The organism is Phycicoccus mangrovi (assembly GCF_018729305.1).
In the GTDB taxonomy this organism is placed as follows: Bacteria; Actinomycetota; Actinomycetes; order Actinomycetales; family Dermatophilaceae; genus Phycicoccus; species Phycicoccus jejuensis.
On the sequence record NZ_JAHHWP010000001.1, the window covers coordinates 1 to 57671 of the forward strand.

Consider the following 57671-nt stretch of genomic DNA (forward strand, 5'->3'; position numbering starts at 1 on the left):
TGAGGTCCGCGAGCAGCTCGCCGGGGTCTCGGGTCGTCCCGCTCGTGAGGTCGGTCAGGGGGATGGTGAGGTGGAGGGTGGTGTCGGGGCCGCGGTCGGTGTCGTGGGTGCCGGTGTGCAGGGTGGTGGCGGTGGCGCACACGGTGGTGAGGGCTTCGACGCGGCGTTGTCCGGCGGGGCGCAGGTCGGGTTCGCCCGTCTGCTCGTTGGGGGCGGGGGCGGACAAGGGCCCGATGGCGGCTTCGAGGGTGGCGGCCTGTTCGGGGGTCATCCACAGCTGGTACTCGGTCAGGTCGCCGGACTCGATGCGGGGCGTGGAGAGGCGGGCGGCGGCGGCCAGGTGGGTGTGGAGGTCCTCGAGGGTGCCGTCTCGGCCGTGCTCGGCCAGCAGCCGGGGTCGCAGGCGGCGCATGACGGCGGGTCCGTGCTCGGCGGCCAGGGCGACGAGGCCGGTGGTCGCGGTGGGCAGGGCGGCGGGCTGCAGCAGGGGTGCGAGGCGGGTGGTCTCGCGCAGGACGGCGCACCCGGTGTGGGCCTCGATCTCACCGGTCCGCACGGCGGCCCAGACGACGCCGAGGGGGGTGTCGGGGTCGGGGTCTCGGCGGTGGGTGGGGGTGTCGCCGGCGGCGACGTCGACCACGAGCCGGGCGAGGGCGGCGGCGCCGGACTGGCGCAGGGAGGGGGCGTGCTGCCGGATCCAGGCGTGGGTGGCGGACCCGGCGGCCTCACCGCGTCGCACGGCCTCGAGCGCGACCACGACCCGCCCGGCAGACGCCCGGGCGGCGACCTCGTCGAGGAGCTCCATCAGCGCCCCGAGGTCGTTCCCGCAGGCGCCGGCCAGCACCTCGTCGAGCCCGGTCAGGGCGTCGCGGGCAGCCTCGAGCCGCGCGCGGCGTTCCTCGAGTTCGGCTGTCCCCGTTGACATGTGACCATCCTGGCACCGGCCACCGACAGCAGGGATGGCCACGAGAGCTCACCGGCTCACCCTGTGGACGACCAGTGTCGTCGGGTCTGACTGTGGAAAACCCCTGCCCTGCAGCCGCGACCGAGGACGCCTGGCCTAGGACAGCAGCCCGCGCTTCGTCGCCTCGTAGACCGCCTCGGCCCGCCCGGACACCTCGAGCTTGCGCAGGATGTTGCCGACATGGAACTTCGCGGTCGTCTCCGAGATGTACAGACGCTTGCCGATCTCCTTGTTGGACAGGCCTCGTGCCAGGAGCTGGAGCACCTCGTCCTCGCGCGCTGACAGGGTCGGGGCGGCCGGCTGCGGCGGTGCCTGCATCCCGCGCACCATCGCCGCCGCGGACCGGGCGTCGAACGCCGACTCGCCCTTGCTCACGTCGTGGATCGCGCGGACGAGCGCCGCGGTGTCGACGTCCTTGACGACGTAGCCGCGTGCACCCGCGCGTACCGCCTCGAGGACCAGCTGCTCGTCGAGGAACGTCGTCAGCACGAGGACGGCGACGCTCGGGTGCCCGGCGCTGATGGCCTGCGCGAGCTCGAGGCCCTCGGTGTCGCTCGACGACGACAGCTTGAGGTCGAGGAGGACCACGCGCGGGGTCACGCGCTCGAGGACGGCCAGCGCCTCGCCGCGCGAGGAGGCCTCCGCGACGACGGTGATGTCGGGCTCGCGCTCGAGGACGGACCGCAGTCCCTGCCGGACGATCGCGTGGTCGTCGACGAGCATGACGCCGATGGTCTCGCGGTCGGCGGGGGTGTCTCGGACGTCGGCGGTGCTCAGCACGGCGTGGCCTCCTCGGCGGTCGGGGGAACGAGCCCGGCGGGGACCCGGACGACGGGCAGCGGGACGCGGAAGGTGAGGCGGACGCCGCCCAGCCGCGAGCGACGGAAGGCCAGCGTCCCGCCCAGCCCCCGGACGCGGGAGTCCATGTTGGCCAGCCCCTGGTGCCGGCCGTCGCGCACCGTCCGGCGCTCGAGCTGGAGCATCCGGCGCAGCGCCGCGGGCTCGCCGTCGCCGTCGTCGGACACCGACACGACGAGGGCGTCGGGCATCCACCGCACCCGCAGCACCGCCCGCCGCGCCCCGGCGTGGGTGACGACGTTGAACAGGGCCTCGCCGACGACCCGGGCGACCTCGTGGTGCACGTCGTGCCCGAGCGCGGTCGTGCGCCCCGCGACCCGCACCTGGATGTCGAGCATCGGGCGATGGTGGTGCACGACCTCGCGCAGGAGGTCCTCGAGCGACGCGACCGAGTCGGTGTGCGGCCGGGTCAGGGCGAAGATCGCGGTGCGCAGCTGCTCGACCGCCGTCTGCGTCAACGACTTCGCGGTCTGCAGCTGGGCCCCGACGTCGGACGCGCCGAGCGCCTCCGCCTCCCCGCGCGCGACCTCGACGGCCATCCCCGCCGAGAGCACGTACTGCGTCACGCTGTCGTGCAGCTCGCGCGCGATGCGGTGCCGCTCGGCGTCGACGAGCTCGCGCTGCTCGGCGACGGCGAGCCGGTGCTCCGCCGCCTCGAGCTCGGCCGTTCGCGTCGCGAGGTCGCGCGCCTGTGCGCGCGCCTCCTCGTGCAGCCGCTGCGCACGCCGATGCAGCGACAGGCCGGCCTGGTACTGCTCGCTCGTGTGCAGCGAGACCGCCGCCTGGTTGGCGAGGATGCGCAGCACGGCGAGATCCTCCGGCTCGGGCTCTTCGAGAAGGCCGTGGCGCGCGGCGAGCCCGCCGACGCGGCGCCCCTCGAGGTACATCGGGACGCGGACCCAGACGTCGGTGCGCGCCGACGGCCCGGCGTAGCCCGAGCGCACCGCCGACAGCTCGAGGCGCACGGCCTCGGGCACCTCGGTCGGGTCGCCGACGCTGCGGCGGTCCGGGCCGATGACGACGAAGCGGGGCCGCGCGCGTTCGAGGTGGCTGTCGGCGAGGGCGAGCACCGCCCAGTCGGCGTCGAGGTGGTCGGCCGCGGCCCGTGCCACCTCCTCGAGCAGCCCGCGCGGACCCTCGACGGTGCGGACGACGGCCCGCGAGATGGTGTCCATGGCGCGCACGGCGCGCTGCGTGCGCTCGGTGGAGCGCACGTACGCCGGGTAGTAGGAGTTCTTGCCGGACCGCACCCCGGTCAGGCGCGAGAGGTCGGTCGCGCCCTCGGTCACAGCGCCGCCCGGAAGATGCGCTCGATGTCGGCCGCGTCCGTGGGGCGCGGGTTGGTCGTCAGGCAGGCGTCCTCGAGCGAGTTCTGCGACAGCGTGACGAGGTGCTCCTCGGTGATGCCGAGCGAGCGCAGCGACCGTGGCACCCCGACCTCGTCGGCCATGACGCGTACCTTCACCGCGAGGGCCTCGGCGGCCTCGGCCGGCGGCATCCCGTCGACGGCCAGGCCGGCGGAGCGCGCGAGCGGCACGAAGCGGTCGGGGGAGGACTCGGCGTTGTACCGGATGACGTGAGGCAGGAGGATGCCGTTGATGACGCCGTGCGGGGCGTCGAGCAGCCCGCCGACCTGGTGGCTCATCGCGTGCGTCGCGCCGAGGATCGCGTTGGTGAAGGCGAGCCCGGCGGCCAGGGCCGCCTCGGCCATCCCGGTGCGGGCCTCGGGGTCGTCGGGGACTCGCATCGTCTGCACGAGGTGCTGGTTGACGAGGCCGACCGCGTTGAGCGCGTGGACGTCGGCGAGCGCGTTGTGCGCCCGCGACACGAAGGCCTCGATGCCGTGGGTCAGCGCGTCGAGACCGGTCGCCGCGTTGAGCCACTCGGGCATCGTCGTCAGCAGGCGCGGGTCGGTGATGGAGATGTCGGGCACGAGCGCGCGGCCCATGATCGTCACCTTCACGTGGCGCGTGGTGTCGGTGACGATGCAGAACTGGCTGACGTCGGCGCCCGTGCCGGAGGTCGAGGGCACCATGAGCAGCGGCGGGATCTCGCGGTGCACCTGGTCGACGCCCCGGTAGTCGAGGATCGAGCCGCCGTTGCCGGCGAGCACCGCGACCCCCTTGGCGGCGTCCATCGCGGAGCCGCCGCCGAGGCCGATGATGACGTCGCAGTCGTTGGCCCGGTAGAGGTCGTGCGCGGCCGCGACCTCGACGTCGCGCGGGTTGGGCGAGACGTCGCTGCAGACGACGGGGGAGAGGCCGACCTCGCGCAGGTGGCCGAGCAGCTCGTGGGCCCACCCGGCCTCGACGATGCCCGGGTCGGTGACGACGAACGGCCGGCGCGCCCCGAGCCGGCGGGCCGCGTAGCCGGCCTCGGCGAGGGCGCCGATCCCGAAGACGATCTCCGGGGCCTGGAACTTCACGAGCGCGGACGCGTCGAGCGGCCACGTCGTGGTCGTCGTCCCGGCTCCGTTGCCGTCCAGCGCCGTCATCGCGGCCCTCCTGCACCCCTCGGGTGGCAGCAACGGTAACCCGCTCGGCCGGGACGCGCACCCGTCCGCCCGGCCCGTGGCAGGGACCGGCCACCCCCTCTCCGAACGGTCAGGTCGTGTGGCCCTCGGCCAGGGTGTCGCCCGCCGCCGACACGACTTCGAGGGTGGCGATGCCGGCCGCCGGGAGCGACGTGGCGCCGACGACGCGCACGACGTCGCGGTCGGTGGCCGACCACGTCGCGCCGGTCTCCCGGCGGCCGTCGGTGGCGTGGACGACGAGGGTGTACCGCCCGGTGCGGGGCAGGTCGGCGAGCTCGAGCGCCACCTGGGTGCCCCAGGGCCGGGACTCGAGAGAGGCCCGCCCGCTCGTGCCCGAGCCGGCGGTGGACGCCAGCGCGACGGCCGCGGTGGAGGCGGGCGGCGAGCCCGCGTCGTCCAGGCGCGCCCCGAGGACGACGCCGGCCAGGAGGGCGACCGTCGCGGCGAGGGCGCCGAGCGCGACGGCGCGTCGCCGGGCAGCACGGCGCCGCGCGGCCACGGCGCCGAGGAGCGGGGCCACCTCCCGCTCGGGGGTCGCCTCCCGCGCGGGCTCCGCCCACACGTCCTCCGGGACGCGGCGCAGGAGGCCGGCCACGGGCGTGGACGCCTCCACCTCCGCCCGGCACCCGTCGCAGGCGGCGAGGTGGGTGCCGAACCGGGCGCGGTCGGCGGCGTCGAGCCCGCCGAGCACCCAGGGCCCGAGCAGGTGCCGCAGCTCGTCGTGGTCCTCGGTCACCGGGTCACTCCCATCTCCTCGAACGCGACGCGCAGGGCACGCACCGCGTAGTGGCTCCGCGACTTCACGGTGCCCTCGGGCACCCCGAGCCGGGCGGCGGCCTGGCGCACCGACATCCCCTCGTGGAACAGCAGCCGGACGACCTCGCGGTGGGCCGGCGCCAGCCGCCGCAGCGCCTCCGCCACGAGCCAGCCGTCGACGGCCTCCTCGAGGCCGTCGTCCCCGGGCAGGGCGTCGAGGACCGAGCCGTCGTCGAGGAGCTCGGGCCGGCGGCCCGCGGAGCGCCACGCGTCCGTCGCGACGTTGCGGGCCACGGTGAGGACGTAGGCCCGCACCTCGCGCTCGTCACGCCCGGGCTCGAGGCGGCCGATGGTCCGCCACACCCGCAGGAACGTCTCCTGGAGGAGGTCGTCGGCCACCTGCGGGGAGGCCGCGCGGCGCCGCAGGTACGCGCGCACCGCCGGGGCGTGCGCGGCGTACACCGTGGCCAGCGCGGCCTCGTCCGCCGGTGGGGTCATGGGGGAGATGGTGGACCGTTCAGGGCCCGGTGACCACGAAGTCGACCGAGGCCACCTCGGACGCCAGCCCGAGCGCCCGCAAGTCGCGGGCGTCGACGTCACCGTCCCCGTCCGCGTCCGGCACGACGGCGGGTGCGTCGTCGTAGCGGCCGTCGTGGTCGAGGTCGGCGACGACCGCGGCGAGGATGGTCGAGCGGGTGCCCGTGCCGAAGGACGGGGCGCCGACGATCCACGTGTCCATGACCGACACCCGGTCGGGCCGGTTGTCGGTGAGCGCCGTGAGGTTGAACAGGCCCGCGAGGTTCTGGCCCGCCCCGGCGCCGACCGCGGTCGTCGAGTCGAGGACGACGAGCCCCGGCAGCGCCTCGTCGGCGCCCGGGGCGAAGGCGCCGGGGAACGGGGCGGTGCTCGCGTGCGCGGCGGGGCCGGTCAGCTGCGGCGTGAACGCGGACCGGGTCAGCGCGTCCCGGCCGTGCACGGTCACGCGCAGGTCGGCGGCCCAGGCGCGGCCGGCGACGCCGACGACGTCGTGCCGGGCGGGGGCGACGATCTGCACCTCGGCGCCGCGCTGCCGGTGGCCGTGGTCGCCGTCGGCGGCCGCGGGGCTCGGCGAGGCGGCGGCCACCGCGACGACGGCGGCGGTGCTCGCGATGGCGACGGTCAGGGCGGTGCGTGGTCCCACGGTGTCCTCCTCGGGTCGGCGGGTGCCTCCCGCCGTCGAGGAGAGGTACGCCGGCGGGGTCCGGTCGGTTCAGCCGGCGACCGAGGACACCGTCCCGGCGCGCTCCTGGCGCAGCGCGGGGAGGTAGCAGAGCGCACCGAGGACGCTGAAGGCCCCCGCGACGAGGATGCCGGTCGCGGTGCTCGTCGCCTCGGCGAGCGGGCCCAGGACGAGCAGGCCGAGGCTGTAGCAGCCGCCGGCCACCATCGAGTTGACCGACAGGACCGTCGTGCGGTTGGCGGCGTCGGCCTGGCGGTGCAGCAGGGCGCTGTGGACCGGCCCGGCGGTGCCGTGCAGGGTGTAGACGACGAAGAAGGCGGTGACGAGCCCCACCGGGCCGGTCATCAGGGCCATGACGACGACGAACCCGCCCTGGAGGACGCGGGAGGCGATGGCCGTCCACGTCACGCCGACCCGGCGGGCGGCGAGCGCGGCCGCGGCCGACCCCGCCGCGAACAGCCCCCAGGCCGCGGCGGACACCGGACCCATGAGCGCGCCGGCCTCGGTCTCGCCGCCGACGAGCTCGGAGAGCCGGACCGGCATGAACGTCTCGAAGGCGATCATCCCGACGCTCCAGAAGACCTCGACGAGCACGAGCGCCCGCAGGACCCCGTTGCGGCCGAGCATCCGGACGCCGGCCACGACGACACGGGGCGCCTCGCGCGCGGAGTCGAGGGCGCGGCGCACGCCACGGGCGTCGACGTGCCTGCTCGGCTCGCGCAGGAGGACGAGCGTGGCGACGAGGTTGACGACGACGAAGGCGATCGAGAGCCAGTACGCGTTCTCGAGCGCGGTGAGGGCGCGCACGGGGTGCCACGCGATGACGCCGCCGGAGACGACGGCGCCGAGCGCGATGGCGACGCCGAGCACGGTGCCGGCGCGGGCGAGGCCCTGCTCGACGGGGACGTCGGGGTCGTCGGCCTGGGCGGTGTCGACGTACCAGGACTCCAGCGGCCCGGAGTCGAGGGCGCGGAAGACGCCCTGGAGCAGGAGGGCGACGCAGAAGGCGGCGAAGGTCTGCGCGAGGACGAAGACGAGCGCCGACACGAGCGCGACGACGCTCGAGGCCACGAGGAGCGGGCGGCGACCGAGGGCGTCGGCGAAACCACCGGTCGGCAGCTCGAGCGCGAGCACGACGAAGCCCTGCATCGAGAGGATGACGCCGAGCTGCGCCAGCGACATGCCGCGCTCGAGGGCGAGCAGCGTCGTCACGCCGATGACCAGCCCGACGGGGAACCAGCGGGTGAAGGTCAGCAGCAGGAGGACGCGCAGCGCCTGCCGCGCGGTGAGCGGGGCGGTGCTCGACGCCGTCGTGCTCACCGCTGCTCGCCGCCCCGCGGGGCGCGGTCGAGGTCGACCGGGTACATGACGGCGTAGACGGCGACCCGGCGGGCCGAGGGGTTGCCCTGGCCGACGCGGCGGTAGCGCGCGACGACGTCGTCCAGCTCCTGGCGCAGGGCCCGCGCCTGGTCGGGGGTGGCGACGACCCACGAGTCGTCCATCCCCATCGCGTCGCGCCAGTCGACCGGCCACGCGGACTCGACGTCGAGCCAGCGCTCGTAGCGCTCGCCGAGGTGGCGGGAGTAGTCGCGCTGGAGCCAGCCGAGCGCGCTCTCGGCGTCGTCGTCACCGGCGAAGTCGCTCGGCTCCCACTGGTGGCTCTCGGTGGCGGCGCGCCACAGCCGGCGCTTGCCCTCGCCGTCGCCGGTGTCGGCGACGAGGCCGACCGACTCGAGCCGGCGCAGGTGGTAGGACGTCGCCCCGGAGTTGGTGCCGAGCGCCGCGGCGAGGTCGGTGGCGGTCGCCGGGCCGCCGACCCGCAGGGCCGACAGGAGGCGGCTGCGCAGCGGGTGGGCGAGGGTCTTCAGGGCCGCGGCGTCGAGCCGCAGGCCGGTCAGGTGCCCGTCGTCGGTGGGGTCGGGAGATGCCATGCGTGCACACTACCTGTGCACAGTTTGTTTGCACAAGAGTCGTGCAGAGAGGATGTGGACGGCATCGCCGCAGGTCAGGAGCCGTCCGTCGGCGATTTGGGGGAGCGGGGCACGGGTCCGTAGCATGGACGACTGGTGTGCCGTGCGCTGTCACGAGGGCCGTCGCTCCCTCGCGGGAGCACTCGGCACACGCCATCCGACCCGCAACAAGAGGACTCTCATGCGTACCTTCACCCCGAAGCCGGGCGACGTGACCCGCGCGTGGCACGTCATCGACGCCACCGACGTCGTGCTCGGCCGGCTCGCGAGCCAGGCGGCCGTGCTGCTCCGCGGCAAGCACAAGCCGACCTTCGCGCCGCACGTCGACACCGGTGACTTCGTCATCATCATCAACGCCGACAAGGTCGCCCTGACCGGCTCCAAGGCCGAGCAGAAGAAGGCCTACCGCCACTCGGGCTTCCCGGGCGGTCTGCGCTCGACCTCCTACACCGAGCTGCTCGCCAAGAGCCCGGAGAAGGCGATCGAGAAGGCCATCCGCGGCATGGTCCCCAAGACCTCCCTCGGCCGCCAGCAGCTGACCAAGCTCAAGGTCTACCGCGGCGCCGAGCACCCCCACGCTGCCCAGCAGCCCAAGCCCTTCGAGATCACCCAGGTGGCCCAGTGATGTCCGAGAACGCCCAGATCGACGAGACCGCCGGGACGGACGTCAACGACGCCCCCGTCACCGAGTACACCTCCGAGTCCGACGGCACCGTCGCGACCGAGTCGACCCGCCGCCCGAGCGCCTCGGCGCCCGGCGGTGCGACCGGCCGCCGCAAGCAGGCCGTCGCCCGCGTCCGGATCGTCCCGGGCAGCGGCGAGTGGAAGATCAACGGCCGCTCGCTCGAGCAGTACTTCCCGAACAAGGTCCACCAGCAGATCGTCAACGAGCCGCTCAAGGTCCTCGAGCTCGACGGCGCCTACGACGTCCTCGTGCGCGTCCACGGCGGTGGCCCCTCCGGCCAGGCCGGCGCCGTCCGCCTCGGTGTCGCCCGCTCGCTCAACGGGGTCGACGAGGAGCTGAACCGCCCGGCGCTCAAGAAGGCCGGCCTGCTCACCCGTGACGCCCGCGTCCCCGAGCGCAAGAAGGCGGGTCTCAAGAAGGCCCGCAAGGCGCCGCAGTACAGCAAGCGCTGACCCGCGCCCCGCGCGACGAGCCGACGGCGGCACCCCTCGTGGGTGCCGCCGTCGCCGTGTCCCGGCCCGCCACACGGTAGGTTCGGTCGCTGCCCCACCACCGAAAGGCCCCAGCATGTCCCGACTCTTCGGCACCGACGGCGTCCGCGGTCTCGCGAACCGCGACATCACCGTCGAGCTCGCGCTCGACCTGAGCATCGCCGCGGCCCACGTCCTCGGTGACGCCGACCGGCAGGCGGGGCGCCGCCCCCGCGCCGTGGTCGGCCGCGACCCCCGGGCCAGTGGCGAGTTCCTCTCCGCCGCGGTCACCGCGGGCCTGGCGTCGGCCGGTGTCGACGTGCACGACGTGGGGGTCCTGCCCACCCCGGCGGTCGCCTTCCTCACCGCCGACATGGGCGCGACCTTCGGCGTGATGCTCTCCGCGTCGCACAACCCGATGCCCGACAACGGCATCAAGTTCTTCGCCGAGGGCGGCCACAAGCTGCCCGACGCCGTCGAGGACGAGATCGCCGCCCGCATCGGCCAGGACTGGGACCGCCCGCAGGGCGCGGAGGTCGGCCGCATCCAGAGCAACCGCGCGGGCCAGGCGCGGTACATCGCGCACCTGCTGCGGACGCTGCCGAACCGCCTCGACGGCCTGACCGTCGTCATCGACGGCGCGCACGGCGCGGCGAGCGCCGTCTCGCCGGAGGTCTTCCGGCTCGCCGGCGCGGACGTCGTCGAGATCGGCACCGACCCCGACGGCCTCAACATCAACGACGGCTACGGCTCGACGCACCTCGACCGGCTGAGGGCGGCCGTCCTCGAGCGCGGGGCCGACCTCGGCATCGCCCACGACGGGGACGCCGACCGCTGCCTCGCGGTGGGCCACGACGGGCGCGAGGTCGACGGCGACCAGATCATGGCCGTCCTCGCGGTCGCCCTCAAGGAACGCGGCGTGCTGCGCGAGAACACCCTCGTCGCGACCGTCATGAGCAACCTCGGCCTCATCCAGGCGATGGAGCGCGAGGGCGTCAAGGTCCGCCAGACCGGCGTCGGCGACCGCTACGTCCTCGAGGAGATGCGCCGCTCCGGCTACTCGCTCGGCGGCGAGCAGTCCGGGCACGTCATCATGCTGGAGCACGGCACGACCGGCGACGGGGTCCTCACCGGGCTCATGCTCGCGGCGCGCGTCGTCGAGACCGGCACGCCGCTCGCCGAGCTGGCGACCGTCATGTCGCGCCTGCCGCAGGTTCTCGTCAACGTCAAGGGCGTCGACAAGTCGCGCGTCGAGAGCGACGAGGTGCTCCAGGCCGCCGTCCGTGCCGAGGAGGAGGCCCTCGCCGGCACCGGCCGCGTGCTGCTGCGCAAGTCGGGCACCGAGCCGGTCGTGCGCGTCATGGTCGAGGCAGCCACCGAGGAGCACGCCCGCGAGGTCTGCGACCGGCTCTGCGCCGTCGTCAAGGAGCGACTCTCCCTCTGACGGGAATGGCCGCGGGCGGGGTTCGGTTGGCACGAGGGACCACCCGTCGACATCGAAGGAGAGCCTCCGTGCCCCACGAGTCCGTGACCAAGAAGTTCTACAGCATCTCCGCCACCTCCACCGGCGGTCGCGACGGCCACACCAAGAGCGCCGACGGCACCGTCGACGTGAAGCTGGGCAAGCCGAGCACCTCGAACCCGGTCGCCAACCCGGAGACGCTCTTCGCGGCCGGCTACGCCGCCTGCTACAACGGCGCGCTCGCGCACGTGGCGCAGCAGGACGGCATCGACGTCACCGGCGCCGAGACGACCGCCGACGTGACCCTCGGCGAGACGGCCACCGGTGTCGGCCTGGCGGTCGAGATCGTCACCACCATCCCGGGTGTCGACGCGGAGACCGCGCAGGCGCTCGCCGACAAGGCGCACGAGTTCTGCCCCTACTCCAAGGCGACCCGCGGCAACATCGACGTCACCGTCGTCGGCAAGCCCGCCTGACGCCCCCTGCACCACCCCACCGGCCTCCTCCCGTCACGACGGGAGGAGGCCGGTGACGTGTCGGGCGATCGCGAACGCGGCGGTGGCGGCGGGCGAGGGTGCGTTGAGGACGTGCACGCAGCGGCCGGAGCGCTCGACGAGGAAGTCGTCGACGAGCGTGCCGTCGGGGCGCACCGCCTGGGCGCGGACGCCGGCGGGGGCGCGGAGCAGGTCCTCGTCGCGCAGGTCGGGGACGAGCCGGCGCAGGCTGTCGCCGAAGCGTCGGGCGTCGAGCGAGCGGGCGACCTCGTGGACGCCGGTGCGGGCGTGCCGGCGGGCCAGCCGCCACAGGCCCGGGTAGGCGAGCGTCCCGGCGAGCTCGCGGGGCCGGATGACGCCCCAGCCGTAGCCCTCGCGGGCCAGGGCGAGGACGGCGTTGGGGCCGGCGTGGACGTGGCCGTCGACCCCGCGCGTCAGGTGGACCCCGAGGAACGGGAGCTCCGGGTCGGGGACGGGGTAGACGAGGCCGCGGACGAGGTGCGCCGCCTCGGGGGCGAGCTCGCGGTACTCGCCGCGGAACGGCACGATGCGCACCGACGGCCGGTGCCCGAGCAGCTCCGCGACGAGGTCGGTCCGCAGCCCGGCGCAGCTGACCACGAGGTCGGCGGCGACCGTTCCGCGACTGGTCTCGACCACGACCTCGCGGGGCCCGTCGTGGCCGCCGACGACCTCCGTGCCGGGGCGCAGGTCGGCGCCGGCGGCGGCGAGGCGGTCGACGAGCGCCGCGCAGATGCCGGGGTAGTCGACGACCCCGGTCTCGGGGACGTGGAGCGCCGCGAGGGCGGCGACGTGCGGCTCGTGCGCGCGGGCGCCGTCGACGTCGAGGCGGGTCACGGCGAGGCCGTTGGCCAGCCCGCGGTCGTGGAGCGCGGCCAGGCGTGGCAGCTCGTCGGGGGAGGTGGCGACGACGAGCTTGCCGGTGACGGCGTGGGCGACCCCGTGCTCCCGGGCGAAGGCGAGGAGCTCGGCGCCCCCGCTGCGGCACCAGCGGGCCTTGGCGCTGCCCGGCGGGTAGTACAGGCCCGAGTGCACGACGCCGCTGTTGCGCCCGGTCTGGTGCCGCGCCCAGCCGGACTCCTTCTCCAGCACCGTGACCCGCGCCGTGGGCTCGTCCGTGACGAGCCGGTGGGCGACGGCGAGGCCGACGATCCCGCCGCCGACGACGACGACCCGGCGGCTCATCGCTCGGCTGCTCGGGGCGTCATCCGCGCCCGTGGTGCTCCGCGATGACCCGCGCGTACTCGAGGCCGGAGTCCTTGACGGTCCGCACCTGGGTGTCGTAGTCGACGTGGACGATGCCGAAGCGCTTGTCGTAGCCGTAGGCCCACTCGAAGTTGTCGAGGAGGCTCCACGCGAAGTAGCCGCGGACGTCGGTGCCGCCCTCGATCGCGTCGGCGACGGCGCCGAGGTGGTCGCGCAGGTACGCCACGCGCTCGGGGTCGTGGACGGCGCCGTCGGGCGAGACGGTGTCGTCCCAGGCCGAGCCGTTCTCGGTGATGTAGACCGGCAGGCCGCACTCGCGGGCCGAGCGCTCGATGATCAAACGGTGCGACTCCGGCGACTGCTCCCAGCCCATCGCCGTGACCGGCGGGTGGGGGTCGATCTCGGAGACGCGCTCGCAGCCGGGCAGCAGATGGGTGTTGCCGACCGGCTCGTCGCCGTCGGCCGTGGCGCGCACGCGGGTGGGGAAGTAGTTGTTGACGCCGAGGTTGTCCAGCGGGGCGCCGATCGTCGCGAGATCGCCGTCGTGGACGAACGAGCCGTCGGTGAGGTGCGCGACGTCGTCGAGCATCCCCTCGGGGTAGGCGCCGTGGAAGAGCGGGCCGAAGAAGACGCCGTTGAGGGCGTTGTCGGCGCGGCGGACGGCGTCGAGGTCGGCCTCCGTGGGGTCGGCGGGGCCGTGGACCTGGGTCGGGTTGAGGGTGATCGACACCTGCGCGTCACGGCAGTGCTCGCGGATGACGGGCACCGCGGTGCCGTGGGCCAGCATCAGGTGGTGGGCCGTGAGCAGGCCCTCCATCGGGTCGCGGTGGCCGGGCGCGTGGGCCCCGATCGAGTGGCTGAGCATCGAGGAGCACCACGGCTCGTTGAGCGTGGTCCAGTTGACGACGCGGTCGCCGAGCGCGCCGACGACGTGGGCGGTGTAGTCGGCGAACCAGCCGGCGACGTCGCGGGAGCGCCAGCCGCCACGGTCCTCGAGGGCCTGCGGGAGGTCCCAGTGGTAGAGCGTGACGACCGGGCGGATGCCCGCGCCGAGCAGCTCGTCGACCAGCCGGTCGTAGAAGGCGAGCCCGAGGGGGTTGGCCGGGCCGGTGCCGTCCGGCTGGATGCGCGGCCACGCGACGGAGAACCGGTAGGCCTCGAGCCCGAGCCGCTGCATGAGCGCGACGTCCTCCGGCACGCGGTGGTAGTGGTCGCACGCGACCTCGCCGGTGTCGCCGTTCGCGACCTTGCCCGGGGTCGCGGAGAAGGTGTCCCAGATGGACTGGCCGCGGCCGTCCTCCTTGGTCGCGCCCTCGATCTGGTAGCTCGCGGTGGCGGCGCCGAAGAGGAAGCCCTCGGGGAAGGTGAGCTCGGAGGTCGTCATGCGCACGAACCTACCGGGCGGGCCGCACCTCGTCGCCGACGCGGACCTCGCCCGTGGACACCGGCACGAGCTGGACGGCGAACCACGTCGCGCCGTCCCAACGACGGTGGCGGGCGAGCGTGCGGATCGGCTCGTGGCCGCGCTCGCGGGTGGCGGGGTCGAGGGTGGTCATGACGCAGCGGTCGACCGGCTTGACGACGCGGAAGGTGACGGCGCCGACGGTGACCGCGCTCCAGCCGTCCTCCTCGAAGGGCTCGAGGTCGCCGTCGACGACGAGGTTGGGTCGGAAGCGGTCGACGCCGATGGTGGCCGGCTCCTCGCCGCGCTCGACCGCGGTCTCCGCGACCCAGTCGCCGAGCCGCCGGAGCGAGGCCGCGGACGCGAGCGTGACCGGATAGCCGTCGGCGAAGGCGGTGGCCTCGCCGGGGCGTGCGTGCGCCGGGTTGAGCGGCCGCGGGTCGGCGACGTGGACGAGCCGGACGTCGGTGCGCCGCAGGGCATCCCGCAGCCAGGCGTGGGCGGGGTCGTCGGCCACGCGACCGGTGAGCGCCCGCCCGTGGACGGTCACGGGGACCGGCTCGCCGTGCGGGGGCTCGACGAGGAGGTCGTCGGCGCCGCCCGCGCGCAGCCGCAGCGCGGCACGGAGACCGGGGTCGGTGGCCGGGGTGTCGGCCGTCAGCGCGAAGAGGGAGTTTTCCTCGCGGGCCGTCAGGCACTCGCCGTCGGGCGTGACGACCATCCAGCGGCGGTCGTCGCGCAGGCCCCATGGCTCGACCGCGGCCACCGGGACGGCGCGGACCGCGGTGCTCTTGACCGGGTGGAGCGCGACCCGCTCCAGCCGGGTGCTCACGCCTGCCGGGTGAGGCGACCGGTGTCGACGTCGTACATGAACCCGCCGATGAGGGCCCGCTCGCCGATGAGGGGGTGCGAGCGCAGGACGTGGACGTCGTGCTCGAGCGCGGCCTGCTGGTCGGTGACGACGTTGAAGTCGTGCCACGACGCGTCGACGCCCGCCGACTCGCCGACCCGGCGCTGCAGCTCCTCCTCGGTGTTCGAGGCGACGGCGCAGCGGGTGTGCGGGACGACGAGGACGCGGTTCACGTTGAGGAGGTGCACCGCGAGGACCAGCGCCTCGAGGGCCTGCGGGGTGACGCGCCCGCCGGGGTTGCGGAAGATCTTGGCGTCGCCGGGGTGCAGGCCGAGCATCGCGAGCGGCGCGATGCGGCTGTCCATGCACGTGACGATGGCGATGCCCGCGTGGGCGACGCCGTCGAAGCCGGCGAGGTCGAAGGTCTCGGCGAAGTGCTCGTTGGCGGCGAGCAGGTCGTCGAAGTCGGTGGGCGTGGTGGTGGGCTCGCTCACAGCAGTCCGGTCCTCTTCTCGATGGTGAACGCGACGGGCTTGGTGACGCCGGCGAAGAAGTCCTCGCCCTTGTCGTCGACGACGATGAACGCCGGGAAGTCCTCGACCTCGATCTTCCAGACGGCCTCCATGCCGAGCTCGGGGTACTCGAGCACCTCGACGCTGCGGATGCAGTCCTGGGCGAGGCGCGCGGCCGGGCCGCCGATCGAGCCGAGGTAGAAGCCGCCGTGCGCCTGGCAGGCGTCGGTCACCTGCCGGCTGCGGTTGCCCTTGGCGAGCATGACCATCGAGCCGCCCGCGGCCTGGAACTGCTCGACGTAGGAGTCCATCCGGCCGGCGGTCGTCGGGCCGAAGGAGCCCGACGGCATCCCCTCGGGGGTCTTGGCCGGGCCGGCGTAGTAGACGGGGTGGTCCTTGAGGTACTGCGGCATCGGCTCGCCGGCGTCGAGGCGCTCCTTGATCTTCGCGTGCGCGATGTCGCGGGCGACGACGAGCGGGCCGGTGAGGCTCAGCCGGGTCTTGACGGGGTACTTCGTCAGCTCGGCGAGGATCTCGTCCATCGGCCGGTTGAGGTCGATCGGCACGACGGCGCCCGCCCCCGTGCCGCTGACGCCCTCGGCGTCCTCGAGGCCCGCGTGGGTGGTGTCGGGGAGGAAGCGGGCGGGGTCGGTCTCGAGCTGCTCGATGAAGACACCCTCGGGGGTGATCTTGCCGAGGACCTGGCGGTCGGCCGAGCACGAGACGGCGATGGCGACGGGGAGGCTGGCGCCGTGGCGGGGGAGCCGGACGACGCGCACGTCGTGGCAGAAGTACTTGCCGCCGAACTGCGCGCCGATGCCGAACTGCCGGGTCAGCTCGAGCACGCGCTCCTCGAGCTCGGTGTCGCGGAAGCCGTGGCCGGTGGCGGGGTCACCCTGCTTGGGCAGCTGGTCGAGGTACTTCGCGCTGGCGTACTTGGCTGTCTTGAGGGCGAACTCGGCGCTCGTGCCACCGATGACGATGGCGAGGTGGTACGGCGGGCAGGCGGCGGTGCCGAGGCCGCGGAGCTTCTCGTCGAGGAAGCGCATCATCGCGTCCGGGTTGAGGATCGCCTTCGTCTCCTGGAAGAGGAAGGACTTGTTGGCGCTGCCGCCGCCCTTGGCCATGAAGAGGAACTTGTACGTCGTCTCGTGGCCGGGCGCGGTGTCGGCGTACAGCTCGACCTGGGCCGGGAGGTTGGAGCCGGTGTTCTTCTCCTCCCAGGTCGTGACCGGGGCCATCTGGCTGTAGCGCAGGTTGAGGCGCGTGTAGGCGTCGTAGACACCGCGGCTCACGGCGGCCTCGTCGGTGCCCTCGGTGAGCACGTGCTGCCCGCGCTTGCCCATGACGATGGCGGTGCCGGTGTCCTGGCACATCGGCAGCACGCCGCCGGCGGCGATGTTCGCGTTCTTCAGCAGGTCGAGCGCCACGAACTTGTCGTTGTTGCTCGCCTCGGGGTCGTCGAGGATGTTGGCCAGCTGCTGGAGGTGCGCGGGGCGCAGGTAGTGCGCGATGTCGTGCATCGCGGTCTCGGTCAGCAGGCGCAGCGCCTCGGGGGCGACCTGGAGGAAACGCCGGCCGCCCGGGCCCTCGACGGTCTCGACGCCGTCGGTCGTCAGCAGCCGGTACGGGGTCTCGTCGGCCCCGACGGGCAGCAGGTCCTCGTAGGCGAAGTCGGTCATCGGATCTCCTCCCGGGTGGGGGCGTAGGCGCCGGCGTGGCGGACGGTGACCCCGCTCGTGGCGAGGGCGCGCTCGACGGCGGGGTCGACGTCGGCGAGGGTGGCGCGGGCGAGGCGCTCGCGGGCGTCGGGGCTGCCGAGCAGCCCCGTGTCGAGGAGGCCGGACACGAGGCCGGCCATGAAGGAGTCGCCGGCGCCGACGGTGTCGACGACGTCCTTGATGCGGGCCGGCGCGCGGCCCTCCTCGCCGGACGCGGCGCGCCAGACGACGCCGTCGCCGCCGAGGGTCACGACCGTCAGCGACGCGCCGAGGCCGGCCCACCGGGCCATGACCGCGGAGGGGGAGTCGCCGGGGTAGAGCCACTCGAGGTCGTCCTCGGAGCACTTGACGACGTCGGAGAGGCCGACGAGGTGCTCGACGCGGGGACGGACGTCGGCGACGTCTCCCATGATCGTCGGGCGCACGTTGGGGTCGTACGAGACGGTGCCCTGCGCGCGGGCGCGGCGCATCGCGTCCTCGACCTCGGCGTCGCCCGGGGTGAGGGTCGTCGCGATCGACCCGGTGTGCAGGTGGCCCGTGCCGTCGGGCAGCTGCACCGGGGGGAGGTCCCAGTGCAGGTCGAAGACGTACGAGGCCGCGCCGTGCTCGTCGATCGTCGCGAGGGCGGTCGACGTCGGGTGGTGCGGGCTGCGGCTGCCGGGCAGCAGGTGGGCGCCGCTGGCCTCCACGTGCTCGGCGCAGCGGGCGCCGCGGGCGTCCTCGCCGACGAGGCACACGACGTGCGTGTCGTGACCCAGCCGGGCGAGACCCACCGCGACGTTGGCGGGCGAGCCGCCGACGTGCTCGGCCGAGCGCCCGTCGGGGTAGCTGACGATGTCGACGAGGAGCTCGCCGACGACGACGACCGGCGGCGCGGAGGCGCTCACGGCATCCCAACCTCTCTGGCGGTTGCTGACGGGCCCGCCCGGGGCCGGCACGGTCGAGGGCGGCGTGTCGAACCCTATCGTCGGCACCGATTGGGCGTCTGCGCCGCCCGTCGGCGACGATGGGGGCGTGAGCACCCCGACCGCCCCGAAGAGCCGCTACTCGATGGGGTCGACGAAGAACCTCGTCCTGTCGCTGCTCGCGGTGCTGGGGATGGTGCTCGTGCTGGTCTTCATGGTGCCGCGGGTCGACCGCGTCGGCGGTCCGGTCGTCGACGTCACGACGAAGGCGCAGGAGATCCGCACGTCCACCGGCTGGCCGATCGTCGAGCCCGTGGGGCTGCCGAGCGGCTGGTCGCCGACCTCGGTGCGGTACGTGCCGGTGACCGACGGCTTCCGGACCTGGCACGTCGGCTACCAGACGCCGTCCGGCACGTTCGTCGCCGTCGAGCAGACGAAGGACCCCACCCGCGGGTGGATCTCGGCGCAGACCAACCGGGCCCCGCGCGAGGGGACGGTCGAGGTGGCCGGGCGCACGTGGGAGAAGTTCGTCCGCGACAACAAGGTGCAGAACAGCCTGCTGTACGTCCCGCCGACCGGGTCGGGCGAGCTCGCGACGCTCATCACGGGCACCGCGACCTTCGAGGACATGGAGACGTACATCGAGTCGCTCCAGCCGGTGCGCTGACGCAGCTCGGCGCGGGTCGAGGTCCGCGCTCACGCAGGCGCCTGCGCGCGGAACGGCCCGGGCCTGGTGTGCACGTCCGGCCGCTGTCGTTCGCTCCCGTCCCTGACGCACGCAGGATGAGCGGTCAGGCGCGACCGTTCGTCCCGGTTGCTCCGCCATCGGGAGCGAACGACAGTGACTGCCCGAAGGGTGTCCTGAGGGGAGCCAGTCACCTCGACCCGTCGCGGGTCGAGGTGAAAACCGACCCTGTCGTGGTCGGGTCCACCTCGACCGGGTGCAGGCCTGCGGTCGCCGCCTCCCCGAGCGATGAGTTCCCGGTGGCGGGGTGGTCCGTCCGTGCGACAGCATCCACGTCACCCGCACGACCACCGGAGGACCCCATGACCCGCCTCGTCACCGCCCACCTCTTCCACGCCGTCAACGGCGTCGTCGAGTCACCCGACCAGTGGCAGTTCGGCCACTTCGGTCCCGAGGAGGGCGAGATGATGGGCCGCACGCTGGCGAACGTCACCGACGTCGTCATCGGCCGGGTGCTCTGGCAGGAATGGTCCGAGTTCTGGCCCGCCGCCGCCGAGGGCGACCCCTTCGCCGCCTTCGTCAACCCGGTTCGCAAGCACGTCGTCTCGAGCACCCTCGGCGACGACCTCGGCTGGAACAGCACCCGCATCGACGGCGACCCGCTGGCCCACGTCCGCGCCCTGCGCGAGGGCGACGGCGGCGACATCGCGGTCGTCGGTGGCGTCGAGACGGTCCGCTCGCTCTTCCTCGGCGGGGTGGTGGACCGGCTGACGCTCACCACGCACCCGGTCGTCGGTGCCGGTCGCCGGCTCTTCGGTGACGACGTGCCCGTGACGCGCCTCGAGCTGCTCGAGTCGACCGCGACCTCGGCCGGCAACGTCATCACGACCTACGGCCTGCGCACCGCCGACTGACGGGCGTCGCCGGCTCCACCCGAGGCGGAGGGGGTCGGCCCGGGGGCCTCAGTCCTGCGGGCCGGCGACCCGCTGCTCGGCCTGGTCGAGCCAGCGGCCGCAGTGCGCCGCGAGCGCCTCGCCGCGCTCCCAGAGCACCATGCTCTCCTCGATGCCGACCTGCCCGCTCTCGAGCCGGGCGACGATGTCGACCAGCTCGTCCCGCGCCTGCTCGTACCCCAGCTCGGCGACGTCGGCGTTCGCGCCGGTGCCGGCGTCGGGGGCGTGGGCGTCCTTCGGCATGCCGCGAGACTACCGACGCCCACCGACCCCCGCCGGTCGAGGGCGCACGGAGTAGCTGAGGCTGACGATGCCGTCGACCGCCACGACGAGCGACCAGAGGCGGAGCATCCCGAGCAGGGCCTCCGTCCGGGCCGGGTCCCCGATGACGAGGATGCCGACCCCGAGGAGCGACGCCCCGACGGCGTACGCGACGAGGTGGCGCCGGAAGCCGCGCCGCTCGTGGGCCGCGTGCGCCCGGCCGGTGCGGGGCCGAGGGGCCGGGGCGGGGCCGTTCGCGAAGCGGTGCGCGAAGCGCTCGTCGGCCCAGCGGACCATCGAGTGCCCGAAGCCGACCGAGACCCCGAGGTAGACGGCGGCCAGGGCGTGCGCCGTCGTGGCGGTGGCGCCGCCGCGCAGGTCGAGCACGGTCGCGACGAGCAGGACGAGGTCGACGAGCGGCGCGGCGACGAGCAGCCACCCGCCGACCCGCGGACGGCGCAGCACGTAGCGCGTGGCGAGCCCGGCGAGGACGAGGACCCAGAACAGGACCTCGCAGGTGACGATGACGGCGACGAGCACGGCGGTTCCCTCCCGTTGTTCTAGTACGACCGTACCAAATCCATGGATCGGGTGCTCGACCCTGCTAGACAGGGTCCGTGCCCAGGGTCGTCGACCAGGAGGCGCGCCGGCAGCTCATCGCCGACGCGCTGCTGGCCGTCGTGCGCCGGGACGGGATCGGTGCGGTGTCCGTCCGGTCCGTGGCGGCGCAGGCGGGTCTGTCCGTCGGCTCGATGCGCCACACGGTCGCGAGCCAGGACGACCTCGTGGCCTTCGCCATGCGCGCCGTCGCCGACCGGGTCGGGGCGCGGGTGACGGCCCGCGTCGGTGGGTGGAACGCCGCTCACGCCCCGGACCTCGACGACCTCGTCGACCTCTGCGGGGAGGTGCTGCCGCTCGACGACGAGCGGCGCGCCGAGGCCGCGGTCTGGCTCGAGCTCGTCACCCTGGCCCGCACCGCCCCGCGGCTCGCCGAGGTCTCGGCGCAGGCGCACCTCGGCATCCGCTCCCTCGTCGACCGGGTCGTCGCCGCCCTGCTGCCGGCAGCCGACCCGGGACGCCGCGAGGTCGAGGCCGCCGGGTTGCACGCCCTCCTCGACGGACTCGCGCTGCACGTCGTGCTCCAGCCGGAGGCCACCGACCTCCGGGGCGTGCGCGCGGTCGTCCGGCACCACCTCGCCGCGCTCGCCGCCGGCTGAGCGCCGCCGGCGCCTGCGGGGTCAGGATCCGAGGACGCGGACCCCGAAGTCGCCGCGGGCCACCCGGACGCGCAGCAGCTCGTCGGGCGCGAGGTCGGCGGGGTCGGTGACCAGGCCGCCGCCGACCTGCTGCACGACGGCGTACCCGCGGTCCAACGTCGACTGCGGCGAGAGTGCCCGAGCCTGCGCGCGGAGGTGGTCGACCCGGTCGCGCTGCCGGTGCAGCCCCGCCTCGACCCGGTGCAGCGCGCGGGAGCGCAGTGCCTCGACCACCTCGCGCTGCGAGCGGAGGAACGCGCCCTTGTCGGCGAGGACCGGGCGGCTCGCGAGCTCGGCGAGGCGGCGCCGCTCGTGGTGCAGCCGGCCGCCGACGGCCCGGTGCCCGCGCTCACGGGCGACCTCGAGCCCGCGCCGCTCGGCGACGGCGTCCGGGACGATCGCCTTCGCGGCGTCCGTCGGGGTGGAGGCGCGGTGGTCGGCGACGAGGTCGAGCAGCGGGGTGTCGACGTCGTGCCCGATGGCGCTGACGACCGGGGTGGTCGCGGCGGCGACGGCGCGCAGCATCGTCTCGTTCGAGAACGGCAGGAGGTCCTCGACGCCCCCGCCCCCGCGGGCGATGACGACGACGTCGACCTCGGGGTGGGCGTCGAGCTCGGCGAGGGCGGCGGTCACCTCGGCGACGGCGTTGGTGCCCTGCACGGCGACCTGCCGGATCTCGAACCGCGCGCTCGGCCAGCGGCGCAGCGTGTTCTCGACGACGTCCTTCTCGGCGGCGCTGGCCCGGCCGCAGACGAGGCCGATGCGCCGGGGGAGGAAGGGCAGCCTGCGCTTGCGGTCGCGGTCGAACAGACCCTCCTGCCCGAGGTGGCGCTTGAGGTACTCCAGGCGCGCCAGCAGCTCGCCGACGCCGACCGGCCGGATCTGGCGGGCGTCCATGACGAGGGAGCCGCGCTGGCTCCAGAACGACGGCTTGGCCTGGAGGACGACCCGGGCCCCCTCGCTGAGCGGGCCGGGCATCGCGTCGAGGGCGTTGACGTGGACCGAGCACGAGAGGCTCATGTCGACGTCGGGGTCGCGCAGGGTGAGGAACGCCGTGCGCGCGCCGGGCCGCCGGGTCAGCTGGACGACCTGGCCCTCGACCCAGAGGACCGACATCTTCTCGACGTACTCGCCGATCTTCATCGAGAGCAGGCGGACCGGCCACGGGTTCTCGGCCGTGGTGTCGACCGCCCGCTCGGGCAGGGGCGCGCGCGCCGGGGTGCTCACGGGGCAACCCTAGGCGGCGGCACCGTCAGCCCGTCCGCCCGCGATGCGGGCCCGGACGAAGGCCCCACCTACGATGGACACATGGCTGAGACGACCAAGCGCGTGCTCCTCGCGGCCCCCCGCGGCTACTGCGCCGGTGTCGACCGGGCCGTCGTCACCGTCGAGAAGGCCCTCGACCTCTACGGCGCCCCCGTCTACGTCCGCAAGGAGATCGTCCACAACAAGCACGTCGTCACGACGCTGCAGCAGCGTGGCGCGATCTTCGTCGACGAGACCGACGAGGTGCCCGAGGGCGCGACCGTCGTCTTCTCGGCGCACGGCGTGGCCCCGGTCGTCCACGAGGAGGCGCGGGCGCTGAGCCTGCGCACCATCGACGCCACCTGCCCGCTCGTCACCAAGGTGCACCGCGAGGCCGTCCGCTTCGCCGACAGCGACTTCGACATCCTCCTCATCGGTCACGAGGGCCACGAGGAGGTCGTCGGCACCGCCGGCGAGGCGCCCGAGCACATCCAGCTCGTCGACGGCCCGGACGACGTCGACAACGTCACCGTCCGCGACCCCGAGAAGGTCGTCTGGCTCAGCCAGACCACGCTCTCGGTCGACGAGACGATGGAGACCGTCCGCCGGCTGCGCGAGCGCTTCCCGAAGCTGCAGGACCCGCCGAGCGACGACATCTGCTACGCGACGCAGAACCGCCAGCTCGCGGTCAAGCAGATGGCCGCCGACTGCGACCTGATGATCGTCGTCGGGTCGCGCAACTCGTCCAACTCGGTGCGCCTCGTCGAGGTCGCGCTCGAGCACGGGACGCGGGCCGGCCACCTCGTCGACTACGCCGACGAGATCGACGAGTCCTGGCTCGACGGCGTCTCGACCGTCGGCGTGACCTCCGGCGCGTCCGTGCCCGAGATCCTCGTGCGCGGCGTGCTCGACTACCTCGCGGCGCGGGGCTTCGAGGACGTCCGCCCGGTCGTCGCCGCCGAGGAGTCGCTGATGTTCGCGCTGCCGAACGAGATCCGGCGCGACCTCAAGGCCGCCGGCATGTCGGACAAGATGCGCCACGACGGCTCGTTCGCCGAGACCAGCGCCCTGCGCTGACCGGCGGCACGTGGACGCCCGGGTCGAGCTCGCGACGAGCGGTACCCGGCTGGCCCTCGCCGGGCGGCTGCTCGACGCGTTCAACGCCGAGTACGGCGACCCGTCGCCCGGCCCCGACGCCCTCGCCGCGCGGCTCGCGGAGCTGACCGGCCGCGGCGACACCGACGTGCTGCTCGCCGGTGCAGACGGGGTGGCGGTGGTCCGCTACCGCCCGGCGCTCTGGAGCACGTGTGACGAGGCGTACCTCGCCGAGCTGTGGGTGGCGCCGGCCGCCCGCGGTCGCGGTCTCGGCCGCGCGCTGCTGCAGGCCTGCCTCGCCCGGGCCCGCGCCCGCGGGTGCGACCTGCTCGACCTCGCGACGAGCGCCGACGACGTCGCGGCCCGGGCCCTCTACGAGAGCGAGGGGCTGCACGCCACCGAGGGGCCCGGCGGCCCCACGACGTACCACTACGAGATCGACCTCTGACCCTCCCCGTCGTCGCGGCGCGGCTCGTCGAGCACCAGCTGCGGGCGCGCGTCGGGCTCGGTGACGGCGTCGATGAGCTCTTGCGCGGTGAGCGGCCGCGGGCCGGTGCGGACCGGCTCGAGGACCGACAGCTCGTCGGTGACGACCTCGAGGTCGCGCATCCGCCGGGCGGTGACGAGCACGCGCGACTCGAGTGCCCCGACCATCGCGTTGTACGCCTCGACGCTCGACTGGAGCGAGCGGCCGACCTTGGCGGTGTGCGCGCCGAGGGTGCCGAGCCGGCCGTAGAGCTCGCGGCCGAGGTCGAGCAGCTCGCGCGCGCTCTGCGAGAGGGCGTCCTGCTGCCACGTGAACGCCACGGTGCGCAGCAGGGCCATGAGCGAGGCCGGGCCGACGAGGACGACCCGGCGGGCCAGCGCCTTCTCGTGCAGCGCCGGCTGGGCGGCGAGGGCGGCGGCGAGCATCGCGTCGCTGGGGACGAAGCAGACGACCATCTCGGGGCCGTCGCGGAAGGCGGCCCAGTACTCCTTGGCGGCCAGGGTCGCGACGTGGCCGGCGACGGCGTCCGCGTGCCGGCGCAGCAGCGCGGTGCGCTCGTCGTCGGTCAGCTCCTCGGCCTGGGCGTCGAGGAAATGCGTCATCGGGGCCTTGGCGTCGACGACGAGCGACTTGCCGCCGGGCAGGCGCACGACGACGTCGGGGCGGACCTGACGGTCGTGCGGCCCGAGGACGCCGACCTGCTCCTCGAAGTCGCAGCGCGAGAGCATCCCCGAGGCCTCGAGGACGCGGCGCAGCTGGACCTCGCCCCACGCGCCGCGCACCGACGACGAGCGCAGGGACCCGGCGAGCGAGGCGGTGGCCCGGCCCAGTCCCTGCGTCTCGGCCTCGACCCGGCCGAGCAGCGCCCGCAGCGAGCCGTACTGCTGCGACCGGTCGCGCTCGAGGACCCCGACGTGCTCCTCGACGCGCACCAGGGCGTCCTTGAGGGGCGCCAGCAGCGCCGCGGTCTCCATGTCCTCGGCGAGCGACGTCTCGAGGTCGAGCACCCGCTCGCGCAGCAGGTCGCGCTCGGTCTCGACCCCCGCCACCGCCGCCCGGTGCACGAGCCGCGCGAGCAGCCACGCCACGACCGCACCGACGACCAGCCCGAGCACGCCCCACGTCATCCCGTCCATGCGAGGACCATGGCAGAACCCTCCGACAGGCCCGGCAATCCGCCACGCCCCGCGGGTCCGAACCTCCGCCCGACCCGGTGACCGCCCCGAGAGGACCCCGCATGCCCGTGCTCCACGACTTCTCCGCCACCTCGCTCTCCGGCACGCCGCAGACGCTCGACGACTACGCCGGCCACGTCGTGCTCGTCGTCAACACCGCGTCGCAGTGCGGCTTCACGCCCCAGTACGACGGCCTCGAGGAGCTCTGGCAGGAGTACAAGGACCGCGGCCTCGTCGTCCTCGGCTTCCCGTGCAACCAGTTCGGCGGCCAGGAGCCGGGCAGCGCCGAGGACATCGGCGAGTTCTGCCGCGTCAACCACGGCGTGACCTTCCCGCTGTTCGACAAGGTCGAGGTCAACGGCGACGACGCCCACCCGCTCTTCCGGTGGCTGCGCCACGAGGCACGCGGCGCCCTCGGCAGCGAGAAGATCAAGTGGAACTTCACGAAGTTCCTCGTCGGGCGCGACGGCACGCCGATCAAGCGGTTCGGCTCCAGCACCAAGCCCGAGAAGCTGCGCGGCGCCATCGAGAAGGCGCTCGCCGCTTGACGCGACCTAGGGTCGGGGTCATGCCCGAGAGCGCCGAGGAGTACGCCGCCCGCATCGCCGCCGCGCAGGACGCCGACGGGCGCCTCCGGCTCGACCCGGACGGGGTCCTCGCGTGGGACGTCTTCCCGTTCGAGGCCGAGGGGCTGAGGGTCAAGCCCGGGCCCGTGCTCGTCGACGAGGAGCCGCCGCGACGCGGCGAGGAGGCGAGCGACTGTCACTGCACCGAGGTGGTCATGGGTGGGCCGGCCGCCACCGGCGACTGGGCCGCGCTCTGGGAGGGGATGGGCTGGCGGGTCAAGCTGGCCCCGCCGTCGGGCTCGCCGCTGGTGCTCGTCGCCGAGCCCCTCGAGCACCTCGACGTCGACGCGCTGACCGACGACCTCGCTGCCGCGCTCGGGCGGCTGCAGGTCGCGCTCGTCGGCGCCGTCGAGGCGCTGCCCTCCGTCGCCCGCTGTCACGTGCTGCGGATCGGTGACGGCGGCGCTCACGCCCACGTGTGGTTCGTCGCCCGCCCCGCGCGGATGCCTCAGCTGCGCGGGTCCTTCATGGTGGTCTGGGACGACCTGCTCCCGCCGGTCCCGGCAGCGGTGGGGGACGCCAACGCGGCCTTCGTCGTCGAGCGGCTCGTCCGGCGCCTCGGCGGCCGGCCCGTCACCGCGCTCGCGTAGGGTCACGGCATGGCGCGACGTGAGGAGACCGAGGCCGAGCGCCTGCGGCGGATCGCCATCCTCAACGCCCGGCTGCCCAAGAAGCGCAACATCGCGCAGGGGCTGCTGCGCAACCCGGCCGGCGAGGTGCTCCTGTGCGAGCTGTCGTACAAGAAGGAGTGGGACCTGCCCGGCGGCGTCGTCGACCCGGGGGAGCCGCCCGCCCTCACCGTCGCCCGCGAGGTCGACGAGGAGCTGGGGCTCGAGGTCGCCGTGGGTGGCCTCGTCGCCGTCAACTGGCTGCCGCCGTGGCGCGGCTGGGACGACGCCCACCTCTTCCTCTTCGACCTCGGCGTGTTCGAGGGCGAGCTCGACCCCGCCCGCTTCCTGCCCCGCGAGATCGCCGGCGCCCACTGGGTGCGGCCCGAGGCCGCGGCCGAGCACGTGGCCCCGTACACCGCGCGGATGCTCGAGGTCGTCGCCGGATGGACCCCCGGCGCGACGCTGTACCTCGAGAACAGCGAGCCGGCCGGGGGAGCGACGTGAACGGCGAGCACCGGCTCGCCCTGATGCTGCTCGGCGGGCTCGTCCTCGTGAGCCTCGGCATCCTCGGCTACATCCTCGTGTCCGCCCTCACCGCCTGAGCGGCGGCTGTCACCGCGTCGGCATACCGTCGGGGTCATGACGCCGTCCGAGCCGGTCCTCGAGTTCCCCGACCGCGACGCTCTCTGGGCGTGGCTCACCGCCCACCACGAGAGCGATCCGGGCGGCTGGGTGCGCCTGGCCCGGGCCCGGTCGGGCCTGCGCAGCGTCACCGTCGAGGAGCTCCTCGAGGCCGGCATCGCGTTCGGGTGGAGCGAGAGCACCCGCCGCCGGTACGACGAGCGGTCCTACCTCCAGCGCTTCACCCCGCGCCGCGGTCGCGGGACGACGTCCGAGCGCAACCGCCGCATCGCGGACCGTTTGGAGGCGGAGGGTCGGATGACGCCGGCCGGGCGCCGGGCCCTGGCGGTCGGGGCGGCGCCCGGGGCTCGGTAGACTCCTCGTCCCGTGGCACTCACCATCGGAATCGTCGGTCTCCCCAACGTCGGCAAGTCGACGATGTTCAACGCGTTGACGAAGAACGACGTCCTCGCGGCGAACTACCCGTTCGCGACCATCGACCCCAACGTCGGCGTCGTCCCGCTCCCGGATGCCCGCCTGCAGCGCCTGGCCGAGATCTTCGGCAGCGAGAAGATCCTCCCCGCCACCGTCTCCTTCGTCGACATCGCCGGCATCGTCCGCGGCGCGTCCGAGGGGGAGGGGCTGGGCAACAAGTTCCTCGCCAACATCCGCGAGGCCGACGCCATCTGCCAGGTCGTGCGCGCCTTCGAGGACGGCGACGTCGTGCACGTCGACGGCCAGGTCTCGCCCGAGTCGGACATGGAGACCATCCACACCGAGCTCGTCCTCGCCGACCTCCAGACCCTCGAGAAGGCCGTCGCCCGTCTCGAGACGGAGGCGCGCATCAAGAAGGAGTCCAAGCCTCTCCTCGAGAACGCGCTCGCGGCCCAGAAGGTGCTCGAGGAGGGCAAGACCCTCTACGCGCACGGCGCCGCCGCCGGCGTCGACCTCGGGATGGCCGCCGGCCTCGGGCTGCTGACGACCAAGCCGTTCATCTACGTCTTCAACCTCGACGAGGACCAGCTCGGCGACACCGACCTCCACGCCCGGCTCGCGGCCCTCGTCGCGCCGGCCGACGCGGTCTTCCTCAACGCCAAGCTCGAGATGGACCTCATGGAGATGTCCCCCGAGGACGCCCAGGAGATGCTCGAGTCCTTCGGTGCCGAGGAGTCCGGCCTGGACCAGCTCGCGCGGGTCGGCTTCCACACCCTCGGCCTGCAGACCTACCTGACCGCCGGCCCGAAGGAGTCGCGCGCCTGGACCATCCGCCAGGGCTGGACCGCGCCGCAGGCCGCCGGGGTCATCCACACCGACTTCCAGCGCGGCTTCATCAAGGCCGAGATCGTCTCGTTCTCGGACCTCGACGAGCTCGGCTCGATGGCCGCCGCCAAGGCCGCCGGCAAGGCGCGCATGGAGGGCAAGGACTACGTAATGCAGGACGGCGACGTCGTGGAGTTCCGCTTCAACGTCTGACCTCCGGCGTCGACGCAGACCCGCGGGCCTCGCCCCGCCGAGGGCGGCGCGCAGCCGGTGTACGCCCCGAGGCGCTGCTCGTGGCGTCGACGTGGGGGTGATCGCCCCCTTTCCGACACCACGAGAGCATCCACGGTCGCCGCAGGGAGGACCCCCGGCGGTCTCTTGGGGGGCACCGACAGGCCCTCCCACGCGAGATTCTTGACGTTCTGTTGAGGCGTGGGTTGCCTGCGGTTGACCCTTCCCGTGCCCGCCTCCGACCTCCCGGACACCTTCGTCCGACTCTCGCCGAGGCCGAGTGCACTGGGGACGGCGAGGCAAGTCGCATCAAAAGCATTGCGGCACAGGGAGTTCAGGGATCGTTCGGCATCCCGACAGGGCAGAGCCCGTCTCACGCCGCTCGTCGGATGACGAGTTCCTGACGACGACCTGAGGGCCGGATGACGACGACCTGAGCGTCCGGTGACGAGCGGCTGACGGTGGGCTCACGCCTGCGTGACAAATGGCCTCCAGCCCTCGGCACGGAGGGGGTCGGCACTGTCACATGGTCCCCGTGGAGCGCCGCAGGGGGCGTTCCCGGACAACTGCAGGGGTTGGTCGTGATGCAGGGACACCACCACGTCGACACACAGGGCACGAGCGGTGCGGCGCACCGGTCGGGCCGGCGGCCGTCGGGGCCGCGGGCCGCGCTCCGTCGCCTCGTGACGCTCGTCGGGTCCGTCGCGCTGACGCTGGGGTCGGCGGTCGCCGTCCCGGTGCTCACCGCGGCGCCGGCGCACGCCGCCTCGACGAACGAGGTGACCCTGCGCGTCACGAGCGCCCGCGACGGGCTGCACCCGCCGAACGACACCGTCAGGGCAGGGGACCCCGTCCCGGGCTACCGCTACATGATCAACGTCGACGACACCGGCACCGGTGACCCCGTCGGCGCCCCGACGCCCGGCTCCGGCTGCTCCACCCAGGACGAGGGCTACCCCGCGAGCTGCAGCTGGGCCTCCCTGCACGAGGTGACCGGCGCTCCCATCTACACGCAGGGCACCGACCAGGACTTCGCCGGCGGCGCCTCGCTCGACCTGCCCGACGGCCGCTACGTCGTGAGCGTCCTCGCCGACGGCTTCAAGATCGACGGCGCCCACTTCACCGTCCCGATGATGACCGACGGCACTGGCCCCGGCGTCGTCGACGTGACCGTGCAGCCCGACCCGCTCGTCGACTCGACGCTGCGGGCCTTCGTCTACCGCGACGAGGGCTCGACCAACGGAGCCATCGACAACGGCGAGGACGGCCTCGCGGGCTTCCAGGGGCACATCAACGACATCCTCGGCGAGGTCACGACGGACGTGTACGGCAACCCGCTGTGCACGACGTACAAGAACGAGGACGCGAGCTACCAGATCCCGTGGGACGCCGCGTCCCGCGACGCCGACGGCGCGCCCATCGTCGCCAAGGTCGGCGGCAAGTGCTTCAGCGACAGCACCGGCATGCTCGTCATCCCGCACCTCGGCACCAACCGGTACACGACGTGGATCAGCCCGCCGGAGGGGCAGGACTGGATCCAGACGACGACCCTCGAGGGCAACCACGACTGGGACACCTGGCTGATGGAGGGCGCCACCGGTTTCGACACCGAGTTCACCCTCGCCGGCGAACCGGTGCCGACCCCGCAGTTCGGGTTCGTGCAACCGAAGAACCTCCTGGGCACCTCGGCCGCCGGCTCGGTGACGGGCACGATGGTCGCGGTCAAGCAGTACTACCCGCCGCGCGGCGGCAGCTTCAACCAGTACTGGGGGAGCGTCGGCAGCAAGCTCGACAAGCCCATCGCCGACGGCGTCCTCTCGCTCAACGACCTCGACAGCGGCGACCGCGCCGTCTGGGTGGGCCGCGCCGCGAGCAACGGCACCTTCACGATCCCGAACGTTCCCGACGGCAACTACATGCTGACCTGGTGGGACGAGGCGCAGGACTACATCCTCCAGCTGACCAACGTCACGGTGACCAACGGCGAGACGGTCGACCTCAAGCAGCTGCCGCTCAACGGCTGGTGGACGCCGATCAAGGGCCACGTCTTCCTCGACGCCAACAAGAACGGCAAGCGCGACGCGGGTGAGCAGGGTGTCGCCCAGTTCCCGCTGACGCTGCGCAAGAAGGATAACTCGCTGATGGACCGCGGCTCGACCGCCGCCTCCACCGACACCACCGGCTACTACGAGTTCCCGAGCGGCTACCCGCTCGCCGAGTGGCTCGTCCTCGAGGCCTACTCCGACAGCTTCTACACGACGGGTGTCACCTACCAGGCCGACAACCAGCCGACCCCGACGACCGTCAAGGGATCCGGCGTCGACGTCAGCGTCCTGCCGATCATCGGCCTCGGCGGCACCGTCGACTGGGGTGTCCAGAAGTACGACGCGACCGGCGGCACCAGCCGCCCGCGCAACGGCGGCATCGTCGGCTCGGTCTCCTACGACACGACCCGCAACGAGCTCGACCCGCAGTACGCCGCGACCGAGGACTGGCAGCCGGGCGTCCCCGACGTGCCCGTCAAGCTCTACGCGCCCGTCCGGTGCGGCACGAACACCGGCGCGCCGTGCGACGCGAGCAACACCTACGAGCTCGCGGGCGACGGCTCCTACAAGAAGGGCACGCTGCTCAACTCCTACGTCTCCGAGCACTGGAGCCGGCCCACCGGGTGCACCGCCCGGGACGCCGACGGCACGCCCTACGCGCACGGCACGGACGAGGACGTCACCGTCCCCTCCCAGGACACCACCGGCGAGTGCATCTCGGCCCTCGTCCAGGGCTTCCAGGTCGGGGCCTACGGTGCCGACCAGGGCACGGCCGACGCGAGCTTCGGCGCCTCCGTCGACGGCAACTACGGCTTCGGGGACGCGTGCACCGGCGACCTGGACGCGCACGACCCGGCCAACCCGACCTGCACCAGCACCTTCGCGCCGCTGGCCGCGGGCGACTACCTCGTCTCAGTCGAGGTGCCCAAGGACGCCCGCGGCCGTCCGATGTACGACGTGACCTCCGAGGAGGACATCAACATCGGCCGCGGCGACCAGGTGGTCCCGCAGGTCCCGCCGCCGGCGTGCGTCGGCGCGCTGCACACGGTCGACGTCAAGGACGTGGAGAGCGACGGCTACGCCGCGAAGTCCGGTGCCGCCGACGGCCTCCCGGAAGGCGTCACCGTCCCCGCGTCGAGCGCCGTCGACAACGCGACCTTCGCCGACATCGGTGGTTCGCCCTACGAGGGCATGGTCCGCCCGCGCTGCGACACCAAGCTCGTCAGCCTCAACAACGGCAAGTCCATCGTCCCGATGTTCCACCTGTTCACCGACGTCCCGGTGCCGTCGCGGATGCGCGGCCTCATCGTCGACGACCTCAACTACTCGACGGACAAGCGCACCGTCCTCTTCGGCGACAAGGCCGGGGTGGCCAACGCGCCGGTCGGCATCTACGACTTCGCCGGTGACCTCAAGTACACGGCGCACTCGGACTACAACGGCTTCTACGACGTGCTCATGCCGTCGACCGACCACATCAGCTGCCCGACGCCCTCCGGTGTCTGCCAGGGGATGTACCGCTTCGTCGGCAACGACCCCGGTGTCCCGGGCGCCCTCAACGCCGACTACAACCCGCGCTTCCGGACCATCGCCACCGAGTTCGAGGCGACCCCCGGCGTGACGATCCCCACCGACCTCGCACCGACGCAGGTCGGGGTCAGCCTCGGCACGCCCGGGACGAGCCCGACCACGGTCAAGTGCATGGTCAACCCGGTCCGGCCGCAGCTGTTCTCGGTCGACAAGCCGGTCCTCACCCCGACGGACACGACGACGGCGCAGCGGCAGGTCACCCTCCGCGGCACCGGCTTCGGGGCCGCCCGAGGGACCGGGTCGGTCCGGCTCGGCAGCACCGCCCTCACCGTGGCGAGCTGGAGCGACACGACGATCCAGGTCGACGTGCCCGCCGCCGGGCCCGGCACCGGGCAGGTCCCCGGCGGAGCCCTCCAGCTGACCGTCACCGCCGGCAACGGGCTGAGCTCCGTGACCGGCCTGACCTTCCAGCTGCTCGGCGCCGTGACGACGACGAGCTCCTACTTGCCGACGGTCTACCGCGTCGGCCCGGACGTCGCCGTCGCGAAGTACGACCCGACCAAGACGGCCAGCCAGACCGGCACGGCCGGTGTGCCGCACGCCATCCAGAACGCCGTCGACGACGCCGTGCGCGCCGGTGGCAACGCGGTGGTCGTGGTCTTCCCGAACACGCCGACGAGCAGCAACCCGCGCGGCGCCTACTACGAGAACCTCGTCGTCAACGGGCCCGTCAAGCTCCAAGGCGTCGGCGCCGGTGGCTTCCAGGGCAGCGGCACCTCGAGCACCTGGGTGCCGGGCTCGGTCGTCGACGGCAGCGCGTTCGGTGGTGACACCGACCTCGCGACCGACTGGTTCACCAAGGTCGGCTCGCTCGACTGGTCGGGCAACCAGACCGTCAGCGACGGGGCCGTCGTCTACCTGCTCGGCTCGCAGGGCGGCTCGTCGACCGTGCGGACCTACCCGCTCGGTGCGACGTTCAAGCCGGCCGTCGACGGGTTCGACCTGCGCGGCGGCGACCAGCTGGGCTTCCCCGGCAACATCAACGACCTCACCGGCCAGGCCACCGGCCTGCCGCCGAACATCACGACGCAGGGTGGCGCGATCTTCGCGAACGCCTTCGTCCGTGAGCTGCAGGTGACGAACAACGTCGTCGAGAACAACGGCGGCGGCTACGGCACCATCCGCATCGGCACGCCCGACCTCACGGGGGCCGACGAGAGCCAGCACAACGAGAACCTCCGGATCGCGAACAACCGGATCGTCCAGAACGCCGGCACCAACTACGCCGGGGCGATCGGCCTCTTCGCGGGCTCGGACGGGTACGAGGTGTCCGGCAACGACATCTGCGGCAACTTCTCGCTCGAGTACGGCGCGGGCGTCACCCACCTCGGGTACAGCCCGAACGGACGGATCCACCACAACCGGATCACGCTCAACAACTCGAACGACGAGGGCGCCGGGATCATGGTGGCCGGCGCGCTGCCGGCCGACCCGACGACGCTGTCGCACGGCGCCGGCGCGGTGGAGATCGCCGACAACGAGATCCAGGGCAACCTCGCCAACGACGACGGCGGCGGCATCCGCTTCCTCATGGCCGGCGACTACCCGATGTCGGTGCACGACAACGTCATCACGAGCAACGTCTCGACCCACGAGGGCGCCGGCATCGCCATCGACGACGCCCCCGACGTCCGCATCGTCAACAACACGATCATGGACAACATCACGACCGCCACGGCCGTGACGTCCGACGGGATGCCCGCCCCGGCCGGCATCGCCACCGGGCAGAACAGCGACCAGCTGCAGGCCACGTTGCCCCCGGGCTCGCCGACCTCCAGCAACCCCGTCCTGCTCGACAACGTCCTGTGGAACAACCGCGCCGGCACCCGGGCGGGAACCACCGTCACGGGCATCGGCCTGAACGGCCCGAGCGATGTCGAGACGTGGGACCTGGGGTCGCTCGACCCGACGATCTCGCTCGCGCCGGTCGGCTCGGTCCTCCAGCAGGACCCGACGGCCCACCCGTACACCGACGCCTCGTCCAACAAGCACGCCGACCCGCAGGTCGTCCGGACGTGGCCGGTCTCGGTCTCCTTCGCCACCTGGCGGCAGAACCCGGCGTTCGTCGACGCGAACATCGCCGTCGTCGAGGTCCCCGCCGACCTCATGGGTGACTACCACCTCGTCGGCTGCGGGACCGGCCAGTCGCCGGCCTGCGACATCGGCCTGGCCTCCCTCGCAGGTGCCACCGTGGCGAGCGTCGACATCGACGGCGACCCCCGGCCGGCGACGACGACGAACCCGGCCGACGCGGGCGCGGACGAGGTGCCCCGCGTGGCCCCGCCGCCGCCCCCGCCGCCCGTGTTCGACTTCTCGATCACCGGCACCGGCACCATCCCCGGCGTCAGTGGGACGGCCGACGCCTCGGACATCCACCACTACGACGGCGCGACGAACACGTACTCGCGGCTGGTCAACGTGCAGGCGACGCCGCGACCAGGGCTGCCGGCCAACGCGCTCGTCGACGGCCTGGCCGTCGTGGACGCCACGCACTACTACGTCTCCTTCGCGAACGACACCTCCGTGCCGGGTCTCGGGACGGTCCAGGACGAGGACGTGGCGTACTACGACGCCGGCACCTGGTCGGTCTGGTTCGACGGCACCGCCCGCGGCCTGACGACGGCTGCGCTCGACATCGACGCCATCTCGATCAAGGGCGGTGTCCTGTACTTCTCGACGACCGGGAACAGCAACCCGCGCGGGGTCACCGGGACGGCCGACGACGCCGACGTCTACAGCTGGAACGGGACGTCCTTCGCCCGGGTCTGGGACGCCACGACGAAGGGGGTCCCGGCCACCGCCCGGGTCGACGGGGTGGTGTTCGACTCGCCGACCCACGCCTGGTTCTCCTTCGCCGGGAACCTCACCGTCACCGGGCTGGGGGCGGTCCAGGACGAGGACGTCCTCGAGTACACCAACGGCACCTGGAAGGTCTGGTTCGACGGCACCTCGCACGGCCTGACCACGGACGGCCTCGACATCGACGCCTTCTCGCTCCCGGGCACCACCACCACGTCGGCCGCGGCCCTCCGCGCCCTCACCACCACCAAGGGGACGACCCGATGACCAGCACCGAACCGCGGCGCGGCGCCGCACCGACCTCCGTCGCCCTCGACGGGCCACCGCGGGTGAGCCGCCGGCGGGCCCTGGGCCTCGCGGGGAGCGCCGTCGCCGTCGCCGGCGTCGGCACCTGGGCCGGGCGCGTCCTCGCCCCGGAGCAGGTGGCCTCGGCCGCCGACGCCCCGGCGAACCTCTACCTCGCCGGCACCGACGGGTGGATCCACCTGCCCCCGGCCCCGGCCATCCCGCCCTACCACCCGGACCCCATCGGGGCGACCATCGCACCGGGGATGACGACCTACGTCTTCGGGTTCCGCAACGTGACGGGCATGAGCGACGTCCAGCGGCTCGGGCAGAAGTACCACGCGCAGCACTCCGCGCCGCTGTTCTGGGTCGACGAGTACGACGGCGACCCGGCCCACGAGTTCCGGGTGCGGCTGACCAACCTCGGCCTCGAGCTGCGGCCCGACCTGTTCGACGCGCACACGCTGCACTGGCACGGGTTCCGCAACGTCATCCCGTTCTTCGACGGCGAGCCGAGCGGGTCGGTGTCGGTCCGCGCGGGAGGTGAGTTCACCTACGTCTACCGCCCCCGAGACCCCGGCACCTACATGTTCCACTGCCACGTCGAGGACGTCGAGCACGTCCACATGGGCATGACCGGCATGGTCTTCGTGCGGCCGAAGCAGAACGGGCAGAACAAGACCCACGACGGTCGCTCGTACTCGACGTTCCTCTACAACGACGGCGACGGCAGCACCGGCTACGACCGCGAGTTCTCGATGTTCCTCTCCGAGGTGTGGGCCGAGGCGCACTGGGCCGACGCGCACATCCAGCTGCCGGAGTGGAGCGACTACCGCGCCGACTTCGCCCTCCTCAACGGGCGCGTCCACCCGGACACGCTCGAGCCGAACGGGCCCGGCGTTGACGCCTTCGACGTCGAGGAGGGTCGCACGTTCGACGCCGACGGCGACCTCATCGCGCCCCCCGGCCGGCCGGACCTCAAGTACCAGCCCATCTCCTCGCTCGTGACCTGCGTCGAGGGGGAGCGGGTGGCGCTGCGCTTCGCCAACCTCGGCTTCCGCGAGTCGGCGATGACCATCGCCGGCCTGCGGATGCGGGTCGTCGGCCGCGACGCCACGCCGATGCGGGGCCGCACCGGGGCCGACACCTCGTACGAGACCGACACGCTGAACATCGGTCCCGGCGAGAGCTACGACGTCATCGTCACCGCCCCGCCGAAGACGGGGTCCGGCGAGTACGACACCTACCTGCTCTACAACCGGTCGTTCACCCGCTCCGACAACCTCGCCCCCGGCGGGCTCGGCGGCCAGGCGACGGAGATCAGGGTCTACGCCGACGGCCCCGGAGCGCCTGCGGCGCAGTCCTTCCCGAACGACTGGGGGTTCACGGCATGAGCACCGACCCACGCGCCGTCCGACGCGTCCTGCGCCGCGGTGCGGTCCTCGCCACGGGCGTGCTGGTCGCCGTCGCCGGGGCCGTCGCCCCCGGTGCGTCGTCGGCCGGGGCGGCCGCGCCGCCGCGCAACGGCGTCGTCTGCACGACCGGAGGACCCGGCGCCGCCGACCACCACCCGGTCTTCGACCTGACGACGCGCACGGGCTACGTCGACCTGCCCGACGGCAACACCGCCTACATGTGGGGCTACTCGAGCGGCTTCGACGACTTCCAGCACCCCGGACCGGTCCTCTGCGTCACCGAGGGCGACGTCGTGACGGTCATCCTCCACAACACCCTCGACGTCCCCGCGTCGGTCGTGTTCCCCGGCCAGGACGACGTCCTCGCCGACGGGGTGCCCTCCCAGCCGCAGACCGGGTCGGGGGGCTTCATGACGAGCCTCGCGCAGCCGGCCGCCGCGCAGACCGGGACCGTGACGTACAGCTTCACCGCGGGCCACGCGGGGACCTTCCTCTACGAGTCCGGGACCGACCCCGAGACGCAGGTCCGAATGGGCCTGTTCGGCGCGCTCATCGTGCGCCCGTCGATGGGCGCCGACTACGCGTACGACTACGCGGACACCCAGTTCGAGCCGACCGAGGAGTTCATGGTCCTCCTGTCGGAGATCGACCCCTACCAGCACGCGGCGGTCGAGCAGGGCAAGCCCTTCGACCTCACCCGCTACAAGGCCCGCTACTGGCTGATCAACGGCCGGGGTTACCCCGACAGCATCGCCGACAACTTCGCGTCGTGGCTGCCCTCGCAGCCCTACGGGTCGCTCGCCACGGTCAAGCCGTACGACCCGGTGACCCACCCCCGGTCGGGGATCGCGCGCTACCTCAGCGTCGGCAGCGAGGACTACCCCTTCCACCCGCACGGCAACAACGGGCTCGTCGTCGGCCGCGACGGCCGGCCGGCGCGCGCGCTCTCCAGCGGTCAGGAGGACCTCTCGATGGAGAAGTTCGCCGTCAACATCGGTCCCGGGCAGACCTGGGACGTGCTCTTCCGGTGGAAGGACGCCGAGGACTACAGCGTGGCCAACCCGGTGACGGTCACCGTCCCGAGCCTGGCCAACCAGGTCGTCGGCACCTTCTACAGCGGGAGCCCGTACCTCGGGAACACCCACGACCTGCCACCGGGCGTCCAGACGCTCAACCAGTGCGGCGAGTTCTACATCATCTCGCACAACCACGCCCTGTTCCAGATCACCTCCTGGGGCGTCAACATGACCGGCCCGATCACGTACATGCGGATCGAGCCCCCGAACAACACCTGCCCGTGAGAGAGGGGACGACGATGACGAAGCACCTGCGCACGGCCGCTCTCTCGACGCTCGGCGGCGGGGCCCTGGTCGCCCTCGGCCTGCTGTTCGGGCCGGTCGGGTCGGCCAGCGCCGCCGACGTGGACATCCACCTGGAGGCGACGACCGGCACGACGAGCCTGCCCGGGAGGAGCGGACCGACGAGCGTCCCCGTCTGGGGCTACTGCGTGCGCCCCGACGCCGGCACGCCCTGCGGCCCGCTCGAGCGACCGGGAGGCCCCACCCTCACGGTCGACGAGGGCGACCACGTGACGATCACCCTCCACGACGGCCTGCCCGAGCGGACCTCGCTGCTGCTCGGCGGGCAGCAGATGGCCCCCGACACGGAGGGTGCCGCGGCCGGTGGCGAGCACACGTACTCGTTCACCGCCTCGCGCCCCGGCACCTACCTCTACCAGGCGGGTCCCACGGGCAACTTCCAGCACCAGGTCGCGATGGGCCTCTACGGCGCGCTCGTCGTCCGTCCGGCCACGAGCGGCCGCGCGTACGACGACGCGGCCTCGGCCTACGACGCCGAGCAGGTGCTCGTCGTCGGGGAGATCGACCCCGCGCTCAACACCGCGAACGACCCGGCCGCCTTCGACATGCGCACGTTCGTCGCGCGCTACGAGCTCGTCAACGGCCGGGTGCACCCGGACATCCAGCCGGTGGCCGCGGCCTCCGGGCAGGACGTCCTGCTCCGGTGGGTCAACGCCGGCGTCGGCTACCACTCGATGGCGGTGCTCGGCGCCGACCAGCGCGTCATCGCGTACGACGGCAGCCGGCTGCTCAACGACGGCGGCGCACTCGACATCTCGCGTCGTCTCGTCGCCGACACCTTCGGGCCGGGGCAGACCGCCGACGCGGTCGTCCACGTGCCCACGACCACCACCGACCGCCGGCTGGCCGTCTACGACGCCGGCCTCGGGCTGCACAACGGCCAGGCGGCGGGCACCGGCGGAGCCGTGACCTTCATCGACGTCGCCGCCTCGGGCGGCACCGTCGACAACATCGGTCCGGTGACGACCGGCGTCCGCTGGGACGCCGGGGCCCTCACGGCCGACGTCAGCGACGAGGCCACCGGCGGCAGCGCCGTCGACCTCGTCGAGTACCTCGTCGACACCACGGTCGGCTCCGGCACCGCGATGTCCGGCACCCCCGGCACGCCGACGGTGCACGCCACCGCCGACTACGCCGTGCCCCCGGGGCCGCACGTCGTCTACGTGCACGGCCGCGACGCCGACGGCGCCTGGGGCCCGTGGAGCTCGGTGCTCGTCCAGGGCAGCGACACCGTCGGGCCGGCGACCACCGGCCTCGAGGTCGCCCCGGACCACACCAACGGCTCGGGGTCGGTGGCCCTCTCCGGCACCGGCAACGACTCGGCCACCGGCAACCACGAGATCGCCGAGGCGGAGTGGTCGCTCGACGGCGGGACCGCGTCCGCGATGACGGTCGAGACGACCGGACCCGTGGCGAGCATCGTCGCGACGATCCCGGGCAGCGCCCTGAGCGGCCTGCCCGACGGCCTCCACGCGGTCACCGTGCGCTCGCGCGACAGCGCCGGTGCGTGGGGCCCGGTCTCGAGCGTGCAGCTCGCGATCGACCACGCGGCTCCGGTCGCGTCCGACCTGTCCGTCTCGCCCAACCCGAACAACGGCACGCTGCCGGTCAACGGGTCGTCCTCGGCCGTCCGCCTCGTCGCGACCCTCACCGACCAGCTGACCGGTGACGGCGTCGGGTTCGACCCCGTCCAGAGCACCGTCGACCGGGCCGAGGCCTTCCTCGACACGGCGGGCGCGAACGGGTCCGGCATCCCGATGGAGGCAGCGGACGGTGCCTTCTCGACGAGCACGGAGAGCGTCTACCTCGACATCCCGCTCGCCACGGTGCGCCAGATGTCCGCGGGCACCCACAAGCTCTGGGTGCACGGGCACGACGCCGCCGGCAACTGGGCCTCGCCCGTGTCGGTCGACCTCGTCGTCGACAAGACGGCGCCGACCCTCGCGGCCTTCGCCGTCAGCCCGAACCCGACCGCCGGCGCCACGACGGTGACGGTCTCGGGTGGTCCGGGAGCCATCGGCGCCGACCCGTCCGGGTTCTCCCTCGTCGAGGTCTTCGCGGGCACCGACCCCGGGGTCGGTCGGGGAACGGCGCTCGTGCGCGACGCCGACGGCTCGTTCAGCGGGCAGCTGCCCGTCGACCGGCTCCCCGAGGGCGCCACGACGGTCCGGCTGCGGGTCCGGGACGGCGCCGGCAACACGGCGACGCGCTCGGCGCCGCTCACCGTGACCCGTCCGCTGTGGTTCGCCACCCTCCAGGCCGTCAACCCGGCCGGGGTCACCGGAGCCGCCCGCACCTCGGACGTCTTCCGGTGGAGCGGGACCGCGGCGAGCAAGGGCTACCAGCTCTCCACGCTCGGGGTCCCGACCAGCGCGAACGTCGACGGCTTCACGCGGGTGGACGCGACGCACTTCTACGTGTCGTTCTCCAACGCCAGCGTGGTCATCCCCGGCTTCGGTCCGGTCAACCCCCGCGAGGTCATCTACCGCGACGGCAACACCTGGCGCCGCTTCTTCAACGGGGCGGCCTCGGGGATCTCCGCGACGGCGAACGTCGACGCCATCGACGTCGTCGGCGCCTGGCCGAACCCGACGCTGTACGTCTCGGTGAGCACCTTCGCCGTGCCGGGCGGCACCGCCACCGGAGGCAGCGGCAGCCCGTCGGACGTCTACCGCTGGGACGGGACGAACCACTGGACCCGGGTCGTCGACGCCTCGGCGGTCGGCATCCCGGACGCCGCCAACACCGACGGCTTCGTCTGGCTCGGCGCGGACGACTGGGCGTTCTCGTTCGCCGCCAACACCACCCGGGTGCCCGGCATCGCCGCGCTCGTCCCCGACGAGGACGTCGTCCGCCGGACCGCCGGTGTGTGGTCGACCTGGTTCGACGGGTCGACGCACGGGCTGGGCGGCGCGAACGTCGACGTCGACGCGTTCGACCTGCCCTGACCCGACCCCGACCCGGGGCGCCGGCCGCGAGAGAGCTCGCGGCCGGCGTCCCGCACCACCAGGAGGACCGATGAGCACCGCCACCGCCCCCGCCCCGCACCTCCCCGCCGCCGCGCCGTCGCGCGCCCGCCACCGGCTCCTCGTGCTCGCGGCGCTCGTCGTGCTGGCGCTCGCGGCGACGCTCGGCGTCCGCGCGGTCATGGCGCACGCCGACGACGTCCGCTCCGGCACCGAGGCGGTCTCCGCCGAGCAGTTCGCGAGCCGCACCGGCGCGAAGATCACGCTCCTCGGGGTGACCGGGGGAGGGGGGATGGTCGAGCTGCGCTACCAGGTGACCGACCCCGACAAGGCGAGCCTGCTGCTGCACCAGGAGGACAAGCGCCCGGTGCTCGTCGTCGAGGACACCGGGGCCACCCTCGCGATGGTCTCGCGGCCGCACAACCACAAGGCCGAGCTCAACCTCGGTGGGACGTACTTCTTCCTCATGGCGAACACGCGCAACGCCATCCACGACGGCACGCGCGTGACGGTGATCGTCGGCGACGTCCGGCTCGAGCACGTCGTGGCCCAGGCGTGAGGGGCGTGCGGGGCGGGGCGCCGCGGGGGGCGCTGGCGGCCCTCCTCGCGCTGCTGGCGCTGCTCGTCCTCGCCCCGTCGGCCTCGGCGCACGCGACGCTCGAGCGGTCCGACCCCCCGAACGGCGGCATGGTGGCGACCGGTCGCACCGCCCTCACGCTGTGGTTCGGCGAGGACATCGCCCCGGCGGCGAGCAGCTTCACCCTCGAGGGCGCCGACGGCCGGGTGCCGGTGACCGTGGCGGTCGAGCCCGGCGACCGGGTCGTCCACCTCACCACGTCCCCGCTCGCCCGCGGCACCTACACCGTCACCTGGGCGGTCGTCGCCGCGGACGGCCACCCCACCCGGGGCACGGTCGTCTTCGGCAGCGGCTTCCGGCCGGACGGGCTCCCGGACGCCGACAGCCCGCTGCCCCCGGCCGCACCGGTCCTCCTGCGCGGGCTGGACCTGGCCGGCACGCTCGTCGCGCTCGGGGCCCTGCTCGCGCTGCGTCGGGTCGTCCCCGTGCTCGGGGCGCTCGCCGGGCCGACCCGGCGTCGCGTCGTCACCGCCGGGGCGCTCGGAGCCACCGTGGCCCTCGTCGCCGCGGTCGCCACCCCGCTGGTCACGACGACGACGCAGACCGGCGCCGCGGTCGGGTCGGACGCCTGGACGAACGCCCTCGGCGAGGTGCTGACGGGGAGTACCTGGGGCCGCCTCTGGCTGCTGCGCCTCCTGCTCCTCGCCGTCGCCTACGGTGCGCTCTGGCGCGGGCGGTACGCGGTGGCCGGTGGTGGCCTCGTCCTCGCGGTCGCCGTGGACGGATGGGTCGGTCACGCCTCCGCGCTGCCGAGCGGGGTGGTCGTGGCGTGGGCCGCCGCGACGCTGCACGTGGTGGCGGCCGGTGCCTGGGCGGGTGCGCTGCTCGTCCTCGCCCTCACCCTGCGCCCCCTCGGACGTCTCGACGGGGACGAGCGGTCGGCGGTGGTGCTCGGCGCGTGGCGGGCCTTCAGCCCGGCCGCCGCCGTGTCGTCCCTGGTGCTCCTGGCGACCGGGCTCTACGAGGCGGGTGCGCACGTCGAGACCTTCCCCGCGCTGCTGCGCGGGGTCTACGGGCCGGCGGTCGTGGGAAAGGTGCTCGTCGTCGCCGTCGCCCTGGGCCTCGCGGCGTGGAACACCGTCATGGTCAACCCCGGCGTCGCGCGCCGGGTCGGGAGGGTCCTCGGCCTCGGGCGCGACTGGTCCGCCCCGGTGCAAAAGCTGCGCACCACCGTCCTCGTCGAGGCGCTCGTCCTGCTCCTCGCGGTCGGCCTCGCCGCCCTCATGACGGCCGTCCCGACCGCGCGCGAGGTCACGGCGGCCCGCACCGCCGACGCGCCGCAGAGCGCCCGCGCCGACGGGCTCTTCGTCACCGTCGACGCCGTCCCCGTGGCCGGGCGCACCCGGCTCGTCGTCCGGGCCCAGCCCGTCATCCGCCCCGTCGGCGCGCCCGTCACCGGCGTGGAGGTCGCGGTCTCCGACGGCGTGGTGACGAGCCCCGTCGCCGACCCGACGGACCGGATCGTGCTCTCCCGCACCGAGCCCGGACGCTGGGAGGCCAGCATCCCCGACCCCGGGCAGCGGGACTGGACCGCCGAGGTGCTCCTGCACCGCGCGGGCGCCCGCACGACCGTCGTGCTCGTCCCGTGGAGCAGCACCGCCGGGTGGCCAGGGCTACGCGTGGCGGCCGTCGCCGCCGCGGTCGTCCTGCTCCTCGTGCTCGCGGCGGGCCTGTGGTGGGCCCGCCGGCGCCGGAACCGCCTCCAGCCACCCCTCGACGGTGCCGACCGGGCCGTCGTCCCCGTCCTCGAGGAGGTGGGCTCCCGATGAGGCGCTCGCTCGTCGTCTCCGTGGTGGCGGCGGCCACCGCCCTCGTCGCGGCACCGGCCGCCCCCGCGGCGCCCCTGACCCCGACGCCGCCGGTCGTCCCGGCCGCCGTCGAGAGGATGCTGGCCGGCGTGCCGGACGGCTCGGCCGTCCCCGTGCTGGTCCGCCTGCGCGAGAACGGTCTCGGGCCGTCCACGCTCGCGGCCGGTGGGACCGAGGGGGCTCGCCGCACCGCCCTCGTGCGCGGTCTGCGGGAGGGTGCCGGCGCCCGCCAGCGCGGCGTCCTCGCCGCGGTCGACGGGCTGGCCCGGCGCGGCGAGGTCCGGTCCCGGACCGCGCTCTGGGTGACGGACGCCGTCGCCGTCACCGCCACCCCCGACGCCGTCCGCGAGCTCGCCGCGCGACCGGACGTCGCGTCCGTCGTCCCCGACCGGATCGTCCTCACCCCCGCGGCGGTCCCCGTCGAGCCGACGATCGACGCCACGGGCGCGCCCGCGGTGTGGGCCGCCGGACGCACCGGGACCGGGGTCGTCGTCGCGTCGCTCGACTCCGGGGTGGACCTGACCAGCCCCGACCTCGCGGCGACCTGGCGCGGCGGCAGCAGCTCGTGGTTCGACCCCTACGGAGAGCACCCCGACGCGCCGGTCGACCTGCTCGGCCACGGCACGGCGGTCACCGGCACCATGGTCGGGGGCGAGGACGCGGGTTCCGCCTACGGCATGGCCCCGGGGGCTCGGTGGGTGGCGGCACGGGTCTTTGACGACCGCGGCACCGCGACGCTGTCGGCGATCCACCAGGCCTTCCAGTGGGTCCTCGACCCCGACCACGACCCCTCGACGGACGACGCCCCGGACGTCGTGAACCTCTCGTGGTCGCTCGGCACCGGCCCGGGTTGCGACCTCGCGGTGCAGCCCGACCTCGCGGCGCTGCGGGCGGCCGGCATCCTCCCGGTCGCGGCCGCCGGCAACTTCGGCGCGGCCGCGGGCACGAGCGCGAGCCCGGCGAACTACCCCGAGGCCCTCTCGGTCGGTGCCGTCACGACCGGCGGCGCCCTCTGGTCGTTCTCGAGCACCGGCCCGAGCGACTGCGGCGGGCGCACCCGGCCCTTCCCGGACCTCGTGGCCCCCGGGGTCGACGTGCTCACCGCGGACCTCTACGGCTCCTACCAGGTGGTCGACGGGACCTCCATCGCGGCGCCGCACGTCGCCGGGGCGGCGGCGCTGCTGCTGCAGGGCCGCCCCACGACGACACCGGACGCCCTCGCCGCGGCGCTGACGACGACCGCCCGGGACCTCGGGGCGACCGGCCCCGACGACGTCTACGGCGCTGGGCTGGTCGACGTCGCGGCGGCGGACGCCGCCCTCACCCCAGCCGCGCCGACCGGAGACTTCTCCGTCGTGGTGCGTCCCCGACGGGTGGCGCTCGCCCCCGGCGCCACGGCGTCGATCATCGTGCGGGTGGCACCGACCGACGGCTACGACGCCGCGACGTCCCTCTCGCTCAGCGGGATCGACCCGAGCGAGGCCCGGTGGCGGTTCGTCCGGGAGCAGGTCGGTCCCGGGGCCTGGCGCACCCGTCTGCGCCTCCAGCTCCGGTCGGCGGCGACCCGGGGCGTGCACCGGCTGGTCGTCACCGCGACCGGTGGCGGCATCGAGCGGTCCGCCCCGCTGACGGTCGTCGTCGTCGGCGGGCGCTGAACGGCCGGGAGCGGCCGTGGGCGGAGCCGGCGGGCTCAGGCGCGCGGGACGACGAGCGCGACGCGGGCGCCGCCGTCCGCGCCGCGCCCGGCCACGAGGTGGCCGTCCGCCGAGCGGGCGATCCCCTGGACGATGCGCAGCCCGAACCCGGTCTGCGAGTAGGCGTCCCGGAGCTGGGCCGACACGTCGTTCTCGTCGTCCTCGCCCGCGACGTCGTCGCGGTTCACCGTCGCCACGAGGTCGGCGGACATCCCCGGGCCGCTGTCCTCGACCCCGATCTCGACCCGGTCCTCGAACGCCTCGCTGAACAGGCAGATGCGGTCGCCGGGCCCGGTGTAGCGCACCGAGTTCTCGACGAGGGTGTCGAGGGCCGCCCGCAGCCGCTCCGGGTTGACGGGCACCGGGCCCGCCTGGGCGCGCACCACGAGCTCGCGGTCGGTGACGAACGCCCACCGCCGGCGCACGTCGTCGAGCAGCTCGGCGTCGTCGGACAGGACGTCGGGCGCCCCGAGGTCGAGCGAGACGGCGCGCACGAGCCGGTCGGCGAGCCGGGTCAGCTGGTCCAGCTCCTCGCGCACCGTCGTGAGGTCCTCGCGGCGGCCGTCGTCCGGCTCGCTCGCCGCGAGGTGGTCGACGTAGCCGCGGGCGATGGTCAGCGGCGTGCGCAGCTCGTGCGAGGTCATCCGGCCCAGGCGCTCGCGCGCCCGGGCGCGGCGCCGGTCGGCCGCGGCGAGGGCCTCGGCGGTCTCGATGGCGTCGTCGCGCCGACGCACGTGGTAGGTGACGACGGCCGCGAGCACGACGGGGGTGACGACCTCGACGAGCTCGACGGCCGGGAGGTCGCCACGCAGGACGCGGGGCAGCATGATCGCCGCCGCGACGACGGCGAAGGCGCTGACCGACACCACGGTCCGGACGATCGGCCACGACCCGAAGCCGTAGAGCACGGCGAAGGAGAGCACGACGATCTCGACGGCCGCGAGCTCGACGCTCGGGACGAGGAGCAGGAAGAGCCCGCAGACGACGAGGATGCCCAGCCAGAGCAGGAAGAGGGCGCCGGCGCGGCCCTCCTCACGCCTCCGCGACGCAGTACCCCACACCACGGACGGTCTCGATCGTCGACGGGTCCCCGATCTTCGTCCGCAGCCGCGCGACGCACACCTCGAGCACGTTGCTGCCGGGGTCGAAGTCGAAACCCCAGATGTCCTTGAGCAGCTCCTCGCGCGTGCAGACGTCGCCCTCGCGCCGCAGGAGGTAGGCGAGCACCGCGGCCTCCCGCTCGCTGAGGGAGCGCGTGCCCTCCGGTGTGATGAGCACCCGCCGGCGGGTGTCGAGGCTGAGGTCGCCGTGGGTGAGGAAGCGCCCGGACTCGGAGACCGTGCGCGGCACCCCGAGGTGGCGGTTGACGCGGGCGAGCAGCTCGGCGGTGACGAAGGGCTTGGTGAGGAAGTCGGTGGCGCCCTCGTTGATGGCCTGGACGCGGGTGCCGACGTCACCGACCCCCGACAGGACGATGACCGGCGGGGGAGCGTCGAGCTGCTGGACGTGGCGCAGGACGGTCAGGCCGTCCATCCCGGGCATGACGAGGTCGAGGAGGACGAGGTCGACGGTGCGGGAGCGGACCGTCTGGCAGGCTTCGGTGCCGTCCGCTGCCGTGAGCGGACGGTGACCGGCGGCGACCAGGGTTCGGCTGAGCAGCGTGCGCAGTCGGACCTCGTCGTCGACGATGAGGATGTCAGCCATGCCCTGCTACCTCTCATGACCACTTGCTGACGCGAGGCTAACCTTCCCATGACCTTCGCGTAAGACATTCGTGATAATCGGCCTCCGGTGCTGGCGGCTCGGGGGGCCACGGAGCACGCTGGGCCCACTGGGGAGCGACGTCCGGGTACCCCGCCCGGCCGACGGTCACGGCGACCACCCTGCCTCGGTGGAGCCATCCTCGACGGTCGCCGTGACCGGTTCCACGCGCCCGCTGTGACCCACGAGACTGCGTCACCGGCCGCCGGCGGAGGACGCTGGGGTCATGGCCGAGGACGTGCTCTCGAAGCAGTCGGACCGGGGTCCCGAGGGACCGGCCCGCCCACCGGTCGTCGCCGCGCTCGACGGCTCCGCCCACGAGGCGGCCGTCCTCGCGTGGGCCGCGGCCTGCGCGGTGCGTCAGGGGGTGCGGCTCGACCTCGTGCACGTCGTCGAGATCGGCCCCGTGCTCGCGCCGTACTCGGTGCTGGCCACCGAGGCGCCGTGGTTCGGCGAACAGCTCGAGGTGGCCGAGCGGGCCAGGCTCGAGGGGCTCGCGGCCGGGCTGCGCGAGCGCCACCCGGACCTCGAGGTCGGCGTCCGCACCCCCGTGGGGTCGCCGGCCGGCGTGCTCGTCCACCTCTCGGAGCGCGCCACGGTGGTCGTCGGCGCCTCCACCCACGACCGGCTGGAGCGCCTCGTCCTCGGGTCGACCGCGCTCGCGGTCGTGGCCCACGGGCACGGGACGGTCGTCGTCGTGCCCGAGTCGCTGCCGCCGGTGGAACCGCACCGGGTGGTCGTCGGGGCCGACGGCAGCGACGCCGGGGGCCGCGCCCTCGCCCACGCCGTGGACGAGGCCGCGTCCGTCGGTGGCGTCGTCACCGCCGTGACGGTCTGGACGGTCGAGGTCGAGGACGGCGTCGTCGTCACCGAGCCCGGGACCGACCGCTGGGCCCGCGTCGAGGAGCGCGTCGCTGCCGCCACCCGCGCGGCCCTCGAGGAGGCCGGTGCGGCCCACCCGGACGTCGAGGTCGCCGTCGTCGTCCGCAACGGCCGGCCGGCCCGCGCCGTCCTCGACGTGGCCGACGAGGTCGACGCCGACCTCGTCGTCGTCGGGCGGCGCGGGCGGGGCGGCTTCGCCGGGCTGCTCATGGGCAGCGTCAGCCGCACCGTGGTGCAGCGGACGACCCGACCCGTGGCCGTCGTCCACTGAGGGCACCGGCCGGCGCGGCCGCTCAGCCCATCGCGGCCCGGACGAGCGGCGCGAAGCCGTCGCGGTACCCGGCCCTCGTCGGGTGGTAGATGTCGAGCAGGCCGGTCTTCTTGCCCCAGACGAACGGCGTGGCCGAGCACACCTCGTGGCCGGTGAAGGTGGCGGCGGGGTCGAGGTAGGTGAAGCCCGCGGCCCTCGCCCGGGCGGCGACGACGCGGTCGAGGTGCGCGGAGACACCGTCGAGCAGACCCGCCTCGCGGGTGTTCACGCCGCTCGCCTGGCTGCACGAGACCGTGCCGCCGAAGGGCTTCGGGTAGCCCACGACCATGACCTTCGCGCCGGGGGCGCGGGTGCGGATGTCGGCGTACGTCGCGTCGAGCTTCGCGGGCAGCTCGGCGTCGATGCGGGCGTCGACCTTCGCGACCGTCGAACGGCAGAGCAGCTCGTCCCAGCTGTTGACGCAGCTGAGGATGAGGTCGACGAACCCGACGTCGTTGCCGCCGATGCTCACCGTCACGAAGTCGGTGGAGGACGACAGGGCCGCGGTCTGGCCGCCCGTCACGTCCCCGGTCTCGGCGCCCGAGCACGCCCGGAAGGTCAGGCTCGTGTTCGGGCGGGCCTTCGCGACGAGGGGCGCGTAGGCGAGGCTGCTGCGGTAGCAGGAGAGGCTGAGGTCGGGCCAGCCGGTGCCGTTGCCCGCGGCGTAGGAGTCGCCGAGCGCGACGTACTGGTCCGGCTCGGCGGCGGCCGCGGACGGGAGGGCGACGGCGGCGAGGGCGAGGGGCAGCGCCGCGACGGCGGCGGCGAGCGAGCGCAGACGGGGATGGACGGGCAACGGGCACTCCTTCGTGCGGAGTCGCGGGCGGCTCGCCGCCCCGGGCCCCTGCAGCGTGGACCCGGTCGGCACCCCTCGCAACCGGAGCGGCGACCGAGCGTCGGGCTCAGGCCGCGGCGAAGGGCCACCCGTCGACGAGCCCGACCGTGCGGCCGGGCTCGAGGTAGTGCTCGAACCCGAACACGGCCTCGAACACCTCCGGCGGCATCGCGAGCATCATCCCCACGTCGCTGGTCTGGCTGGCGTGCGCGCCGAGCGCGGTCCGCTTGCGCTCGAGCTGCGGGCGCACGTCGACCCGCCAGTGCAGCTCGGCCTCGGGCGTGCCCATCGGGTTGCCGTCGTCCATCGGCCGGTCGGGGTCCCAGTCGTCGTCACGGCCCGCGGCCTTCGCCAGCTCGTACATCCGGCGCATCGCGTCGCGGTTCATCGAGGACTCGAGGACCCGCGGGCGGCGGGCGGCGAGCTCGGCGCCCCGGTGCAGGACGCGGTGGACCTGGACGTGGTCGGGGTGGCCGTAGCCCCCGTGCCAGTCGTAGCCCACGGCGACGTCGGCGTCCTCCTCGTCGAGGACGTCCGCGAACCGGCGCGCGGCCTCGTCGAGGTCGGCGCCGGTGAACGCGCCCTCGTGCGCGTTCTGCTCCCACCCGGTCATCCCGGAGTCGGCGTAGCCGAGCCACACCACGCGGTGCAGGCCGATGGCCCCGGCGGACGCGGCGAGCTCGGCCCGGCGCCGCTCGACGACCGTCTCGCCCTCGGCGAGGTCGTCGGGAGCGGTGCCGTGGTCGCCGTTGGTCGCGACGACGAGGACCACGCGGTGCCCTTCGTCGACGGCGCGGGCCATCGTGCCGGAGGTCTGCGAGGCCTCGTCGTCGGGGTGGGCGTGGAGGAAGACGATGGTCGACACGTCGCCCATCATGCCGAGGCCTTCCGACGTCGTCGGACACCGACCGGCGCGGAAACTCCCCACACGCCCCACCAGTCCCTACGGTGTCGGGTGGTCCGGTCGCCGCCGGACGTCCACCGGGGGTCCCAGGAGGGTCCATGAGCAACGTCCACACCGGGCACGACGGGGAGGGCGGCGCAGGCGCCGTCGACCACGACACCGTGCCGCCCGCGAACAAGAAGCTGCTCGCCGTCGCCGGCGTGCTCCTCGCGCTGCCCGTCGTCGCGCTGCTCTGGGTCGGCAGCTACAGCCGCGTCGAACCGCGCCTGTGGGGCTTCCCCTTCTTCATCTGGTACCAGTTCCTCTGGGTGTTCCTCTGCTCGGCGCTGACGTACACGGCCTACCGGATCGTGCTGCGCGCCCGCCCGCACCGCCCGATGACCGGCCACGGCGCCGGCGACCGGACGGGGGAGCAGGCGTGAGCGGGGTCGACGGCGTCGCGCTGGCCGTCCTCACCGCGCTCTTCCTCCTCGTCACCGTCATGGGCTTCCTCGCGACCCGCTGGCGGCGGCCCACGTCGATGGAGTCCCTCGACGAGTGGGGCCTCGGCGGACGCTCGTTCGGCACGTGGATCACGTGGTTCCTACTCGGCGGCGACCTCTACACCGCGTACACCTTCGTCGCGGTGCCGGCGGCGATGTTCGCCGCGGGCGCGGTGTCGGGCTTCTTCGCGGTGCCCTACACGATCGTCCTCTACCCGATCATCTTCGTGTTCATGGCGCGCCTGTGGTCGGTGAGCCACCGGCACGGGTACGTGACGACGGCCGACTTCGTGCGCGGACGCTTCGGCTCGCGTGGGCTCTCGCTCGCCGTGGCCGTCACCGGCTTCCTCGCGACGATGCCGTACATCGCGCTGCAGCTCGTCGGCATCCAGGCGGTGCTCGAGGTCGTCGGCCTCGGCGGCGGCAGCAACATCATCGCCAAGGACGCGCCGCTGTTCATCGCCTTCGCGCTGCTCGCGGCCTACACGTACTCGAGCGGCCTGCGCGCGCCGGCCGTCATCGCGTTCGTCAAGGACTTCCTCATCTACCTCGTCATCATCGTGGCGATCGTCTACCTGCCCTCGAAGTTCGGTGGCTGGGACGCGATCTTCTCGGCGGCCGAGCAGAAGATGGCCACGCCCAACCCGACCGACGGCAAGCCGACCGGTGCGTTCGTGCCCGGGGCGCAGGCGCACTGGGCCTACGCGACGCTGGGGCTCGGGTCCGCGCTCGCGCTCTTCATGTACCCCCACTCGGTGACGGCCAGCCTGTCGGCCAAGGACCGCAACACGATCCGCCGCAACGCGTCCATCCTGCCGGCGTACTCGTTCGTGCTCGGCCTGCTGGCCCTGCTCGGCTGGGTCGCCATCGCCGCGGGGACCAAGCCGATCGGGCTCGACGGCAAGCCGAACGCGCAGCTGGTCATCCCGCAGCTGTTCGAGGACTCGTTCCCGTCGTGGTTCGCGGGGGTCGCGTTCGCGGCCATCGCCATCGGGGCGCTCGTGCCGGCGGCGATCATGTCCATCGCGGCGGCCAACACCTTCACGCGCAACATCTACAAGGAGTGGCTCAAGCCCGACGCGACGCCGCAGCAGGAGGCGAAGGTCTCCAAGCTCGTGTCGCTGCTCGTCAAGGCGTTCGCGCTCGTCTTCGTGCTGGCGCTCGACAAGCAGAACGCCATCAACTTCCAGCTGCTCGGCGGCATCTGGATCCTCCAGACCTTCCCGGCCGTGGTCCTCGGCCTCTACACCCGCTGGCTGCACCGCTGGGCGCTGACCGCCGGCTGGGCCGTCGGCATGGTCTACGGCACGTGGCAGGCCTGGAGCGTCGCGAACCCGCGCGCGGGCATCAACCACTTCGGTGGCTCGCTCTCGGAGATCCCCTTCATCGGGCAGATGGGCTACATCGCGGTGACGGCGTTCGCGCTCAACCTCGTCGTGGCGGTGCTCGGCACGTTCGTGCTCCGGGCGGCCAAGGCCCCCGAGGGCGAGGACGAGACCATCCGCGGCGACTACTTCGCCGACGCCGGTGACCCGCGGGTCCAGAAGGTGCTCCAGCCGCTGCACCAGGAGACGCCGAACCCCTGACCCGGGACGGCACGGGGGCGGGCGCGGACCGGGAGTCCGCGCCCGCCCCTGCCGTTGGCAGGATGGGGGCATGCAGCCCACCCCGTCGGCCCGGCTCGTCGAGCTCGCCCAGGCGCACGGCGTCGCCACCGAGTACTGGGACTGGCGGGGGCAGCACGTCGTCGTGCCCAGGTCGTCGATCGTCGCGGTGCTCGCGGCGCTCGGGGTCGAGGCCTCGGACGACGCCGCGGTCGAGGTCGCGCTCGCCGACCACGCGGACCGGCCGTGGCGGCGCACGCTGCCCCCGACCGTCGTCACCCGCGCCGGGCGCACCGCGCAGGTGCAGGTGCACGTGCCCGCCGGGTCGGGGGTCGGGCTCGTCGTCGAGCTCGAGGACGGCGGACGGGTCGAGGCGGCGCAGGTCGACCGTTGGGTGCCGGACCGTGTCGTCGACGGGGTGCCGCTGGGGGAGGCGACCTTCGAGCTGCCGGCGGACCTGCCGCTCGGGTGGCACCGGCTCGTGGCCGTCGGGGACGCCGAGCCGCTCGAGGCCGCGTCGGCCACCGCGACCCTCGTCGTCACGCCGGAGCGGCTCGAGCTGCCGGAGCCGGTCGCCTCGCGCCGGGTCGTCGGGCTGATGGCCCAGCTCTACCAGGTGCGCTCGTCGACGACGTGGGGCGTCGGCGACCTGCGCGACCTCGCCGGCCTCGCGACCTGGGCCGCCGCCGCGCACGACGCCGACTTCGTCCTCGTCAACCCGCTGCACGCGGCCGAGCCGGTGACGCCGATGGAGGCCTCGCCCTACCTGCCGACGACCCGCCGGTTCGTCAACCCGCTCTACCTGCACGTCGAGGACGTCCCCGAGGTCGCCTCGCTCGACGCGACGGCGCACCGGACCTTCCTCGCGCTCGCCGCGCGGGGCCGGGCGCTCAACGACGGCGACCGCATCGACCGCGACGCCGCGTGGACGGTCAAGCGCGAGGCGCTGCGGCTCGTCTTCGACGCCGGGCGCTCCGGCGCGCGCGCCGACGCCTTCGCGGAGTTCTGCGCCCGCGAGGGGACGGGGCTGCTGCGGTTCGCCACGTGGTGCGCGCTCGCCGACGTCCACGGGCTGCCGTTCACGCAGTGGTCGGCCGACCTCCAGGACCCCGACGGTCCGGGCGTGCGCGCGTTCGCCGCCGCCCACGCCGACGACGTCGACTTCCACCGGTGGATGCAGTGGCTCCTCGAGGAGCAGCTCGCCGGGGCGCAGCGCGAGGCGACCGCGGCCGGGATGACCCTCGGCGTCGTCCACGACCTCGCCGTCGGGGTGCACCCGGTCGGCGCGGACGCGTGGGGCCTCGGCGACGCGCTGGCCCGCGGTGTCACCGTCGGCGCGCCCCCGGACCCGTTCAACCAGCTCGGCCAGAACTGGAGCCAGCCGCCGTGGCGCCCCGACCGGCTCGCGGAGCTCGGGTACGCGCCGTTCCGCGACATGGTGCGGACCGTGCTGCGCGACTCCGGCGGCATCCGGGTCGACCACATCCTCGGGCTGTTCCGCCTCTGGTGGATCCCGGCCGGCGGCTCGCCCGTCGACGGCACCTACGTCTACTACGACCACGAGGCGCTGCTCGGCATCCTCGTCCTCGAGGCCCAGCGCGCGGGCGCCGTCGTCATCGGCGAGGACCTCGGGGTCGTCGCGCCCAACGTCCGCGACGTCCTCCTCGAGCGCGGGCTGCTCGGTACGTCCATCCTGTGGTTCGAGTGGGACGACGACTCGGTGCGCCCGCCCGAGTCCTACCGCGACCTGTGCCTCTCGACGGTGACCGTGCACGACCTGCCGCCGACCGCGGGGTACCTGACCCTCGAGCACGTCGCGGTGCGCGAGCGCCTCGGGCTGCTGACCCGGCCGGTGGAGGAGGAGCGCGAGGTCGAGCAGGCGGCCATCGGGCGGGTGCGCGCGGCGCTCGCGGAGCGCGGGCTGCTCGCGGCCGACGCGGACGTCGACGAGACCGTCGTGGCGCTGCACCGCTGGCTGGCCCGCACCCCGAGCCGGATGCTCGCCGTCGCGCTGCCCGACCTCGTCGGCGACCGCCGGGCCATCAACCAGCCGGGGACCAACGACGAGTACCCCAACTGGCGGCTGCCGCTCGCCGGCCCGGACGGCACGCCGGTCGACCTCGACGACATCCGCGAGGCCCCTCTCGCCGAGGCCCTTTTCGCCGCCCTCCGCGACGACTGACCCCGCTCTCTGCCGAGGCGCGGCCCGAGGCGCCGGTGGTGGCGCCGCGACGGGGGTGATCACCCCCATTCCTGCACCAGGAGTCACGCCACCTGTCCTTCCCAGGGACGGCGGCGGGTGGCCCGCACCGCCGGGCGAGGACGAGCCGCGGCGACGGCGTAGGCGTCCTCGAGACGCCGCAGCACCGCCTCGGGCGTCCGGTCGATGCTCCGAGGCGTCACACCGACGACGACGATGCCGGCCGCGGTGGACGTCGCGTCCGACTCGACGGTCGCGTCCCACTCCTCGCCCTGGCCGTGGAACCGGTGCGAGTGCACCATCACCGCCATCGCGACGTCGTCGAACCAGGCATCAGGGGTGACGAGCCGCGCGCCGGTGGTGCTGACGAGGGCCGGGTTGAGCCATGGTTCGGGGAGGACGACCGAGCTGCGGACGAGCACGGCGAGCGCGTGCTCGGGACGTGACCACGCGCCACTCGCTGCGGCCGCGAGGGCGCCGCCCACCTGTCCGTCCGTCGCGGCCCGGGTGCGGTGGGCCCACTCGGCCACGTCGTCGAGCCGGGCGATGCCCTTCTGGACCGCCTCGACGAGGACGGCCACGGCGGTGTCGGAGCTCGCGGCGACGGCGGCCGCGTCGACCGCGGAGCGGGCGCGGGAGGACATCCGCAGCGGTCCGCGGACGACGACGTCGGGGTCGTGCAGCACGGTGCGTCGGACGGCGGCGAACCCCGCGGTCCGGTCCGACCCCGGCCGCGGGACGAGCAGGTGGACGGTGCCGTCGTCCTCCGCCGAGGTGATGCCGTGCAGGCGCGCAGCCGTCGGGCCGGCGAGGACTGAGGTGGGGCCCGCCCACAGCAGAGCGGCGACGTGGCGCTGCCGCACGGTCGGCTCCGCTCTGGTGGTCAGCACCACTCTGGGCAGGACCACCCGCCAGCCGCGGCCGGCGTTCCATCGCCACGCCTCGACGCTCACCCCGTGCTCGAGCAGCTGGGCGCGGCTGACGACGCCGTCCTGACGGGCGAGGAGGTCGCGGACCTCGGGTGGAAGCTCTGGCACGGAGTCATCGTCGACCGCCGGCGGGCGGAGGCACGAGGCGTCCGGGTGAACCTGTGGACGGCCGGAGCCGGTGCCGACGCCTGTGGACGACCGGGCCGTCGCTGCCCGCCGACGGCCGCGCGCAGCCGTGGTGGGCCTCGGGGCGGTGCTCGTGGCGTCGGAACGGGGGTGATCACCCCCGTTCCGACACCATGGAAGCAGCCACGGACGCCACCATCGCCGCAGGGACTGGCGGTGGGTGCGGTGGTGGGTGGCTCGGGGTCAGGTGAGCTGGGCGAGGAAGCGGCCCGCCAGGGGCTGCCACGCCGTGCGCAGCGCCTCCCGGGCGGCGGTGACGTCGGCGAGGGCCGCGGCCCCGGAGGTCGAGTCGGGCTCGGCGCGCACCCAGTCCGCGAAGACCTCCGGCGAGGTCTCGGGGTGGAACTGCACCGACCACGCCCGCAGCCCGAGCCGCAGCGCCTGCGGCCGACCGTCCGGCAGCGTGGCGAGCACCGTCGCCCCCGGCGGCAGGTCGAGCACGACGTCGTCGTTGTAGTGCACCGCCGGCGCCCCCGCCGACCCCCCGAGCAGGGGATCGGCCGCGCCCTCGCGGGTGAGCGCGACCGGCGCGACCCCGATGGTGCGCCCGGACGGGTTGCGCCCCGCGCGGCCGCCGAGCGCGACGGCGGCGAGCTGGTGGCCGAGGCACACACCGAGCACCGGCTCGCCGGCCCGGGCGGTGTCGCGCAGCAGCGCCTTGGTCGGGGCGAGCCAGGGGTGCTCCGCGTCGTCGTTCGCGCCCATCGCCCCGCCGAGGACGACGAGCCCGTTGTGGCCGCCGTCGGCCAGGCGCGCGGGCACCGGCTCCCCGAGGTCGCCGCGGACGACGTCGAGCCCGACGCCGAGAGCGGCCCACCACTCGCCGAGCCACGCCGGAGGGGCGTCCGGCTCGTGCTGGACGACGAGGAGCCGGGGCACGGCCTAGCCGACCTGGGTGCCGACGAGCGAGCCGATCGCGTAGGTCAGGGCCATCGCGAGCAGGCCGCCGACGACGACGCGGACGGTCGCCCGCTGCGCGTCGGCGTCCCCGAGGCGGGCGCTGACGAGCCCCGTCCCGGCGAGCGCGAGGACCACGGCGAGCACCGTCACCGGCACGCGCCACTCCGTCGGCGGCAGGAGGATGGCGACCAGCGGCAGCAGCGCCCCGACGGTGAAGGCGATCATCGACGCCCACGCGGCGTGCCACGGGTTGGTCAGGTCCTCGGGGTCGATGCCGAGCTCGGCCTCGGCGTGCGCGCCGAGGGCGTCGTGGGCGGTGAGCTCGACGGCGACCTGCTCGGCGAGCGCGGGGGAGAGGCCCTTGCCCTCGTAGATCGCGGCCAGCTCGGCGAGCTCGGCCTCCGGCTCCTCGCGCAGCTCGCGGATCTCCTTGGCGATGAGGGCCTTCTCGCTGTCGCGCTGGGTGCTCACCGAGACGTACTCGCCGACGGCCATGCTCATCGCGCCGGCCGCGAGCCCGGCGAGGCCGGCCGTCAGCACCGGCCCGCGCTCGGTCGTCGCGGCGGCCACGCCGATGACGAGGCCGGCGGTCGAGACGATGCCGTCGTTCGCCCCGAGCACGCCGGCGCGCAGCCAGTTGAGCCGGCTCGAGAACGAGCGGTCGTGGGCCTCGTCGTGGCCCTCCAGCGCGGCGGCGTCGACGTGGTCCGGCGCCTGGTGGTCGGGGGTCACGTCAGTCACGGAAGGTCGCCCCCTCGGCGCGCGCGGCGGTGGAGATGCGGTGGGCCAGCTCGATGTCGAGCTGGGTGAGGCCGCCGGCGTCGTGGGTCGTCAGCAGCCACCGGGTCGTCCGCCAGCGGATGTCGATGTCGGGGTGGTGGTTCATCTGCTCGGCCTCGTCGGCCGCGGCCGCGACGAGGCGGATCGCGGCGGGGAAGTCGGGCGCCTCGATCGAGGCCACGAGGGCGTCGCCCTCGCGCACCCACCCGGGCAGGTCGGCGAGCTGGCGGGTGACCTCGTCGTCGGTGAGGAGTCGGCTCATCCCGCCATCATCGGCCACCCGGGGCGCCCACGGCACCTCAGGTGAGCCTCACCGTGCCCGCCGTCAGACGCCGCTGCTGCCGGTCTGGGTGTTCGTGTGCTGACCCATGGCCTGCGCCTCGGCGACCGACGCCGGGCCGATCGCGTCGCCGTCGTCCTCGCCGCGCCAGTCCTGGGTCGTCGCCGTGGCGGTGACCTCGTGCCGCTGGATCTCGCCGCGGGCGATCTCCTCCGCGAAGTGGCACGCGACCCGGTGCGAGGCGGGCACGCCGTCGACCTCGACGACCCGCAGCTGCGGGCGCTCGTCGTCGCAGCGCGTCTCCTGCCGCCACGGGCAGCGGGTGTGGAAGCGGCAGCCCGACGGCGGGCGCGAGGGGGAGGGCAGGTCGCCGACGAGGAGGATTTGCTCGCGGGCGTCCTCGGCGGCCGGGTCGGGCAGCGGCACGGCCGAGAGCAGAGCCCGCGTGTACGGGTGCAGCGGCTGCGCG

Annotated in this window: 52 protein-coding genes and 1 pseudogene (1 of these 53 running past the window's edge); 25 read left to right on the forward strand and 28 right to left on the reverse strand. The window is 74.1% G+C overall.

Going from position 1 to position 57671, the window contains the following annotated elements; genetic code table 11:
* From KMZ30_RS00005 to KMZ30_RS00045, 9 genes and pseudogenes are all read right to left on the reverse strand, one after another.
* Positions 1-925: pseudogene (locus KMZ30_RS00005) on the reverse strand (HNH endonuclease signature motif containing protein); the annotation flags it as partial.
* A 135-nt stretch (positions 926-1060) separates the two neighbouring features.
* Positions 1061-1744 carry a MadR family response regulator transcription factor gene (locus KMZ30_RS00010; RefSeq protein ID WP_308279834.1) on the reverse strand — a complete coding sequence of 228 codons (684 nt, stop codon included), beginning with the start codon at positions 1742-1744 and terminating at the stop codon, positions 1061-1063.
* On the reverse strand, positions 1738-3111 hold the full coding sequence (locus tag KMZ30_RS00015) for a MadS family sensor histidine kinase (RefSeq protein ID WP_215513849.1): 1374 nt from the start codon (positions 3109-3111) through the stop codon (positions 1738-1740). Before KMZ30_RS00015 ends, KMZ30_RS00010 begins: the two co-directional genes overlap by 7 nt.
* Positions 3108-4316: an iron-containing alcohol dehydrogenase gene (locus KMZ30_RS00020; RefSeq protein WP_215513848.1), complete on the reverse strand. Its 1209-nt coding sequence runs from the start codon at positions 4314-4316 to the stop codon at positions 3108-3110. Before KMZ30_RS00020 ends, KMZ30_RS00015 begins: the two co-directional genes overlap by 4 nt.
* A gap of 109 nt (positions 4317-4425) precedes the next feature.
* Positions 4426-5091, reverse strand: a complete 666-nt coding sequence (locus KMZ30_RS00025; RefSeq protein ID WP_215513847.1) for an anti-sigma factor family protein — start codon at positions 5089-5091, stop codon at positions 4426-4428.
* On the reverse strand, positions 5088-5609 hold the full coding sequence (locus tag KMZ30_RS00030; protein ID WP_215513846.1) for a sigma-70 family RNA polymerase sigma factor: 522 nt from the start codon (positions 5607-5609) through the stop codon (positions 5088-5090). The genes KMZ30_RS00025 and KMZ30_RS00030 overlap by 4 nt, the downstream gene beginning before the upstream one ends.
* Before the next feature lie 19 nt (positions 5610-5628).
* Complete coding sequence (locus KMZ30_RS00035; protein ID WP_215513845.1) at positions 5629-6291, reverse strand: hypothetical protein; 663 nt, start codon at positions 6289-6291, stop codon at positions 5629-5631.
* A 69-nt stretch (positions 6292-6360) separates the two neighbouring features.
* Entirely contained in the window at positions 6361-7650 is a 1290-nt protein-coding gene (locus KMZ30_RS00040) for an MFS transporter (protein WP_215513844.1), read from the reverse strand.
* Positions 7647-8261 carry an ArsR/SmtB family transcription factor gene (locus KMZ30_RS00045; protein WP_215513843.1) on the reverse strand — a complete coding sequence of 205 codons (615 nt, stop codon included), beginning with the start codon at positions 8259-8261 and terminating at the stop codon, positions 7647-7649. Before KMZ30_RS00045 ends, KMZ30_RS00040 begins: the two co-directional genes overlap by 4 nt.
* Before the next feature lie 220 nt (positions 8262-8481).
* Between KMZ30_RS00045 and rplM the strand changes: the two genes are divergently transcribed.
* The 4 genes from rplM to KMZ30_RS00065 all read left to right on the forward strand — a co-directional run bounded on the left by rplM (position 8482) and on the right by KMZ30_RS00065 (position 11393).
* Positions 8482-8925: a 50S ribosomal protein L13 gene (gene rplM / locus KMZ30_RS00050; protein ID WP_030529484.1), complete on the forward strand. Its 444-nt coding sequence runs from the start codon at positions 8482-8484 to the stop codon at positions 8923-8925.
* Positions 8925-9437 carry a 30S ribosomal protein S9 gene (rpsI, locus tag KMZ30_RS00055; RefSeq protein ID WP_030529485.1) on the forward strand — a complete coding sequence of 171 codons (513 nt, stop codon included), beginning with the start codon at positions 8925-8927 and terminating at the stop codon, positions 9435-9437. The genes rplM and rpsI overlap by 1 nt, the downstream gene beginning before the upstream one ends.
* Positions 9438-9552: 115 nt before the next feature.
* Positions 9553-10899 (forward strand): phosphoglucosamine mutase, encoded by a 1347-nt coding sequence (glmM, locus tag KMZ30_RS00060; RefSeq protein ID WP_215513842.1) that lies wholly within the window; start codon positions 9553-9555, stop codon positions 10897-10899.
* Between the two features lie 68 nt (positions 10900-10967).
* The gene (locus KMZ30_RS00065) at positions 10968-11393 is read left to right on the forward strand and encodes an Ohr family peroxiredoxin (RefSeq protein WP_030529487.1); all 426 of its coding nucleotides are present in this window, start codon (positions 10968-10970) and stop codon (positions 11391-11393) included.
* 33 nt (positions 11394-11426) lie between these two features.
* On the opposite strand, the gene lhgD is transcribed toward KMZ30_RS00065, so the two are convergent.
* From lhgD to KMZ30_RS00095, 6 genes are read right to left on the reverse strand one after another with little or no spacing between them, the layout of a single operon-like run.
* Positions 11427-12614 carry an L-2-hydroxyglutarate dehydrogenase gene (lhgD, locus tag KMZ30_RS00070; protein ID WP_215513840.1) on the reverse strand — a complete coding sequence of 396 codons (1188 nt, stop codon included), beginning with the start codon at positions 12612-12614 and terminating at the stop codon, positions 11427-11429.
* A 19-nt stretch (positions 12615-12633) separates the two neighbouring features.
* Positions 12634-14019 carry a GH1 family beta-glucosidase gene (locus KMZ30_RS00075; RefSeq protein WP_215513839.1) on the reverse strand — a complete coding sequence of 462 codons (1386 nt, stop codon included), beginning with the start codon at positions 14017-14019 and terminating at the stop codon, positions 12634-12636.
* A gap of 10 nt (positions 14020-14029) precedes the next feature.
* A complete protein-coding gene (locus tag KMZ30_RS00080; RefSeq protein WP_215513838.1) occupies positions 14030-14869 on the reverse strand; it encodes an MOSC domain-containing protein in 840 nt (279 codons plus the stop codon).
* Entirely contained in the window at positions 14866-15381 is a 516-nt protein-coding gene (locus KMZ30_RS00085) for a beta-class carbonic anhydrase (RefSeq protein WP_215513837.1), read from the reverse strand. The genes KMZ30_RS00080 and KMZ30_RS00085 overlap by 4 nt, the downstream gene beginning before the upstream one ends.
* Entirely contained in the window at positions 15378-17081 is a 1704-nt protein-coding gene (locus KMZ30_RS00090; RefSeq protein ID WP_215513836.1) for a fumarate hydratase, read from the reverse strand. Before KMZ30_RS00090 ends, KMZ30_RS00085 begins: the two co-directional genes overlap by 4 nt.
* Positions 17078-18007, reverse strand: a complete 930-nt coding sequence (locus KMZ30_RS00095; RefSeq protein WP_215519831.1) for a carbohydrate kinase family protein — start codon at positions 18005-18007, stop codon at positions 17078-17080. Before KMZ30_RS00095 ends, KMZ30_RS00090 begins: the two co-directional genes overlap by 4 nt.
* Positions 18008-18134: 127 nt before the next feature.
* On the opposite strand from KMZ30_RS00095, the gene KMZ30_RS00100 reads away from it, so the two are divergent.
* The gene (locus KMZ30_RS00100; RefSeq protein ID WP_308279833.1) at positions 18135-18692 is read left to right on the forward strand and encodes a DUF4245 domain-containing protein; all 558 of its coding nucleotides are present in this window, start codon (positions 18135-18137) and stop codon (positions 18690-18692) included.
* A gap of 380 nt (positions 18693-19072) precedes the next feature.
* A complete protein-coding gene (locus KMZ30_RS00105) occupies positions 19073-19624 on the forward strand; it encodes a dihydrofolate reductase family protein (protein ID WP_215513834.1) in 552 nt (183 codons plus the stop codon).
* 48 nt (positions 19625-19672) lie between these two features.
* Here the strand turns inward: KMZ30_RS00105 and KMZ30_RS00110 are convergent, their stop codons facing one another.
* Both KMZ30_RS00110 and KMZ30_RS00115 read right to left on the reverse strand, forming a co-directional pair.
* A complete protein-coding gene (locus tag KMZ30_RS00110) occupies positions 19673-19906 on the reverse strand; it encodes an exodeoxyribonuclease VII small subunit (protein WP_215513833.1) in 234 nt (77 codons plus the stop codon).
* A 9-nt stretch (positions 19907-19915) separates the two neighbouring features.
* The gene (locus tag KMZ30_RS00115; RefSeq protein ID WP_215513832.1) at positions 19916-20464 is read right to left on the reverse strand and encodes a hypothetical protein; all 549 of its coding nucleotides are present in this window, start codon (positions 20462-20464) and stop codon (positions 19916-19918) included.
* Between the two features lie 77 nt (positions 20465-20541).
* On the opposite strand from KMZ30_RS00115, the gene KMZ30_RS00120 reads away from it, so the two are divergent.
* Entirely contained in the window at positions 20542-21141 is a 600-nt protein-coding gene (locus KMZ30_RS00120) for a TetR/AcrR family transcriptional regulator (RefSeq protein ID WP_215513831.1), read from the forward strand.
* Positions 21142-21162: 21 nt separating this feature from the next.
* Here the strand turns inward: KMZ30_RS00120 and xseA are convergent, their stop codons facing one another.
* Positions 21163-22407 carry an exodeoxyribonuclease VII large subunit gene (gene xseA / locus KMZ30_RS00125; protein WP_308279832.1) on the reverse strand — a complete coding sequence of 415 codons (1245 nt, stop codon included), beginning with the start codon at positions 22405-22407 and terminating at the stop codon, positions 21163-21165.
* An 81-nt stretch (positions 22408-22488) separates the two neighbouring features.
* Here xseA and KMZ30_RS00130 point away from each other — a divergent pair, with 81 nt between their 5' ends.
* Together KMZ30_RS00130 and KMZ30_RS00135 are read left to right on the forward strand one after the other, a co-directional pair.
* Positions 22489-23502, forward strand: a complete 1014-nt coding sequence (locus tag KMZ30_RS00130) for a 4-hydroxy-3-methylbut-2-enyl diphosphate reductase (RefSeq protein ID WP_036830585.1) — start codon at positions 22489-22491, stop codon at positions 23500-23502.
* Between the two features lie 10 nt (positions 23503-23512).
* On the forward strand, positions 23513-23968 hold the full coding sequence (locus KMZ30_RS00135) for a GNAT family N-acetyltransferase (RefSeq protein ID WP_308279831.1): 456 nt from the start codon (positions 23513-23515) through the stop codon (positions 23966-23968).
* On the opposite strand, the gene KMZ30_RS00140 is transcribed toward KMZ30_RS00135, so the two are convergent.
* Positions 23950-25143 carry a DNA recombination protein RmuC gene (locus tag KMZ30_RS00140; protein WP_215513830.1) on the reverse strand — a complete coding sequence of 398 codons (1194 nt, stop codon included), beginning with the start codon at positions 25141-25143 and terminating at the stop codon, positions 23950-23952. The genes KMZ30_RS00135 and KMZ30_RS00140 overlap by 19 nt on opposite strands.
* A 101-nt stretch (positions 25144-25244) precedes the next feature.
* On the opposite strand from KMZ30_RS00140, the gene KMZ30_RS00145 reads away from it, so the two are divergent.
* The 12 genes from KMZ30_RS00145 to KMZ30_RS00200 all read left to right on the forward strand — a co-directional run bounded on the left by KMZ30_RS00145 (position 25245) and on the right by KMZ30_RS00200 (position 45110).
* Positions 25245-25730 (forward strand): glutathione peroxidase, encoded by a 486-nt coding sequence (locus KMZ30_RS00145; protein ID WP_215513829.1) that lies wholly within the window; start codon positions 25245-25247, stop codon positions 25728-25730.
* A 20-nt stretch (positions 25731-25750) separates the two neighbouring features.
* Complete coding sequence (locus tag KMZ30_RS00150; protein WP_215513828.1) at positions 25751-26398, forward strand: hypothetical protein; 648 nt, start codon at positions 25751-25753, stop codon at positions 26396-26398.
* A 9-nt stretch (positions 26399-26407) separates the two neighbouring features.
* The gene (locus KMZ30_RS00155) at positions 26408-26923 is read left to right on the forward strand and encodes an NUDIX domain-containing protein (RefSeq protein ID WP_215513827.1); all 516 of its coding nucleotides are present in this window, start codon (positions 26408-26410) and stop codon (positions 26921-26923) included.
* Between the two features lie 135 nt (positions 26924-27058).
* On the forward strand, positions 27059-27415 hold the full coding sequence (locus KMZ30_RS00160; protein ID WP_215513826.1) for a YdeI/OmpD-associated family protein: 357 nt from the start codon (positions 27059-27061) through the stop codon (positions 27413-27415).
* Between the two features lie 12 nt (positions 27416-27427).
* Positions 27428-28513, forward strand: a complete 1086-nt coding sequence (gene ychF, locus KMZ30_RS00165) for a redox-regulated ATPase YchF (RefSeq protein WP_215519832.1) — start codon at positions 27428-27430, stop codon at positions 28511-28513.
* 602 nt (positions 28514-29115) lie between these two features.
* Positions 29116-35232: an IPT/TIG domain-containing protein gene (locus KMZ30_RS00170; RefSeq protein ID WP_226905125.1), complete on the forward strand. Its 6117-nt coding sequence runs from the start codon at positions 29116-29118 to the stop codon at positions 35230-35232.
* Positions 35229-36644 (forward strand): multicopper oxidase domain-containing protein, encoded by a 1416-nt coding sequence (locus tag KMZ30_RS00175; protein WP_215513823.1) that lies wholly within the window; start codon positions 35229-35231, stop codon positions 36642-36644. Before KMZ30_RS00170 ends, KMZ30_RS00175 begins: the two co-directional genes overlap by 4 nt.
* Positions 36641-37966: a multicopper oxidase domain-containing protein gene (locus tag KMZ30_RS00180; RefSeq protein WP_215513822.1), complete on the forward strand. Its 1326-nt coding sequence runs from the start codon at positions 36641-36643 to the stop codon at positions 37964-37966. The genes KMZ30_RS00175 and KMZ30_RS00180 overlap by 4 nt, the downstream gene beginning before the upstream one ends.
* 14 nt (positions 37967-37980) lie before the next feature.
* Positions 37981-40992 carry a multicopper oxidase domain-containing protein gene (locus KMZ30_RS00185; protein WP_215513821.1) on the forward strand — a complete coding sequence of 1004 codons (3012 nt, stop codon included), beginning with the start codon at positions 37981-37983 and terminating at the stop codon, positions 40990-40992.
* Positions 40993-41062: 70 nt separating this feature from the next.
* Positions 41063-41569 (forward strand): hypothetical protein, encoded by a 507-nt coding sequence (locus tag KMZ30_RS00190; RefSeq protein ID WP_215513820.1) that lies wholly within the window; start codon positions 41063-41065, stop codon positions 41567-41569.
* Positions 41566-43416: a copper resistance CopC family protein gene (locus KMZ30_RS00195; RefSeq protein WP_215513819.1), complete on the forward strand. Its 1851-nt coding sequence runs from the start codon at positions 41566-41568 to the stop codon at positions 43414-43416. Before KMZ30_RS00190 ends, KMZ30_RS00195 begins: the two co-directional genes overlap by 4 nt.
* A complete protein-coding gene (locus tag KMZ30_RS00200; RefSeq protein WP_215513818.1) occupies positions 43413-45110 on the forward strand; it encodes a S8 family serine peptidase in 1698 nt (565 codons plus the stop codon). Before KMZ30_RS00195 ends, KMZ30_RS00200 begins: the two co-directional genes overlap by 4 nt.
* 35 nt (positions 45111-45145) lie before the next feature.
* Here KMZ30_RS00200 and KMZ30_RS00205 read toward each other — a convergent pair whose 3' ends face one another.
* Positions 45146-46213 carry a sensor histidine kinase gene (locus tag KMZ30_RS00205; protein ID WP_215513817.1) on the reverse strand — a complete coding sequence of 356 codons (1068 nt, stop codon included), beginning with the start codon at positions 46211-46213 and terminating at the stop codon, positions 45146-45148.
* On the reverse strand, positions 46182-46853 hold the full coding sequence (locus tag KMZ30_RS00210; RefSeq protein WP_215513816.1) for a response regulator transcription factor: 672 nt from the start codon (positions 46851-46853) through the stop codon (positions 46182-46184). Before KMZ30_RS00210 ends, KMZ30_RS00205 begins: the two co-directional genes overlap by 32 nt.
* Positions 46854-47136: 283 nt before the next feature.
* Between KMZ30_RS00210 and KMZ30_RS00215 the strand changes: the two genes are divergently transcribed.
* Positions 47137-48063, forward strand: a complete 927-nt coding sequence (locus tag KMZ30_RS00215) for a universal stress protein (protein WP_215513815.1) — start codon at positions 47137-47139, stop codon at positions 48061-48063.
* Positions 48064-48085: 22 nt separating this feature from the next.
* Here KMZ30_RS00215 and KMZ30_RS00220 read toward each other — a convergent pair whose 3' ends face one another.
* Together KMZ30_RS00220 and KMZ30_RS00225 are read right to left on the reverse strand one after the other, a co-directional pair.
* Entirely contained in the window at positions 48086-48898 is an 813-nt protein-coding gene (locus tag KMZ30_RS00220) for an SGNH/GDSL hydrolase family protein (RefSeq protein ID WP_215513814.1), read from the reverse strand.
* 106 nt (positions 48899-49004) lie between these two features.
* Positions 49005-49802, reverse strand: coding sequence for a PIG-L family deacetylase (locus KMZ30_RS00225; protein WP_372447525.1), 798 nt, complete (start codon positions 49800-49802; stop codon positions 49005-49007).
* 137 nt (positions 49803-49939) lie between these two features.
* Here KMZ30_RS00225 and KMZ30_RS00230 point away from each other — a divergent pair, with 137 nt between their 5' ends.
* The 3 genes from KMZ30_RS00230 to malQ all read left to right on the forward strand — a co-directional run bounded on the left by KMZ30_RS00230 (position 49940) and on the right by malQ (position 54109).
* Complete coding sequence (locus tag KMZ30_RS00230; protein WP_207025203.1) at positions 49940-50263, forward strand: DUF3311 domain-containing protein; 324 nt, start codon at positions 49940-49942, stop codon at positions 50261-50263.
* Positions 50260-51909: a monocarboxylate uptake permease MctP gene (gene mctP / locus KMZ30_RS00235; protein WP_308279830.1), complete on the forward strand. Its 1650-nt coding sequence runs from the start codon at positions 50260-50262 to the stop codon at positions 51907-51909. Before KMZ30_RS00230 ends, mctP begins: the two co-directional genes overlap by 4 nt.
* Positions 51910-51979: 70 nt before the next feature.
* Positions 51980-54109 carry a 4-alpha-glucanotransferase gene (gene malQ, locus KMZ30_RS00240; protein WP_215513813.1) on the forward strand — a complete coding sequence of 710 codons (2130 nt, stop codon included), beginning with the start codon at positions 51980-51982 and terminating at the stop codon, positions 54107-54109.
* 83 nt (positions 54110-54192) lie between these two features.
* On the opposite strand, the gene KMZ30_RS00245 is transcribed toward malQ, so the two are convergent.
* The 5 genes from KMZ30_RS00245 to KMZ30_RS00265 all read right to left on the reverse strand — a co-directional run.
* Positions 54193-55164 (reverse strand): hypothetical protein, encoded by a 972-nt coding sequence (locus KMZ30_RS00245; RefSeq protein WP_215513812.1) that lies wholly within the window; start codon positions 55162-55164, stop codon positions 54193-54195.
* Positions 55165-55425: 261 nt separating this feature from the next.
* On the reverse strand, positions 55426-56121 hold the full coding sequence (locus tag KMZ30_RS00250) for a type 1 glutamine amidotransferase (protein ID WP_215513811.1): 696 nt from the start codon (positions 56119-56121) through the stop codon (positions 55426-55428).
* Between the two features lie 3 nt (positions 56122-56124).
* Complete coding sequence (locus tag KMZ30_RS00255) at positions 56125-56874, reverse strand: VIT1/CCC1 transporter family protein (protein ID WP_372447526.1); 750 nt, start codon at positions 56872-56874, stop codon at positions 56125-56127.
* Position 56875: 1 nt separating this feature from the next.
* The gene (locus KMZ30_RS00260) at positions 56876-57184 is read right to left on the reverse strand and encodes a 4a-hydroxytetrahydrobiopterin dehydratase (RefSeq protein WP_215513809.1); all 309 of its coding nucleotides are present in this window, start codon (positions 57182-57184) and stop codon (positions 56876-56878) included.
* Positions 57185-57247: 63 nt separating this feature from the next.
* Positions 57248-57671 carry the 3' portion of an ABC transporter ATP-binding protein gene (locus KMZ30_RS00265; RefSeq protein WP_215513808.1) on the reverse strand. 782 nt of this gene lie beyond the right edge of the window, so the window shows 424 of its 1206 coding nt (coding positions 783-1206); its start codon lies beyond the right edge, outside the window — the gene reads right to left on this strand; the stop codon is at positions 57248-57250.

Bases quoted from the DNA above. Each gene is read 5' to 3' on its own strand.
- KMZ30_RS00190 (WP_215513820.1), top strand. From the start codon at position 41,063: ATGAGCACCGCCACCGCCCCCGCCCCGCACCTCCCCGCCGCCGCGCCG.
- KMZ30_RS00130 (WP_036830585.1), top strand. From the start codon at position 22,489: ATGGCTGAGACGACCAAGCGCGTGCTCCTCGCGGCCCCCCGCGGCTAC.
- KMZ30_RS00170 (WP_226905125.1), top strand. From the start codon at position 29,116: ATGCAGGGACACCACCACGTCGACACACAGGGCACGAGCGGTGCGGCG.
- KMZ30_RS00020 (WP_215513848.1), bottom strand. From the start codon at position 4,316: ATGACGGCGCTGGACGGCAACGGAGCCGGGACGACGACCACGACGTGG.
- KMZ30_RS00215 (WP_215513815.1), top strand. From the start codon at position 47,137: ATGGCCGAGGACGTGCTCTCGAAGCAGTCGGACCGGGGTCCCGAGGGA.
- KMZ30_RS00185 (WP_215513821.1), top strand. From the start codon at position 37,981: ATGACGAAGCACCTGCGCACGGCCGCTCTCTCGACGCTCGGCGGCGGG.
- KMZ30_RS00105 (WP_215513834.1), top strand. From the start codon at position 19,073: ATGACCCGCCTCGTCACCGCCCACCTCTTCCACGCCGTCAACGGCGTC.
- KMZ30_RS00145 (WP_215513829.1), top strand. From the start codon at position 25,245: ATGCCCGTGCTCCACGACTTCTCCGCCACCTCGCTCTCCGGCACGCCG.
- KMZ30_RS00075 (WP_215513839.1), bottom strand. From the start codon at position 14,019: ATGACGACCTCCGAGCTCACCTTCCCCGAGGGCTTCCTCTTCGGCGCC.
- rplM (WP_030529484.1), top strand. From the start codon at position 8,482: ATGCGTACCTTCACCCCGAAGCCGGGCGACGTGACCCGCGCGTGGCAC.
- rpsI (WP_030529485.1), top strand. From the start codon at position 8,925: ATGTCCGAGAACGCCCAGATCGACGAGACCGCCGGGACGGACGTCAAC.
- KMZ30_RS00155 (WP_215513827.1), top strand. From the start codon at position 26,408: ATGGCGCGACGTGAGGAGACCGAGGCCGAGCGCCTGCGGCGGATCGCC.
- KMZ30_RS00160 (WP_215513826.1), top strand. From the start codon at position 27,059: ATGACGCCGTCCGAGCCGGTCCTCGAGTTCCCCGACCGCGACGCTCTC.
- KMZ30_RS00110 (WP_215513833.1), bottom strand. From the start codon at position 19,906: ATGCCGAAGGACGCCCACGCCCCCGACGCCGGCACCGGCGCGAACGCC.
- KMZ30_RS00180 (WP_215513822.1), top strand. From the start codon at position 36,641: ATGAGCACCGACCCACGCGCCGTCCGACGCGTCCTGCGCCGCGGTGCG.
- KMZ30_RS00260 (WP_215513809.1), bottom strand. From the start codon at position 57,184: ATGAGCCGACTCCTCACCGACGACGAGGTCACCCGCCAGCTCGCCGAC.
- KMZ30_RS00175 (WP_215513823.1), top strand. From the start codon at position 35,229: ATGACCAGCACCGAACCGCGGCGCGGCGCCGCACCGACCTCCGTCGCC.
- glmM (WP_215513842.1), top strand. From the start codon at position 9,553: ATGTCCCGACTCTTCGGCACCGACGGCGTCCGCGGTCTCGCGAACCGC.
- KMZ30_RS00150 (WP_215513828.1), top strand. From the start codon at position 25,751: ATGCCCGAGAGCGCCGAGGAGTACGCCGCCCGCATCGCCGCCGCGCAG.
- KMZ30_RS00090 (WP_215513836.1), bottom strand. From the start codon at position 17,081: ATGACCGACTTCGCCTACGAGGACCTGCTGCCCGTCGGGGCCGACGAG.
- KMZ30_RS00200 (WP_215513818.1), top strand. From the start codon at position 43,413: ATGAGGCGCTCGCTCGTCGTCTCCGTGGTGGCGGCGGCCACCGCCCTC.
- KMZ30_RS00230 (WP_207025203.1), top strand. From the start codon at position 49,940: ATGAGCAACGTCCACACCGGGCACGACGGGGAGGGCGGCGCAGGCGCC.
- KMZ30_RS00140 (WP_215513830.1), bottom strand. From the start codon at position 25,143: ATGGACGGGATGACGTGGGGCGTGCTCGGGCTGGTCGTCGGTGCGGTC.
- KMZ30_RS00045 (WP_215513843.1), bottom strand. From the start codon at position 8,261: ATGGCATCTCCCGACCCCACCGACGACGGGCACCTGACCGGCCTGCGG.
- malQ (WP_215513813.1), top strand. From the start codon at position 51,980: ATGCAGCCCACCCCGTCGGCCCGGCTCGTCGAGCTCGCCCAGGCGCAC.
- KMZ30_RS00210 (WP_215513816.1), bottom strand. From the start codon at position 46,853: ATGGCTGACATCCTCATCGTCGACGACGAGGTCCGACTGCGCACGCTG.
- KMZ30_RS00030 (WP_215513846.1), bottom strand. From the start codon at position 5,609: ATGACCCCACCGGCGGACGAGGCCGCGCTGGCCACGGTGTACGCCGCG.
- lhgD (WP_215513840.1), bottom strand. From the start codon at position 12,614: ATGAGCCGCCGGGTCGTCGTCGTCGGCGGCGGGATCGTCGGCCTCGCC.